At 76.4% G+C, this 55737-nt stretch carries 50 protein-coding genes (1 of these 50 cut by a window edge); 19 read left to right on the forward strand and 31 right to left on the reverse strand.

Annotation, left to right across the window (positions count from 1 at the left end):
• The 3 genes from OSB71_RS12185 to OSB71_RS12195 all read right to left on the reverse strand — a co-directional run.
• Positions 1 to 1196: the 5' end (the start) of an ATP-dependent DNA helicase gene (locus OSB71_RS12185; protein ID WP_265947437.1), read on the reverse strand. Its footprint begins 2311 nt before the window's first position; only the first 1196 of its 3507 coding nucleotides appear in the window; the start codon lies at positions 1194 to 1196; its stop codon lies beyond the left edge, outside the window.
• Positions 1197 to 1322: 126 nt separating this feature from the next.
• Positions 1323 to 4643, reverse strand: a complete 3321-nt coding sequence (locus OSB71_RS12190; protein ID WP_265947438.1) for an ATP-dependent helicase — start codon at positions 4641 to 4643, stop codon at positions 1323 to 1325.
• Between the two features lie 215 nt (positions 4644 to 4858).
• Positions 4859 to 5317 (reverse strand): MGMT family protein, encoded by a 459-nt coding sequence (locus tag OSB71_RS12195; protein ID WP_265947440.1) that lies wholly within the window; start codon positions 5315 to 5317, stop codon positions 4859 to 4861.
• A 177-nt stretch (positions 5318 to 5494) separates the two neighbouring features.
• Here OSB71_RS12195 and OSB71_RS12200 point away from each other — a divergent pair, with 177 nt between their 5' ends.
• Positions 5495 to 8524, forward strand: coding sequence for a lysylphosphatidylglycerol synthase transmembrane domain-containing protein (locus OSB71_RS12200; RefSeq protein ID WP_416237247.1), 3030 nt, complete (start codon positions 5495 to 5497; stop codon positions 8522 to 8524).
• A gap of 97 nt (positions 8525 to 8621) precedes the next feature.
• Positions 8622 to 10265, forward strand: coding sequence for an alpha/beta hydrolase (locus OSB71_RS12205; protein ID WP_265947442.1), 1644 nt, complete (start codon positions 8622 to 8624; stop codon positions 10263 to 10265).
• A gap of 94 nt (positions 10266 to 10359) precedes the next feature.
• Here OSB71_RS12205 and moeZ read toward each other — a convergent pair whose 3' ends face one another.
• The 4 genes from moeZ to OSB71_RS12225 form a co-directional block, all read right to left on the reverse strand.
• Positions 10360 to 11538, reverse strand: coding sequence for an adenylyltransferase/sulfurtransferase MoeZ (gene moeZ / locus OSB71_RS12210; RefSeq protein WP_265947548.1), 1179 nt, complete (start codon positions 11536 to 11538; stop codon positions 10360 to 10362).
• 791 nt (positions 11539 to 12329) lie between these two features.
• A complete protein-coding gene (locus OSB71_RS12215) occupies positions 12330 to 13247 on the reverse strand; it encodes an NAD-dependent epimerase/dehydratase family protein (RefSeq protein WP_265947444.1) in 918 nt (305 codons plus the stop codon).
• A 960-nt stretch (positions 13248 to 14207) separates the two neighbouring features.
• Entirely contained in the window at positions 14208 to 15470 is a 1263-nt protein-coding gene (locus tag OSB71_RS12220; RefSeq protein WP_265947446.1) for a DUF3152 domain-containing protein, read from the reverse strand.
• Between the two features lie 294 nt (positions 15471 to 15764).
• Positions 15765 to 16817, reverse strand: a complete 1053-nt coding sequence (locus OSB71_RS12225; RefSeq protein WP_265947448.1) for an alpha/beta fold hydrolase — start codon at positions 16815 to 16817, stop codon at positions 15765 to 15767.
• Between the two features lie 177 nt (positions 16818 to 16994).
• On the opposite strand from OSB71_RS12225, the gene OSB71_RS12230 reads away from it, so the two are divergent.
• The 4 genes from OSB71_RS12230 to OSB71_RS12245 all read left to right on the forward strand — a co-directional run bounded on the left by OSB71_RS12230 (position 16995) and on the right by OSB71_RS12245 (position 18837).
• Complete coding sequence (locus OSB71_RS12230; protein ID WP_265947450.1) at positions 16995 to 17192, forward strand: hypothetical protein; 198 nt, start codon at positions 16995 to 16997, stop codon at positions 17190 to 17192.
• A 196-nt stretch (positions 17193 to 17388) separates the two neighbouring features.
• On the forward strand, positions 17389 to 18015 hold the full coding sequence (locus tag OSB71_RS12235) for a TetR/AcrR family transcriptional regulator (protein ID WP_265947452.1): 627 nt from the start codon (positions 17389 to 17391) through the stop codon (positions 18013 to 18015).
• Positions 18016 to 18147: 132 nt separating this feature from the next.
• Complete coding sequence (locus OSB71_RS12240; RefSeq protein ID WP_265947454.1) at positions 18148 to 18375, forward strand: DUF3107 domain-containing protein; 228 nt, start codon at positions 18148 to 18150, stop codon at positions 18373 to 18375.
• Between the two features lie 201 nt (positions 18376 to 18576).
• Entirely contained in the window at positions 18577 to 18837 is a 261-nt protein-coding gene (locus tag OSB71_RS12245; RefSeq protein ID WP_265947456.1) for a hypothetical protein, read from the forward strand.
• 37 nt (positions 18838 to 18874) lie between these two features.
• On the opposite strand, the gene OSB71_RS12250 is transcribed toward OSB71_RS12245, so the two are convergent.
• A complete protein-coding gene (locus OSB71_RS12250) occupies positions 18875 to 19666 on the reverse strand; it encodes a ferritin-like fold-containing protein (RefSeq protein WP_265947458.1) in 792 nt (263 codons plus the stop codon).
• 302 nt (positions 19667 to 19968) lie between these two features.
• On the opposite strand from OSB71_RS12250, the gene OSB71_RS12255 reads away from it, so the two are divergent.
• Positions 19969 to 21576 (forward strand): DEAD/DEAH box helicase, encoded by a 1608-nt coding sequence (locus OSB71_RS12255; protein WP_265947460.1) that lies wholly within the window; start codon positions 19969 to 19971, stop codon positions 21574 to 21576.
• Between the two features lie 297 nt (positions 21577 to 21873).
• Positions 21874 to 22740 (forward strand): alpha/beta fold hydrolase, encoded by an 867-nt coding sequence (locus tag OSB71_RS12260; RefSeq protein ID WP_265947462.1) that lies wholly within the window; start codon positions 21874 to 21876, stop codon positions 22738 to 22740.
• Here the strand turns inward: OSB71_RS12260 and OSB71_RS12265 are convergent.
• The 4 genes from OSB71_RS12265 to OSB71_RS12280 all read right to left on the reverse strand — a co-directional run bounded on the left by OSB71_RS12265 (position 22718) and on the right by OSB71_RS12280 (position 25779).
• Positions 22718 to 23320 (reverse strand): MarC family protein, encoded by a 603-nt coding sequence (locus tag OSB71_RS12265; RefSeq protein WP_265947464.1) that lies wholly within the window; start codon positions 23318 to 23320, stop codon positions 22718 to 22720. The two genes, OSB71_RS12260 and OSB71_RS12265, sit on opposite strands and share 23 nt — an antisense overlap.
• A gap of 41 nt (positions 23321 to 23361) precedes the next feature.
• Positions 23362 to 24207, reverse strand: a complete 846-nt coding sequence (locus OSB71_RS12270) for a PHP domain-containing protein (protein ID WP_265947466.1) — start codon at positions 24205 to 24207, stop codon at positions 23362 to 23364.
• Positions 24208 to 24470: 263 nt separating this feature from the next.
• Positions 24471 to 25109, reverse strand: a complete 639-nt coding sequence (locus OSB71_RS12275; protein ID WP_265947550.1) for a DUF6758 family protein — start codon at positions 25107 to 25109, stop codon at positions 24471 to 24473.
• A 43-nt stretch (positions 25110 to 25152) separates the two neighbouring features.
• On the reverse strand, positions 25153 to 25779 hold the full coding sequence (locus tag OSB71_RS12280; protein WP_265947468.1) for a suppressor of fused domain protein: 627 nt from the start codon (positions 25777 to 25779) through the stop codon (positions 25153 to 25155).
• 405 nt (positions 25780 to 26184) lie between these two features.
• Between OSB71_RS12280 and OSB71_RS12285 the strand changes: the two genes are divergently transcribed.
• On the forward strand, positions 26185 to 27345 hold the full coding sequence (locus OSB71_RS12285; RefSeq protein ID WP_265947470.1) for a magnesium and cobalt transport protein CorA: 1161 nt from the start codon (positions 26185 to 26187) through the stop codon (positions 27343 to 27345).
• A 108-nt stretch (positions 27346 to 27453) separates the two neighbouring features.
• On the opposite strand, the gene OSB71_RS12290 is transcribed toward OSB71_RS12285, so the two are convergent.
• Complete coding sequence (locus tag OSB71_RS12290; protein ID WP_265947472.1) at positions 27454 to 28413, reverse strand: DMT family transporter; 960 nt, start codon at positions 28411 to 28413, stop codon at positions 27454 to 27456.
• A 110-nt stretch (positions 28414 to 28523) separates the two neighbouring features.
• Here OSB71_RS12290 and OSB71_RS12295 point away from each other — a divergent pair, with 110 nt between their 5' ends.
• The gene (locus OSB71_RS12295; RefSeq protein WP_265947474.1) at positions 28524 to 29069 is read left to right on the forward strand and encodes a hypothetical protein; all 546 of its coding nucleotides are present in this window, start codon (positions 28524 to 28526) and stop codon (positions 29067 to 29069) included.
• 147 nt (positions 29070 to 29216) lie between these two features.
• Here the strand turns inward: OSB71_RS12295 and OSB71_RS12300 are convergent, their stop codons facing one another.
• The gene (locus tag OSB71_RS12300) at positions 29217 to 29912 is read right to left on the reverse strand and encodes a hypothetical protein (RefSeq protein ID WP_265947476.1); all 696 of its coding nucleotides are present in this window, start codon (positions 29910 to 29912) and stop codon (positions 29217 to 29219) included.
• Positions 29913 to 30086: 174 nt separating this feature from the next.
• On the opposite strand from OSB71_RS12300, the gene OSB71_RS12305 reads away from it, so the two are divergent.
• Positions 30087 to 31244, forward strand: a complete 1158-nt coding sequence (locus OSB71_RS12305) for an Mrp/NBP35 family ATP-binding protein (protein WP_265947478.1) — start codon at positions 30087 to 30089, stop codon at positions 31242 to 31244.
• 153 nt (positions 31245 to 31397) lie between these two features.
• On the opposite strand, the gene OSB71_RS12310 is transcribed toward OSB71_RS12305, so the two are convergent.
• The 5 genes from OSB71_RS12310 to sigE form a co-directional block, all read right to left on the reverse strand.
• Complete coding sequence (locus OSB71_RS12310) at positions 31398 to 32075, reverse strand: hypothetical protein (protein ID WP_416237248.1); 678 nt, start codon at positions 32073 to 32075, stop codon at positions 31398 to 31400.
• Between the two features lie 288 nt (positions 32076 to 32363).
• Positions 32364 to 32846, reverse strand: coding sequence for a sec-independent translocase (locus tag OSB71_RS12315; RefSeq protein ID WP_265947480.1), 483 nt, complete (start codon positions 32844 to 32846; stop codon positions 32364 to 32366).
• Positions 32847 to 33088: 242 nt separating this feature from the next.
• Positions 33089 to 34630, reverse strand: coding sequence for a S1C family serine protease (locus OSB71_RS12320; RefSeq protein ID WP_265947482.1), 1542 nt, complete (start codon positions 34628 to 34630; stop codon positions 33089 to 33091).
• Positions 34631 to 34766: 136 nt separating this feature from the next.
• Complete coding sequence (locus tag OSB71_RS12325; RefSeq protein ID WP_265947484.1) at positions 34767 to 35657, reverse strand: zf-HC2 domain-containing protein; 891 nt, start codon at positions 35655 to 35657, stop codon at positions 34767 to 34769.
• Positions 35654 to 36436 carry an RNA polymerase sigma factor SigE gene (sigE, locus tag OSB71_RS12330; RefSeq protein WP_265947486.1) on the reverse strand — a complete coding sequence of 261 codons (783 nt, stop codon included), beginning with the start codon at positions 36434 to 36436 and terminating at the stop codon, positions 35654 to 35656. Before sigE ends, OSB71_RS12325 begins: the two co-directional genes overlap by 4 nt.
• A gap of 179 nt (positions 36437 to 36615) precedes the next feature.
• Here sigE and OSB71_RS12335 point away from each other — a divergent pair, with 179 nt between their 5' ends.
• On the forward strand, positions 36616 to 37272 hold the full coding sequence (locus OSB71_RS12335) for an O-methyltransferase (protein WP_265947553.1): 657 nt from the start codon (positions 36616 to 36618) through the stop codon (positions 37270 to 37272).
• Between the two features lie 134 nt (positions 37273 to 37406).
• Here OSB71_RS12335 and OSB71_RS12340 read toward each other — a convergent pair whose 3' ends face one another.
• The gene (locus OSB71_RS12340) at positions 37407 to 37574 is read right to left on the reverse strand and encodes a DUF3117 domain-containing protein (protein WP_201866543.1); all 168 of its coding nucleotides are present in this window, start codon (positions 37572 to 37574) and stop codon (positions 37407 to 37409) included.
• A 277-nt stretch (positions 37575 to 37851) separates the two neighbouring features.
• Here OSB71_RS12340 and OSB71_RS12345 point away from each other — a divergent pair, with 277 nt between their 5' ends.
• Positions 37852 to 38640 carry an enoyl-CoA hydratase-related protein gene (locus OSB71_RS12345; protein ID WP_265947488.1) on the forward strand — a complete coding sequence of 263 codons (789 nt, stop codon included), beginning with the start codon at positions 37852 to 37854 and terminating at the stop codon, positions 38638 to 38640.
• 109 nt (positions 38641 to 38749) lie between these two features.
• Here OSB71_RS12345 and OSB71_RS12350 read toward each other — a convergent pair whose 3' ends face one another.
• On the reverse strand, positions 38750 to 39322 hold the full coding sequence (locus OSB71_RS12350) for a DNA-3-methyladenine glycosylase I (protein ID WP_265947490.1): 573 nt from the start codon (positions 39320 to 39322) through the stop codon (positions 38750 to 38752).
• Positions 39319 to 39699, reverse strand: a complete 381-nt coding sequence (locus OSB71_RS12355) for a DivIVA domain-containing protein (protein WP_265947492.1) — start codon at positions 39697 to 39699, stop codon at positions 39319 to 39321. The genes OSB71_RS12350 and OSB71_RS12355 overlap by 4 nt, the downstream gene beginning before the upstream one ends.
• 105 nt (positions 39700 to 39804) lie before the next feature.
• Here OSB71_RS12355 and folP point away from each other — a divergent pair, with 105 nt between their 5' ends.
• Positions 39805 to 40665, forward strand: a complete 861-nt coding sequence (gene folP / locus OSB71_RS12360) for a dihydropteroate synthase (protein ID WP_265947494.1) — start codon at positions 39805 to 39807, stop codon at positions 40663 to 40665.
• A 125-nt stretch (positions 40666 to 40790) separates the two neighbouring features.
• Here the strand turns inward: folP and OSB71_RS12365 are convergent, their stop codons facing one another.
• Together OSB71_RS12365 and dapE are read right to left on the reverse strand one after the other, a co-directional pair.
• Positions 40791 to 41600 (reverse strand): LOG family protein, encoded by an 810-nt coding sequence (locus OSB71_RS12365; RefSeq protein WP_265947496.1) that lies wholly within the window; start codon positions 41598 to 41600, stop codon positions 40791 to 40793.
• Between the two features lie 284 nt (positions 41601 to 41884).
• On the reverse strand, positions 41885 to 42967 hold the full coding sequence (gene dapE, locus OSB71_RS12370) for a succinyl-diaminopimelate desuccinylase (RefSeq protein ID WP_265947499.1): 1083 nt from the start codon (positions 42965 to 42967) through the stop codon (positions 41885 to 41887).
• 36 nt (positions 42968 to 43003) lie between these two features.
• Here dapE and OSB71_RS12375 point away from each other — a divergent pair, with 36 nt between their 5' ends.
• Both OSB71_RS12375 and OSB71_RS12380 read left to right on the forward strand, forming a co-directional pair.
• Entirely contained in the window at positions 43004 to 43948 is a 945-nt protein-coding gene (locus tag OSB71_RS12375; protein WP_265947501.1) for a VldE C-terminal domain-containing protein, read from the forward strand.
• 598 nt (positions 43949 to 44546) lie between these two features.
• On the forward strand, positions 44547 to 45005 hold the full coding sequence (locus tag OSB71_RS12380) for an ATP-binding protein (protein ID WP_265947503.1): 459 nt from the start codon (positions 44547 to 44549) through the stop codon (positions 45003 to 45005).
• A 116-nt stretch (positions 45006 to 45121) separates the two neighbouring features.
• Here the strand turns inward: OSB71_RS12380 and dapC are convergent, their stop codons facing one another.
• Positions 45122 to 46219 carry a succinyldiaminopimelate transaminase gene (dapC, locus tag OSB71_RS12385; protein WP_265947505.1) on the reverse strand — a complete coding sequence of 366 codons (1098 nt, stop codon included), beginning with the start codon at positions 46217 to 46219 and terminating at the stop codon, positions 45122 to 45124.
• 369 nt (positions 46220 to 46588) lie between these two features.
• Positions 46589 to 46915 carry a ferredoxin gene (gene fdxA, locus OSB71_RS12390; protein ID WP_265947507.1) on the reverse strand — a complete coding sequence of 109 codons (327 nt, stop codon included), beginning with the start codon at positions 46913 to 46915 and terminating at the stop codon, positions 46589 to 46591.
• A 113-nt stretch (positions 46916 to 47028) separates the two neighbouring features.
• On the opposite strand from fdxA, the gene OSB71_RS12395 reads away from it, so the two are divergent.
• Together OSB71_RS12395 and OSB71_RS12400 are read left to right on the forward strand one after the other, a co-directional pair.
• On the forward strand, positions 47029 to 48075 hold the full coding sequence (locus OSB71_RS12395; RefSeq protein ID WP_265947509.1) for a GNAT family N-acetyltransferase: 1047 nt from the start codon (positions 47029 to 47031) through the stop codon (positions 48073 to 48075).
• 19 nt (positions 48076 to 48094) lie between these two features.
• On the forward strand, positions 48095 to 48970 hold the full coding sequence (locus OSB71_RS12400) for a transglutaminase family protein (RefSeq protein ID WP_265947511.1): 876 nt from the start codon (positions 48095 to 48097) through the stop codon (positions 48968 to 48970).
• Positions 48971 to 49099: 129 nt separating this feature from the next.
• Here OSB71_RS12400 and OSB71_RS12405 read toward each other — a convergent pair whose 3' ends face one another.
• The 4 genes from OSB71_RS12405 to OSB71_RS12420 all read right to left on the reverse strand — a co-directional run bounded on the left by OSB71_RS12405 (position 49100) and on the right by OSB71_RS12420 (position 52530).
• A complete protein-coding gene (locus tag OSB71_RS12405) occupies positions 49100 to 50929 on the reverse strand; it encodes a peptidoglycan binding domain-containing protein (protein ID WP_265947513.1) in 1830 nt (609 codons plus the stop codon).
• An 80-nt stretch (positions 50930 to 51009) separates the two neighbouring features.
• Positions 51010 to 51432 (reverse strand): DUF6113 family protein, encoded by a 423-nt coding sequence (locus tag OSB71_RS12410; protein ID WP_265947515.1) that lies wholly within the window; start codon positions 51430 to 51432, stop codon positions 51010 to 51012.
• Positions 51429 to 52310: an N-acetyl-1-D-myo-inositol-2-amino-2-deoxy-alpha-D-glucopyranoside deacetylase gene (gene mshB, locus OSB71_RS12415; protein WP_265947516.1), complete on the reverse strand. Its 882-nt coding sequence runs from the start codon at positions 52308 to 52310 to the stop codon at positions 51429 to 51431. Before mshB ends, OSB71_RS12410 begins: the two co-directional genes overlap by 4 nt.
• A gap of 25 nt (positions 52311 to 52335) precedes the next feature.
• A complete protein-coding gene (locus tag OSB71_RS12420) occupies positions 52336 to 52530 on the reverse strand; it encodes a hypothetical protein (protein ID WP_265947519.1) in 195 nt (64 codons plus the stop codon).
• A gap of 494 nt (positions 52531 to 53024) precedes the next feature.
• Between OSB71_RS12420 and OSB71_RS12425 the strand changes: the two genes are divergently transcribed.
• Positions 53025 to 55166, forward strand: a complete 2142-nt coding sequence (locus OSB71_RS12425; protein WP_265947521.1) for a S9 family peptidase — start codon at positions 53025 to 53027, stop codon at positions 55164 to 55166.
• 61 nt (positions 55167 to 55227) lie between these two features.
• Here OSB71_RS12425 and OSB71_RS12430 read toward each other — a convergent pair.
• The coding region (locus OSB71_RS12430) for an oligopeptide/dipeptide ABC transporter ATP-binding protein (protein ID WP_265947523.1) at positions 55228 to 55737 on the reverse strand (510 nt) is incomplete at its 5' end.

A 55737-nucleotide genomic window follows, 5' to 3' on the forward strand; every position in this document is an offset into this window, starting at 1 on the left:
AGCCGGTCGGCCAGCCAGTCCAGCTCCGCGGCGTGCGTGTCCAGCAGGGCGCAGCGCACCCGCCCGGCCTGCTCGTCGCCGGGCGCCGCGCGCAGCGCCTCGACGCCGTCGTGCCGGGCGCGCAGCGGGGCGGCGAGGGTGTTGGCCAGGGTCAGCAGCCGCCCGCCGCTGCGCCGGTTCTCGCTGAGCGCGTACCGCCGCGCGGGGCTGCCGTCGGGGTGCGGGAAGTGCTCGGGGAAGTCGTCCAGGTTGGCGACGGAGGCGCCGCGCCAGCCGTAGATGGCCTGGCACGGGTCGCCGACGGCGGTGACGGGGTGCCCGGTGCCGCCGCCGAAGAGGCCGGCCAGCAGCACGCGCTGCGCGACGGAGGTGTCCTGGTACTCGTCCAGCAGGACCACGGCGTACTGCTCGCGCAGCAGCCGGCCCACCTCGGGGACGTCCCGGGCCAGGCGGGCGGCGAGTGCGATCTGGTCACCGAAGTCGACGAGGTCGCGCTCGCGCTTGCGGGCCCGGTAGGACTCCACCAGGCCCAGCAGCTCCAGCCGGCCGCGCGCGGCCTCGGGGACGGCGCGCAGCGCGGCGTTGGTCAGTTTCACCTGCTCCAGCCGGGCCAGCAGCCCGGTGTCGTGGGCGCGCAGGCGCTCGGGCTCCACCAGGTGCTCGCTCAGTTCGGCGTCGAGCGCGAGCACGTCTTCCACCAGGGCGCTCAGGCTCTTGGTGAGGGCGTGGAACGGGCCGGGCGCGCCGCGCAGGACGGTGGCGGCGAGCTGGAAGCGGGTGGCGTCCGCGAGCAGGCGCGCGGACGGCTCGATGCCCAGCCGCAGGCCGTGCTCGGTCAGCAGCCGCCCGGCGAAGGCGTGGTAGGTGGAGATCTCCGGCTCGCCCGGGTCGTCGTCGCCGGTGGCGGAGTCGGTGTCCAGCACCCCGGCGCGCACCAGCGCGCGCCGCACGCGGTCCGCCAGCTCGCCGGCCGCCTTGTTGGTAAACGTCAGCCCCAGGACGCGGTCGGGCGCGACCTGGCCGGTGCCGACCAGCCAGACGACGCGCGCCGCCATCACCGTCGTCTTCCCCGAGCCCGCCCCGGCCACGACGACCTGCGGGGACGGGGGCGCGGTGGCGCAGGCGAGCTGCTCGCCGGTGAAGGGGATGCCGAGCAGCTCGCGGAGCTGCCCGGGGTCGCTGAGCCGTGCCGTCACGGTGGAGAACGCTAACGCCCGCCGCCGACACCGGCCGGTCCCGGTCTCCCGGCGGCACCGGCCGGACGGGACCGGCGAGGGGGCCGCCACCCGGCCCCGACCTGGGCGCACCGCCCTCAGGCGGCCTCACTCCACCACGTGGCGGCCCTCGGGGTGCGCGGTGCAGGAGTGGCGGAAGGCACAGCCGGTGCACTGCCGGCCCGGGGAGGGGGTGAAGCGCTCGTCCAGCACCCGGCCGGCGGCGGTGGCCAGCAGCTCGCCGATCCAGGCGTCCTCCGCGCGCTCGGGCAGCGGCTCCTGCCGCTGGACGGCGGGCAGCGCGTCGCCCCCCTGCGCCCGGGGCGCGCCCAGCCGCAGGTGGACGAGTTCCGCGCCGCCCGGCTCCGCCGCGTCCCCCGCCTGCTCGCGGACGGCGAGCTGGTAGACGGCGAGCTGCGGGTGCCGCTCGACCTCGCGCGCGGTGGGCTTGGCGCGTCCGGTCTTGAAGTCGACGACGTAGAGGCGGCCCTCGGCGTCCCGCTCCAGCCGGTCCACGCTGCCGCGCACCCGGACGCGGACCTCCCCGGCGGTGAGGGTGACGTCGAAGCCGTGCTCGCTGGCGAGGGCCGCGCGCCCGCCCCGGTCGAGCACGTGCCAGCGCAGGAAGCGCTCCAGGGCCGCCCGGGCGTTCTCCTTCTCCTGGCGCGACTTCCACGGCGCCTCGAAGGCCAGCGCGTCCCACACCGAGTCCAGCCGTTCCAGCAGCACCGACAGGTCGGCCGGTGTGGTGCCGGAGGCGACCTCGTCGGCCAGCACGTGCAGCACGTTGCCGAAGCCCTGGGCGGCCGTGGCCGGGGCGTCCGCCTTCACCTCGCGGCCGAGGAACCACTGCAGCGAGCAGCCGTCGGCCAACTGGCCCAGCGCGCTGCCGGACAGGGCGACGGGCAGCTCCGGGTCGCGCAGCGGGACGGCCGAGCGGGTCGGCTCGGCCAGGCCCCACCAGCGCTGCGGGTGCGCGGCGGGCACCAGGGCGTGGCCGTCGTCGTCGCGCAGCGCAGCCAGGCGGGCCAGGCGGCGGGCGGCGGCGTCCCGCAGGGCGGGGCTCGCGGCCGGGTCCACGGTGGTGGCCCGCAGCTCGGCGACGAGGCCGGCCACCGACAGCGGACGCGGCGGACGCCCGCCCGCGTCGCGCGGGGTGACGCCCAGCTCGCCGAGGAACCGGGAGGGCTGGTCGCCCTCGTCCCCGGCGGCCTGGACGGCGGTGACCACCAGGCGCTCCCGGGCGCGGGTGGCGGCGACGTAGAACAGGCGCCGCTCCTCGGCCAGCAGCGCGCCGGCCGGGAGCGGCTCGGCCAGGCCGTCCCGGCCGATGCGGTCGGCCTCCAGCAGCGAGCCCCGGCGGCGCAGGTCAGGCCAGCGGCCCTCCTGCAACCCGGCGACGACGACGAGCCGCCACTCCAGGCCCTTGCTGCGGTGGGCGGTCATCAGGCGGACGGCGTCGGGCCGGGCGGCGCGCCCGGCCAGGGTGTCGGCCGCGATGTCGTGGGCCTCCAGCTCGGCGAGGAAGTTGAGCGCGCCCCGGCCGCCGATGCGCTCCTCGGCGCGGGCGGCGGCGTCGAACAGGGCGCACACCGCGTCCAGGTCCCGGTCGGCGTTGCGGCCCGCCGCTCCCCCGCGCAGCGCGGCCCGCTCCAGGCGCTGCGGCCACGGCGTGCCGTCCCACAGCTCCCACAGCGCCGCCTCGGCGGTGCCGCCCCCGGCCAGCAGCTCGCGCGCCTTGCGCAGCAGCAGGCCGAGCCGCTGCGCCCCGGCGGCGTAGGCGGGGTCGTGGGCGACCAGGCGCTGTGGCTCGGACAGCGCCTCGGCCAGCAGTTCGTCCGACGGCCGGGGCACGGCGTGCCCCGCGGCGCGCTCCTCCTCGCGCAGCGCGCGGCCGAGGCGGCGCAGGTCGGCGGCGTCCATCCCGCCGAGCGGGGAGCCCAGCAGGGTGAGCGCGGTCTCCACGTCGAGCCGCCACGGCTCCTCGGCGGGCTCGGCTCCGGCGCCGTCCACCGCCGGGGCACCGCCCGCCTCCCCCGCCGCGGCCCCCGCCTGCCCGGCCCCGGCGGGCGTGTGCGGGGCGGCGGCCTCCGCCGGGGCGGCGACCGCGCGCAGGGCCGTCAGCAGCGGGGCGACGGCGGGCTCGTGGCGCAGCGGCAGGTCGTCGCCGGAGACGTCGACGGGGACGCCGGCGGAGGTGAGCGCGCGCCGCAGTCCCGGCAGGGAGGCGCCGGCCCGCACCAGCACGGCCATCCGCGACCACGGGACGCCGTCCTCCAGGTGCGCGCGGCGCAGCAGGTCGGCGATGTTCGCGGTCTCGGCGCCGGGCGTCGCGTACGTGTACGCCTCCACCCGGCCGCCGGACCGGGCCGCGACGGGTTCGCGGTGCGCCCGCGCGGCCTGCGCGGGCAGCCGGGGCAGCGGCATCCGGCGGGCGAGGTGGCGGGTGGCGGCCAGCAGGTCGGCGCCCGAGCGGCGGTTGGTGCGCAGCACGGCGGTGCGGGCGCCGGGGAAGGCGGCGGGGAAGTCGAGGATGCCGCCCACGTCGGCGCCGCGGAAGGCGTAGATCGACTGGTCGGGGTCGCCGAAGGCGACGAGCGTGCGCGGGCTGCCGGGCGGCACCAGGGCGCGCAGCAGCCGCACCTGTGCGGGGTCGGTGTCCTGGTACTCGTCGACGAACACGGCGTCGTAGGCGTCGGCGAGGTGCCCGGCGGCGCCGTGCGGGCCGGTGTCCTCGGCGAGCAGGACGGCGCGGTGGACCAGCTCGGCGTAGTCCAGCACGCCCTGGAGGTCGAGCAGGTCCAGGTACTCGGCGAGGAAGCGGGCGGCGGCCGACCAGTCGGGGCGCCCGGCGCGCTCGGCGAAGTCCGCCAGTGCCCGGGGCCCGAGGCCCAGCTCGCGGCTGCGGGCGAGCACGGCGCGCACCTCGTCGGCGAAGCCGCGCGTGGTCAGGCAGGCCCGCAGCTCCTGCGGCCAGCGCACCGCCCGGTCGCCGCCTTGGACGCAGCCGGCGAGCATCTCGCGGATGCGCAGGTCCTGCTCCGGCCCGGACAGCAGGCGCAACGGCTCGGCGAACAGCTCCGCGTCCTGGTGGGCCCGGACGAGGGCGTAGCAGTAGGAGTGGAACGTGGTGGCCTGCGGGGCGGCGCCGGGCAGCCGGGCGGCCATGCGGTCGCGCAGCTCGACGGCGGCCCGGCGGCTGAACGTCAGCACCAGGACGCGCTCGGGGTCGGCGCCCCGCCGCACCCGCTCGGCGACCGCCTCCACCAGTGTGGTCGTCTTCCCGGTGCCCGGCCCGGCGAGCACCAGCAGCGGGCCGGGGCCGTGGTCAACCACAGCCCGCTGGCCTGCGTCCAAGGCAGGGAGACCCGCCCGTTCCGGCGGGGTGCGCACCAGACGGTAGGTGTCGGACTTGTGGGAGGAATGCACGTGGATCGCTGGTCCTGGAGTCTGTGCTGGGTGGTGCAGACGGTACGGCACGGGGCCCGTGAGCCGCAGTCCGTCCCAGGGGTCTGCGGCACGGACGGCGCGACCGTCCACGGTACGGACGGCACGGCGCGGTCCCGGGCGCGCCATGACGGAAGCTGGTAAGTGTGAACGGCCCAGACCTCACCCGCCGACGCGGCCCGCGCGACGCGGCGCGCTCAGGCGCCGCGCCCCGGCCCCGGGCGCGCCTCCGGCGCGTCGCCCGGCCCGTGCCAGCGCGCCCGGGGCAGGTCCAGGCGCGGCGGCACACCGCGGGTGCGCGACGTGCGCAGCGGGGTGCCCTCGGCGCGGTAGTGGCCCAGCGCGCGCCGCTCGTGCCCGGGCAGCAGCACGCCGTCGGCCCGCACCACGCGCCACCACGGCACCGCGGAGCCGTACAGCGCCATGACGCGGCCGACCTGGCGCGGGCCGCCAAGACCGCGCCCGCCCGGGGCCCCGGGTATCGGCGGGGCACCCTCCTCCTCGGCCCGCTCCTCGCGCAGCAGCCGGGCGACGTCGCCGTAGGTCATGACCCGGCCCGGCGGGATCAGCTCGGTGAGCTCCAGCACCCGCTCGGCGAACTCCGGCAGCCTGTCCCGGTCGCCCGCCGCGGCCGCCTCCTGCGCTGCGTCACCCATGGCCGCCATGGTGCCCTACGCCGCGGACACCCGGGCGCCGCACCCCGGGGCGCGGGTGGCGCGCACGGGGCGCGCGAACGTCGCGAACGTCGCGAACGTCACAGCTCAGCCCCCGCCCGGCCCCTGATGCGCCGCTCGGCGGCGTCCGCATGCCACCATCGTCCCGGGCGGTGACGCGTGATACGGGACCGAGAAGAGCAAGCCGAGCAGCAGCCGAGCGGGACGACTCCACGACAGGAGGGCCGCCCGGTCGGTGCCGCGCACCCGGACACCGCACCGGCCGAGGAGCCCGGCGGCCCCGCCGCCGCCGAGGGCCCCGCCGCGGAGGGCCCCGCCGCCGGGGGCACCGACCCCGGCGCGCGCCCCGACCCCGCCGCGCGCGCCGACGGCACCGCTGCGCGCGCCGGGGCGCACGGCGGTCGCCCCGGCGCGCGCTCGCGCCGCCAGCGGCTGCGCCGGGCCGTGCGGGGCGGCCCGGCCGCGCTCGTCGGCCTCCGGCCCGCCGGGGGCACGGGGGCCGCCGGGAGCGCGGAGGAGGCCACCGAGCAGCTCGACGGTGACGAGCCGCTCCTGTCGGCGCGCGTCCACCGGCCCTCCGACCTGCTGCGCATGCTCCTGGGCGCGGTCGGCATCGCCGTCGTCCTGGCCATCGCCTACTTCGCGCACGCCACCACCGCCGGGCTCGAACAGGACATCGACAAGGGCGCCGACCAGGCTCCCCCGCTGGTCATCAGCGTCGCCGGAGTCGTCTCCAGCATCGCGGTGCTCATCGTCCCGGTGGCCTTCGCCATCGAGCGGCTGATCAAGCGCGACGGCCTGCGCATCGCCGACGGCGTGCTGGCGGCCGTCCTGGCGCACGGGGTCTCGCTCACCGCCGCGCTGTGGATCGCCGAGGCCGCCCCCGCGCCGATCCAGGACGCGTTCACCAAGGTGGCGCCCGGCGGCGGGCTGACCGACCCGGTGCACAACTACCTCGGTCCCGTCATCGCCTACATGACGGCGGTCGGCATGGCCCGCAGGCCGCGCTGGCGCGTACTGCTGTGGGTGGTGCTGCTGACCGACGCGCTCGCGGTGCTGATCAGCGGCTACACCACCTCGCTGGCCATCGTCCTGACCACGCTCATCGGCTGGAGCGTGGCCTACGGCACGGTGTACGCGGTCGGCTCCCCCAACGTCCGGCCGACCGGGCAGAACCTCCTGGCGGGGCTGCGCCGGGTCGGGTTCGCACCGGTGTCCGCCGTCCGCGCCGAGGACGGGGCCGCCGAGAGCGACCGGGGGCGGTGCTACCTGGTGACGCTGGAGGACGGGCCGCCGCTGGACGTGACCATCGTCGACCGCGAGCAGCAGGCGCACGGCTACTTCTACCGCGCCTGGCGGCGGCTGGCCCTGCGCGGCATCACGCAGCGGCGCAACCTCCAGTCGCTGCGGCAGGCGCTGGAGCAGGAGGCGCTGCTCGCCTACGCCGCCATCTCCGCGGGGGCCAACGCCCCCAAGCTCATCGCCACCTCCGAACTGGGCCCGGACGCGGTCATACTCGTCTACGAGCACATCGGTGGCCGCCCGCTGGACGCGCTGCCGGACGCGGAGGTCACCGACGCGCTGATGCGGGCGTCCTGGCAGCAGGTGCGCGCGCTGCAGTCGCGGCGCATCGCCCACCGCAGGCTCAGCGGCGCGGCCCTCCTGGTGGACGACTCGGACACCGTCTTCCTCACCGACCTGCGCGGTGGCGAGATCGCCTCGGGCGACATCAGCCTGCGCATGGACGTCGCCCAGTTGCTGACGACGTTCGGGCTCCGCGTCGGCGCCGAGCGCGCGGTGCGGGCCGCCGTCGACGTGCTGGGCCCGGACGCCGTGGCCGACAGCCTGCCGCTCCTCCAGCCGCTCGCGCTCAGCCGCAGCACCCGGCACACCCTGAGACGGCTGGCCAAGGAGCGGGCCGAGCGGGAGCGCGAACTGGTGCTGGAGGCCGCCCGGGCACACCGCGAGGCGCGCGACCAGGCCGACCCGGCGGCCACTCCGGCCACTCCGGCCGCTCCGACCGCTCCGACCGCTCCGACCGCTCCGACCGCTCCGGCCACGTCAGCCGCCCCGGCGGCGTCCGGCCGCCCCGGCGTCTCCGGCGGCGCGGAGGGCAAGGCCGAGCGGCGGCGGCTCGACCGCGCCGAGCACGAGGCCGTCGAACAGGCGCTGGAGGAGAACCGCGAGGAGGACCTGCTCGCGCAGATCCGCCAGGAGGTGCTGCGCATCCGCCCGCAGGCGCCGGTGACGCCCGTGCGGCTGGAACGCGTCCGGCCGCGCACGCTGGTCAGCTTCATCGCGGGCGCCTTCGCCGCGTACTTCCTGATCTCGCAGATCACCCACGTCAACCTCGTCGAGGTCTTCACCGACGCGCAGTGGGGCTGGGTGGCGCTCGCGGTGGGCGCCTCGGTGCTGAGCTACGTCGCCGCGGCCCTGGCGCTGCTGGGGTTCGTGCCCGAGCGGGTGCCGTTCTGGCGCACCGTGCAGGCGCAGGTGGCGGGCTCGTTCGTGAAGCTGGTGGCGCCCGCGGCGGTCGGCGGCGTCGCGCTGAACACGCGCTTCCTCCAGCGCGCCGGGGTGCGGCCGGGGCACGCGGTGGCCAGTGTGGGCGCCTCGCAGCTCTTCATGCTGGGCGTGCACGTCCTGCTGCTGCTGTCCTTCGGCTACGTCACCGGCAAGGAGCAGGCGCCGTCCATCCCGCCGTCCCGCACGGTGATCGCCGGGCTGCTGGCGGCCGCGGTGCTGGTGCTCATCGTCTCCGCCATCCCACCGCTGCGCCGCTTCGTCTCCACCCGGGTGCGGGCACTGTTCGCCGGCGTGGTGCCGCGCATGCTGGACGTGGTGCAGCGGCCGACCAAGCTGGCCAGCGGCATCGGCGGCATGCTCCTCATCACGCTGGCGTTCGTCGTGTGCCTGGACGCCTCGATCCGCGCGTTCGGCGGCGAGATCAGCTTCGCCATGGTGGCCGTCGTCTTCATGGCGGGCAACGCGCTGGGCTCGGCGGCGCCGACGCCGGGCGGCATCGGAGCCGTGGAGAGCGCGCTGATCATCGGCCTCACCACGATCGGCGGCCTCGGCGGCGACGTCGCCGCCTCGGCGGTGCTCCTCTTCCGCGCGCTGACCTTCTGGCTGCCGGTGCTGCCCGGCTGGCTGGCGTTCTCCCGGCTCACGCAGCGCAAGGCGCTCTGAGCAGGCCCCTGCGGCGCTCACCCGGACGGACCGGCGCAGCGGGCGGCGGCCGGGCGGGCTGCCGACGATGGCAGTCGTCCCACCGCAGGGAGGCACCGTGTCCGCAGCCGTCCGCCGGGGAACGGCCCTGGCCACCGTCCTGCTCACCGTGGGCACCGTGTGCGCCGGCGGGTGCGCCGGGAGCCAGGCGTCCGGCGGCCCGGGCGCGGGCGGGCCGCCGGCCCGGCAGGCCGCGGGGCAGGCACCGAGCCCGCCGCCGACGCCCCGGCTGCCGCGGTCGCTGACGGAGCAGGAGCTGACCTGGCGGGACTGCCCGCCGGCCCCCGAGTACGGGGCGGGCGGCCCGCCCAGCACGCCGCAGCCGATGCCCGACGGCACCCGGTGGCAGTGCGCCACGCTGCGCGCACCGCTGGACTACGCCGACCCGGACGGCGAGACGCTCGACATCGCCCTGGTGCGCGCCCGCTCGCAGGCCCGGGGCGCGCGGCGCATCGGCTCACTGGTGTTCAACTTCGGCGGTCCGGGCGGCTCCGGCGTCTCCACCCTGCCCGTCTCCGGCGCCCAGTACGCGGAGCTCCAGGAGCGCTACGACCTGGTGAGCTTCGACCCGCGCGGCGTCGCCCGGAGCGCGGGGGTGCGGTGCCTGTCCGACGCGGAGCTGGACGCCCATCTCCAGGAGGCGACGATCCCGACCACCGACGCCGGTGCGGTGGAGTACCTCGGTGAGCAGGCCGCCTACGCCCGCGCCTGCGCGGCCCGCTCCGGCGACGTCCTGCCGCACATCCGGACCGTGGACACCGCGCACGACCTGGACCTGCTGCGCCGGGTGCTCGGCGACGACGCGCTGTACTACTTCGGCATCTCCTACGGCACCGAGCTGGGCGGGGTCTACGCGCACCACTACCCGGGTCGCGTCGGCCGCGCGGTGTTCGACGCCGTCGTCGATCCGACGCTGGACCCGGCGGAGTCCACGCTGAACCAGATTAAGGGCTTCCAGCTCGCGCTCACGAACTACCTCAAGGCGTGCGACGAGGACGGCCAGTGCCCCATCGGCCGGACCCCGGCCCAGGGCGAGCAGGAGATCGTCGCGCTGCTCGACCGGCTCACCGAGCGGCCGCTGCCCACCCGTGACCCCGACGGTCGCGAGCTGAACGCCGCCCTGGCCTCCTCGGGCATCGCGCTCGCCCTGTACTCGGAGGACTTCTGGCAGATTCTCACCGAGGGCCTGCAGGACGCCCTCGACGAGCGGGACGGCACGGTGCTGCTCCAGTTGAGCGACCTGCTCAACGGGCGGCGCGAGGACGGCACCTACGACAACAGCCAGGCCGCGCTGACGGCGATCAGGTGCGCGGACGACAAGCCGCGCTACACCGTCGCGGACGTGCGCGAGCGGCTGCCCCGGTTCCGGGAGGCGTCGCCGGTGTTCGGCGAGATGACCGTGTGGGGGCTGCTGTCCTGCCACGAGTGGCCGGTGCCGGGCGCGGCCGACCACCCGGACGTCAGCGCCCCGGGCGCGAACCCGATCCTGCTCGTGGGCACCACCGGCGACCCGGCCACCCCGTACGAGGGCACCGCGCGCATGGCGGACGCGCTGGGCGGGGACGTCGGCGTCGAGCTCACCTACCGAGGCGAGGGCCACGGCGCCTACAACGGCGGCGACCCCTGCGTGCGGGAGCGGGTGAACGCCTACCTGCTGGCGGGCGACGTGCCCCCGGACGGCACCCGGTGCCCGGCCGGGTGAGCCACCGCCGTGGGCGCCGGGTGGGCCACAACCGGCGCGGAGTGGGCCACCGCCGTGGCGGCGGGCGGACGCCCGCCGCCACGGTCGGCACCGGTCAGTAGACCGGCTTGTCCGGTTCGACCTGGTTGACCCAGCCGATGACGCCGCTGCCGACGTGCACCGCGTCCGCGAAGCCCGCGTTCTTCAGCACCGCGAGGACTTCCGCGGAGCGGACACCCGTCTTGCAGTGCAAGACGATCTTCTTGTCCTGCGGGAGATCCTGGAGGGCGGTGCCCATCAGGAAGTCGTTCTTCGGGACGAGCCGGGCCCCCGGGATGGAGACGATCTCGTACTCGTTGGGCTCGCGGACGTCGATGACGTCGATGTTCTCGCCCGCGTCCATCCACTCCTTGAGCTGCCGGGGCGTGATCGTGGCGCCCGCGGCGGCCTGCTGGGCCTCCTCGGAGACGACGCCGCAGAAGGCCTCGTAGTCGATGAGCTCGGTGACCGTCGGGTTCTTGCCGCACACCGCGCAGTCCGGGTCCTTGCGGACCTTGACCTGGCGGTAGGTCATCTCCAGGGCGTCGTAGATCATCAGGCGCCCGACCAGCGGGTCACCGATGCCCGCGAGCAGCTTGATGGCCTCGTTGACCTGGATCGAGCCGACCGACGCGCACAGCACGCCGAGGACGCCGCCCTCGGCGCAGGAGGGCACCATGCCCGGCGGCGGGGGCTCGGGGTACAGGCAGCGGTAGCACGGACCGTGCTCGCTCCAGAACACCGACGCCTGACCGTCGAAGCGGTAGATCGAGCCCCACACGTACGGCTTGTTCAGCAGCACGCAGGCGTCGTTGACCAGGTAGCGGGTGGCGAAGTTGTCCGTGCCGTCGACGATGAGGTCGTACTGCGCGAACATGTCCATCACGTTGGACGAGTCGAGCCGTTCCTTGTGCAGGTTGACCTGCGTGTACGGGTTGATGCCCAGGACCGTGTCCCGCGCGGACTCGGCCTTGGACCGGCCGATGTCGGCCTGGCTGTGGATGATCTGGCGCTGGAGGTTGGACTCGTCGACCTCGTCGAACTCGACGATGCCGAGGGTGCCGACGCCCGCGGCGGCGAGGTACATCAGGGCGGGCGAACCGAGACCGCCGGCGCCCACGCACAGCACCTTGGCGTTCTTCAGCCTCTTCTGTCCCTCCATCCCGACATCCGGGATGATCAGGTGGCGGGAGTACCTGCGGACCTCGTCGACGGTGAGCTCGGCGGCTGGCTCGACCAGCGGTGGCAGCGACACGGAGACCTCAGCAAGGGTTCGTACGAACGGTTGTCCTCCGCGTAACACTGCCATGCGCAGTCTCATTCCGAGACCGGCATATCGCTGTGCGAGACGATACCGTCCCAGCAGTCGGGCAGCGTCTCGAAATCGACGGTCCCGGCCCGTACGTGACCCCCGCCACGCGGCCCGGTGCGGCGCCGTCGGCCACGGGGGGAGCGGCGCGGTGCGGCCGGTGGACCAGCGGCGACGCGTGCCGTGCGGCACCGGGAGTCCGCCGGGCCGAGGGCGGAGGAGCCCGCCGCGCCGTCCCACACTGTGGCGCGAAACCCACAGAAGGCGCCGCGCGGACAGCGAGCAGCGCTCAGGGACGCCGTGCGCCGGGTGCGGGCGGACGCGGGTACCGGCGCGGCGACCCCCGCACACCTGGCACCGAGTGCCGCGCACCCACGCCGAGCAGCGCGGGCCCGCGTCCCCGCCGGTGCGCCCGGAGCGGCGACGCGGGCCCCGCCCGGTGGCGCGGGGCCCGCGCGGGAGCCGCACCGTCCCGGAGCGGCCCAACAGGCCGACCGCATGCTGGACCGGATGACCAGACCGTGGGACGCCCACGGCGCCCAGGCACGCGGAGCGCGGGCGACGACGGGCGCCGGACCTGCCAGCAGGCCACGGCGCACGACACGGCCGGGCGCCCGGGCCTGCCGGCGCCCGCTACTCGCCGGGCGCCCGCGGCCGGTGCTCGGAAGCGGGCCCGGCGGCCCCGGGCCCGGCGGCCCCGGCCCGCCCGCGGCCCGGGGCCGTGCCCGGCGCCGGGCTCAGATGCGGCACGCCGCCTCCATCCAGATGTCGGCGAGCGACTCCTCCAGCCCGATGCGCGGCCGCCAGCCCAGCCGGTCCCGCGCGGTGCGCACGTCCGCCTGCTGCCACGTGCCGCAGCCGTCGGGGTAGGGCGGCTGCGGCGGGGCGGCGCCCAGGTGGGGCTCGTCGGCCTCCAGGACGGCGCCGGTGTATCCGGCGACCCGGGTCAGCGTGCCGACGGCGTCCCGCAGCCGCACGGCCCGGCCCGTGCCGATGTTGACGACGCCCTGCGCGGCCGACAGCGAGGCGGCGTGCACCGCCCGCGCCACGTCGCGGACGTCCACGAAGTCGCGTTGCACGCCCAGCCCGGCGAGCTTCAGCTCGTGGTCCCCGTGCTGCATCGCGCGGCGCAGCGCCTCCGCCAGCCGGCCCAGCGGCGAGCCGGCCGGGGTGCCGGGCCCGGCGGGCGAGAAGACCCGCAGCACGATCGCGTCGAGCCCGGAGCCGAGCACCAGCTCCGTCGCCGCGAGCTTGCTGACGCCGTACGGGCTGCCCGGGCGGGGCACGGCGTCCTCGCCGGTGGACGAGCCCGGCTGCGACGGGCCGTACTCGGCGGCACAGCCCACGTGCACCAGGCGCGCGGTGCAACCGCTGCGCCGCAGCGCCTCGCAGACGGTGGCCGTGCTCACGGTGTTGTGCCGGATCAGGTCCCGCGCGCCGCCCCGGATGGCGCCCGAGCAGTTGACGACGACGCCGGGGTGCACCGCGTCCAGGAAGCGGGTGAGCGCGCCGGGGCTGCCGTTGGACAGGTCGAAGCGGACGTCGGAGTCGTCCTGGCGGCCGAGCGCGGTGAGCTGGACGGCCGGGTCGGCGAGCAGGCGGTCGGCCACGTAGCGGCCGATGAAGCCGCTGGCCCCGAGCAGCAGCACCCTCATCGCGCTTCCTCCTCCGGTCGACGGGAGGGGCCAGTGGCGTGCTGAGCGGTCATCGGCGGTGCTCCTTGTGAGTGGTGAGGGCGGCCGGTCGCGGGACCGGTGGCGGCGGTGGACGGCGGGCGCGGAGGCGCCGGTGCGGGCGGACGCTGCGGGCGCGGCGGGCGCGAGGAGGACGGGGGCGGCCGGCGGGGGCGGGAGGTGGCGGGCGGGGAGGACTCCGGTGGCCCGCCCGGCGCTCCCGGCCCGCACGGCCGCCCGGTGGCCGCCCCCGCGGGCACCGGCGCCCGGCCGCTCACCGGGCTCCCTCCCGCGCGCCGGAGCCGGCCCCCGCGGGCCCGGACCGCGTCCGGCCGGGGCCGCCCGCGCCCCCGGGTGCGCCGACCCGCCGCCCACCGGGTGCGGACGCGCGGCTCGGCGGCGAGGCCCGCGAGCCCGCACCCGCCATTGGCGAAACGGTCCGCCTGGGCGGTGCCGCGCTCGGCGCGGCCCTCCGCCGCAGCTTCCCCAGCGGCGCGACGGGCGGCGGCCGGCTCCGCGCCGTGCTCGGCGGACCGGGCTCGCTCGCGCAGCCCGTGCGCCCGGCGCACACCGTCGGGGCGCGCCTGCGGCGGCTCCCCGGGGAGCGCTGGGCACCCCCGGCGGACCCGGGGCGCGTACTGCCCGCACGGGTGGTCGGCCGGGCCGCGAACCGGCCGGTCGCACCGGCGGACCGACCCGCCTCGGGCGTACGGGCGGCCGCCGCCGGTGAGAAGCGCGACGCGCATGAACGTCACCCCCGTTCCAGTGCTGGGCCCGGCCGTCCGGGTGGCCGGTGAGAACGAGGACGACGCTATGCGCGGGACGTGGGGCCAGGATGGACGGTTGTCCGCCGGACCACCGGAAGGGGTGAACAAGCGTGACTTTTACGCCCGCCACCCGTTTTCGCGCCGTCAGTCCGCCGCGGGCGGCGGACGAGGCGGGTCAGCCCTTGGGGTGCGGCCAGGCGTTCGGGCGGCAGGTGCGGTCGCCGGAGGTGAGCGTCTTGGTCTGCTGCATCATCACCGAGGCCAGCGCGCCGTCCTCCGGACAGCCCACGTGTCCGAAGCCCAGCCGGTGGCCCACCTCGTGGTTGATGAGCATCTCGCGGTACTCGCGGATGAGGTCCGGGCCGTAGGTCGGCGCGCCCTGGCCCCACCGGTAGGCGTTGATCATGATGCGCTCGGTGGCGGCGGAGTCGCAGGAGACGTTGTCCACGGTGGTGTCGAGCCCTGACTTCGCGCACCACTCGGCCGTCGTCGCCGGGCTGGCCAGCGTCATGACGAAGTCGACGGGCCCGGAGTCCACCCGCACGAAGCTGCGTCGGCCGTCGTGGGCCCAGCTCCGCTCGTCGTTGATCGTGGTGTGCACCGCCCGCGCGAACAGCTCCGCGTCGAGCCCGAGGCCCTTCTCGACGTCGACGCGGTAGGTGAGCGTCTCGCCCCGGCCGGGGCCCTCCGCGCGCCCGGGGACGGCCGCGAACGTGCCGGGCCCGGCGAGGTCGGCGGCGACGGGCAACAGCGTGCCGAGCTTCTCCTCGTACGCCTGCGGGGTCTGCGGGGCGGCCGAACCCGCCGGGTCGGGATCCGAGCCGACGCCGGGGGACCGCTCCCCCGGCGGGCGCTCCGCGGTGCCCGGCGTCTCGGCGCCGCCCTCGGATGCCTGCCCGGCCACCAGGACGGTCAGGGCGCCGGTGACCAGGGCGGCGAACACACCGGTGGCCAGCCGCAGCCGGCCGGGGCGGCGGGGCGGGCCGAAGCCGGTCGGGGCGGGAGCCGGCCGGTCGCCGTCGCCGGAGCGCGGCGCCGGGGGACGCGGGGAGCCCGCGGCGGGCGGGGGCGCGGCGGCGGGCGGGGACGCGTCGAAGGCCCGCACGTACTCGGGACGCGGGCCGCCCCGCGGGGGGCGCGGCGGCCCCACCACCGGCCCCTCGGCGGCCGGACCGGCCCCCGGCCGCCCGGCCTCCGCGGGCGCGGCCTCCGCGGGCGCGGCCTCCGCGCGCACGGGCTCCGCACGTACGGGCTCGGGGCGCGCGGCCTCGGAGCGCGCGGCCTCCACGTGCCCGGGCCCCGGCCGCGTGGCCTCCGCGTACCCGGCGCCGGGGCGCGCGGTACGCCCGCGCTGCCCGGCCATCGCGACGCGGGGCCCGGCCTCCGGCGCGACGCGCGGCGCGGGCGGCTCGGCGGACGGCGCGGGCGCGGAGGGCACACCGGCGGACGGCGCGGCAGCCGGCGGCTCAGGCTGGGACGCCGCGGCAGCGGGCGGCGCGGGCGTCCCACCGGCGACCGCTCCGCCGCCGGCCGCCTCACCGGCGACCGCTGCCGCGTCGGCCGCTGCCGAGTCGGCCGCTTCCCCGGCGGCCGCGTCCGCACCCGCCGTCTCCGCGGGCCTCCGGCCGGCGACCGCTGCCGAGTCGGGGGCGGGCGGGCGCGCCTGCGGCCGAGCCGCCGTCGCCGGTGCGCGGCCCCCGCCGCGCGGGCGGCTGTGACGTCCCACGGGGTCTCAGCTCCTGTCCGGCTCGGTGGTGGTGGCCGTTGTGGTGGCCGTTGTGGTGGCCGTTGTGGTGTCCGTTGTGGTGGCCGTGCCCGTGTCGGCCAGCAGGCGCCGGACGGCGGCGGCGACCTCCGCGGGGTACTCCATCATGGGTACATGCCCGGCGTCCGGCATGGTCACCAGCCGGGAGGAGCGGAAGGCGCGGCTCGCCTTGCGGGCCATGCGGCAGGAGACGAGTTTGTCCCGCCCGCCGTAGATCAGGAGCGTCGGCGCGAGCACCCGCTCGGCCTGCCGCCACAGCGAGTGCTGACCGCCCAGGGCGTAGGCCTGGACGATACCGCGCGCCGAGCGCGCCAGGCTGTCCCAGAAGTGCGGCAGCCCCAGGCGCCGCTCGTACTCGGCGACGGCGTCGGTGAGCTCCCGCTCGGTGACGCGGGTGGGGTCGGCGTAGCACAGGGCGAGCACGGCCCGGGTGCGGCGCTCGGCCGTCCAGTCCCGGGTGAGCCTGCGGTAGCCGCGGACGGCGCCGGGCAGCGCGAGCAGTCCGGTGGGCAGCGCCGAGCGCTGGGGCCGCAGCTCCGGCAGGGCGGGCGCGACGAGGGTGAGGGTGCGCACCAGGTCGGGCCGGGCGGCGGCGACGCGGGTGGTGACGGCGCCGCCGAGTGAGTTGCCCAGCAGGTGCACGGGCCCGCGTGCGGTGGCGTCGAGGTAGCGGATGACGGCGCGGGCGTGGCCGATGACGGAGTAGTCGCCGTTCTCGGGGGGCGGCGAGTGGCCGAAGCCCGGGAGGTCGAGCGCCTCGCCGTCCACGTCCCCGGCGAGCTCGTCCATCAGGGCCAGCCAGTTCAGGGAGGAGCCGCCGAGCCCGTGGACGTAGAGGGCGGGCGGCGCTTCGGGGGGTCGTTCGGGCGGCGGCGCGGGCGCGCGCACCGCCAGGGTCAGCCCGGGCAGGGACACCGTGCGCCGGGGGTGGGTGGCGTCAGCACCGGTCCCCGGGTCCGAACCCGAGGACTCGCGGTCTTGCGTTGCGGTCCGTACGTGCGGCGGGTCGGTGGAAGCCATGCAGGGCATGTTACGACTCGATCACACGGAACTATCGTATGACCGGCGTCACACGCCGTCTCGCGCGTCGCACCGCCGAACCCTAGGCTCGTGTGAGGAGCCGACCCCGGGGTAAGAGGTGGCCCGGTACCCGTAGTACCCGTACATTCCACCGATCCGGAGACCAGCGAGGACGCCGTGGACGACCAGCACTACCCCACGCCCGCCGACGAACCGGGCGAGGAGACGCCCGAAGCCGACGCCGCCGAGCAGCGCACCGAGGTGGTCGAGTCCGAGGACAGCCCGCTGAGCGGACGGGACCTGGACGCGGTCGACCCGGCCGACGCCGCCGAGCAGGCGCGCGTGGTCGATCTGGACGAGGACGACTACCGCTGACGCCGCCCCGCCCCGCCGCCCGGCTCCGGACGGCGGGGCACGTATCCGCGCACAACCGGGCGTACCAGGACAGCCCCGGGGGGCCCGGTGTCCGATAGATGAAAATCTCCTCCGCCGACGCGCGCACCCGGGTTACCGAAAAGTACGATGACGGACGCGGCGCGACTGCGCGCGCGGAACGATCCAGGGAGGCGGCGTGACAGCCATCGAGCAGACCGAGGCACGCCCGCGGGGCACGCGCCTGCCGCGACGGGCCCGGCGCAACCAGTTGCTGGGGGCCGCGCAGGAGGTGTTCGTCGCCCAGGGGTACCACGCCGCGGCGATGGACGACATCGCCGACCGCGCGGGAGTCAGCAAGCCGGTGCTGTACCAGCACTTCCCCGGCAAGCTGGACCTCTACATGGCGCTGCTGGACCAGCACTGCGACGCGCTGCTCCAGGCGGTGCGCGCCGCCCTGGAGTCCACGACCGACAACAAGCAGCGCGTGGCGGCCACCATGGACGCCTACTTCGCTTTCGTGGAGAACGAGGGCGGGGCGTTCCGGCTCGTCTTCGAGTCCGACCTGACCAACGAGCCGGCGGTGCGCGAGCGCGTGGACAAGGTCAGCCTGGAGTGCGCGGACGCGGTCAGCGCCGTCATCGCCGAGGACACCGATCTGCCGCAGGGGCAGGCGATGCTGCTGGCCGTGGGGCTGTGCGGCATGGCCCAGATCACCGCGCGGTACTGGCTCGGCGCGGGCCAGCAGATCCCCCGGGACGCCGCCGCGACGCTCATCTCCTCCCTGGCCTGGCGCGGCATCGCCGGGTTCCCGATGCACGACTGAGCGCTGTTCGCTCCGGGCGTTGCGCGCGCGTCCGTACGGGCCGCGCACGCGGGCTAGGGTGAGGGCACAGTGCGCGGCCCGTACGGACGCGCGCAGCGAGTGACCGTTTTGACGTGTCGGAAGGGACAACGCGTGGAGGTCAGGATCGGCGTGCTGCACACGCCTCGCGAGATCACGCTGGAGAGCCGCCAGCAGGCGGAGGAGATCGAGCAGACGGTCGCCGAGGCCCTGGCCGGCAAGGCGGGCCTGCTGAGCCTGGAGGACGAGCACGGGCGCAAGGTCCTGGTGCCGTCCGACCGCCTGGCCTACGTCGACATCGGTGACCCGACGGCGCGCCGGGTGGGCTTCGGCGCGGTCTGAGCGCCCCGCCGGGCGCGGCCCGACCGGGCGCGCACGCCGGACGGCGGCCTGGGGCTCGACGCCTCCGGCCGCCGTCCGGCGTGCGGCCCGCGCGCAGCCGCCCTCGCGGTGGGCACCCGTCAGGCCCATCTGGCGTTTCGCGGACGACCTTTCCGGGGTAAGACCGGGAAGGTCCGTTTTGTTCGCGGCTCGGAGGTGCTCATGCTCGGGGAAGCGCTCGGTTCCGCACTGCTCGGCCTGGTCATCGCCGCCGCCGCGCTGCGCTGGCTGCCCGGCCGCTTCGCGAGCGCGCCGCTGGTCCTGGCGACGGGCACCGTGGCCGCCGCGGTCGGCGGGCTCGTCACCCGCGCGGTGCTCGGTCCCGGCCACCTGGCCGTCGCCCTCGTGCTGGCCGTCGCCGTCGCCGCCGCGCTGCTCTCGCTGCTGCTGGACGCCCGCCGCCTGCCCCAGCCCGGCCGGTGAGCCTCGCCCCCGCGCGGGGGAGCCCGTGCGCGGGCGGCTACGCGGCCAGGCCGAGCGCCGCCATCCGCTTGGTGTGCGCCTCGGTGATCCGCGAGAACATGCGGCCGACTTCCGCCAGGTCGAACCCGGCGGCCACCCCGCCGACGAGCATGGTCGACAGCGCGTCCCGCTCGGCGACCACGCGCTGCGCCTGGGACAGCGCCTCCCCCATCAGCCGCCGGGCCCACAGCGCCAGGCGGCCGCCGACCCGGGGGTCGGCCTCGATCGCCGCGCGCACCCGCTCCACCGCGAAGCTGGAGTACCCCGTGTCGTCCAGCACGCCGAGGACGAGCCCGCGGGTGTCGGAGTCCAGGCGGGCCGCGACCTCGCGGTAGAAGTCGGAGGCGATGGAGTCGCCCACGTAGGCCTTGATCAGCCCCTCCAGCCAGTCGGACGGCGCGGTCTGCCGGTGGAACTCGTCCAGCGAGGGCACAAAGGGCTCCATGGCCCGCGTGGGGTCCACCTCGATCCGGGCCAGCCGCTCGCGCAACGCGTCGAAGTGGTGGAACTCGGCCGAGGCCATGGCCGCGAGCTTGCCCTTGTCGGCGAGCGTGGGCGCCAGCTTCGCGTCCTCCGCCAGCCGCTCGAAGGCGGCCAGCTCGCCGTAGGCCAGGGCGCCCAGCAGGTCGACGACGGCCTCCCGGTAGTGGGGGTCGGCCGACGCCTCCGCCCAGGTCTGCGCGGCGATACCGGTGTCCGTGGGGGCCGTGGGGGCCGTGGCGGCCGTGGGGGCCGCCTGGTCGGAGTCGGCGGGCTGCGAGGGCGTGGCAGAGGTCTCAGGCGTCTCCATGCGGGGCACAATAGCCCGCCCCACCTGGTGCGGAAGCCCCCAGGGCCCGCCCCGTCCCGGCCCCGGCGGCCGCGCGCGTCGTACGCGACCCGGTACAGCTTCGCGGTTTCGCGGTACAGTGGTATAGAGCCCGCCGGAGATTTCGACGGGTCTCGGTATTGAAGTCCCATCGCCGGGGGCCGCCCCCGGAACGCGGATGCCCGGTCGGTAGCACGATCGGCTCCGACCAGACCGCCCTCCGCACGTGAGGGACCGCTCGCGCGAGATGAGCGCTTGAGCGAGAGCAAGTGGTCCTGCGCCGCGTGATCGCACGCGCGGGCGCGGTACGACCCGCCTCGCCGCCTCGTCCCGCGTCTCATGGAAGAGGCAAGCTCCTGTCCACCACGACATTCCGCGAACTCGGAATCCTCACCGAGAGCGCCGAGGCCCTTGAGGCCATCGGCATCACCACCGCGTTCCCCATCCAGGAGATGACGCTGCCCGTGGCCCTCGCGGGCATGGACGTCATCGGCCAGGCCAAGACGGGCACCGGCAAGACCCTCGGCTTCGGACTGCCGCTCCTGGAGGCCGTCACCGTCCCGGCCGACGTCGACGCCGGCCGGGCCACGCCCGCGCAGCTCACCGACGCCCCGCAGGCCCTGGTGGTCGTCCCCACCCGCGAGCTGTGCCAGCAGGTGACCAACGACCTGCTCACCGCGGGCAAGGTCCGCAACGTGCGGGTGCTGTCCATCTACGGCGGCCGCGCCTACGAGCCGCAGGTCGAGGCGCTGCGCAAGGGCGTGGACATCGTCGTCGGCACGCCCGGCCGCCTCCTGGACCTGGCCGGGCAGCGCAAACTCGACCTCGGGCACGTCAGGGCGCTCGTCCTGGACGAAGCCGACGAGATGCTCGACCTGGGCTTCCTGCCGGACGTCGAGAAGATCATCCAGCTCCTGCCGGCCAAGCGGCAGACGATGCTGTTCTCCGCGACGATGCCGGGCCAGGTCATCTCGCTCGCCCGCCGCTACATGACGCAGCCGACCCACATCAGCGCCACCTCTCCGGACGACGAGGGCGCGACGGTGGCCAACACCACCCAGCACGTCTTCCGGGCCCACTCGATGGACAAGCCGGAGCTGGTCTCGCGCATCCTCCAGGCCGAGAGCCGCGGGCTGGCGATGATCTTCTGCCGCACCAAGCGCACCGCGGCCGACATCGCCGAGCAGCTCACCCGGCGCGGCTTCGCCGCGGGCGCCGTCCACGGCGACCTGGGCCAAGGCGCGCGCGAGCAGGCGCTGCGCGCGTTCCGCAACGGCAAGGTGGACGTGCTCGTGTGCACCGACGTCGCCGCGCGCGGCATCGACGTCGAGGGCGTCACCCACGTGGTGAACTACCAGACCCCCGAGGACGAGAAGACCTACCTGCACCGGATCGGCCGCACCGGCCGGGCGGGCGCGTCGGGCACCGCCGTCACCCTGGTCGACTGGGACGACATCCCGCGCTGGCAGCTCATCAACAAGGCGCTCGACCTGCCCTTCCCCGACCCGGAGGAGACGTACTCCACCTCCCCGCACCTGTACGAGCTGCTCGGCATCCCCGAGGGCACCAAGGGTGTCCTGCCGCGGGCGGAGCGCACGCGGGCGGGGCTGGCGGCCGAGGAGGTCGAGGACCTCGGCGAGCCCGGCGCGCGCCGCGGCCGCACCGCCGGCGCGCAGCGCTCGGGCGCCCCGCGCGAGGAGCGGCCCCGGCGCGCCCGTGAGCGCCGCCGCACCCGCGGTGGCGTGACGGTCGACGGAGCGGCGGCGGACGCCGCCGCGCAGCCGGCCGCGTCCGGCGCCGCCCCGGCGGAGGCGGGCGAGGCCGCCCGCAAGCCCCGGCGGCGCCGCCGCCGCACGCGCAGCGGCTCCGCGCCGCAGTCGAAGTCGGAGTGACCCGGCCGCCGCGCCGCTCCCACCGCCCCTGACGCCGGGCGGGCCGCACCCCGGCCCGCCCGGCGTCCGCCGTCCCGGGCCGGGGCGCGGGACCGGGGCCGGGACCGGGGCCGGGGTCGCACGGCAGACGCCGCCGGACGCCGCGGCCGGTACCGGCACACGGGGCCGGAGACGGCGTCGGGAGACGGGGCCGGTGTCAAGACGGCCGGAATCGTGGCCGGAGCCGGGGCCCACGGCGGGCCCGCGCCGCCGGGGGCGGGGGCCGGGGCGGCGGGGCGGAGCCGCTAGCGTCGGCGCATGAGCAAGCCGCCCTTCCTCACCCTCCCGCCCGGCGCCCGGGCGTACCGGCTGCCCACCGCGCGCGGGGAGTTCGCCGTGCACGACACCGGCACCGCCCGGCGCGGCACCGCCCTGCTGCTGCCGGGCTTCACCGGCAGCAAGGAGGACTTCATCGGCCTGCTGCGCCCGCTGTCCGACGCCGGGTACCGCGTCGTCGCGGTGGACGGGCGCGGGCAGTACGAGTCGCCCGGTCCGCGCACGGAGGAGGCCTACGCGCTGCCGGAGCTGGCGCGCGACGTGCTGGCCCAGGTGGCGGCGCTGGACGTGCCGGGCGTGCACCTGGTCGGGCACTCCTTCGGCGGCCTGGTCGCCCGTGCGGCCGTGCTGCGCGACCCGGCTCCGTTCCGCTCGCTCACGCTGCTCAGCAGCGGCCCGGCCGCCGTCTCGCAGGTCCAGCAGGAGCGGCTGAAGCTGCTGGTGGGCGCGCTGGCCGTGCTGGACATGACGGAGGTGTGGGAGCACATGCGGGCGCTGGACCCGCCGGAGGCGGCCGACGCGGTCACCGGCCCGGAGGTGGCGGCGTTCCTGCGCACCCGGTGGCTGGCGACCCGCCCCGCGCAGCTCAGCGCCACCGGCCGGACGCTGCTCACCGAGCCGGACCGCGTCGCCGAGCTGGCCGCCGCCGGGCTGCCGGTGCACGTGCTCTCCGGCGCGACGGACTACGCCTGGCCGGTCCCCCTGCTGGACGCGATGGCGGCGCGGCTCGGCGCGCGCCGCACGGTGATCGAGGGCGCCGACCACTCGCCCAACGCCGAGCGGCCCGCGGCGACCGCCACCGCGCTCGCCGCGTTCTTCGACGCCGTCAGCCCTGGACGAACTGGGTGACGCCGTTCGCGATCTGCTGCACGGCGATGGCCGACAGCAGCATGCCGGACAGCCGCGTCACCAGGACGACGCCGCCCTCCTTGATGACGCGCACGATGAACAGCGAATAGCGCATCGTCAGCCACAGCACGACGTGCATCGCCGCGATCGCCAGCCACACGCTGACCTGGCCGCTCAGGCCGTCCGCGCGGTCCACGGCGAGGATCACCGACACGATCGCGCCCGGCCCCGCGAGCAGCGGCATGCCCAGCGGCACCAGGGCGACGTTGACCTCCTTGGTCTGCTTGGGCTCGTCGGTCTTGCCGGTGAGCAGGTCCAGCGCGACCAGGAGCAGCAGCAGGCCGCCCGCGACCATCAGCGCGGGCGTGGAGACGTGCAGGTACCCCAGGATCTGCTGGCCGAAGAGGCCGAAGACGGTGATGACGCCGAAGGCCACGAGCGCGGCCTGCCAGGCCATCCGGCGCTGCACCTTCACCGGGCGCCCGGAGGTGAGCGCCAGGAAGATCGGCGTGATGCCGGGCGGGTCCATGATGACGAAGAGGGTGAGGAACAGCGATCCGAAGACGGCGGCGTCGAACACGGTGGTGCCTTGGGTGCGTGAGCGGAGTGGGGGTGGCGGGGTCAGCCCGTGACGGGCCGGGCGCCGGAGCCCCGCGCGGCGATCTCGGCGTAGACGTCCGGCGCGGTGGTGTGCTCGCCCAGGCGGCAGGTCTTGCGGCTGCCGTGGTAGTCGCTGGAGCCGGTGGCCAGCAGACCCAGGTCGGCGGCGAGGCCGTGCAGGTGGGCCCGGGTGGCCGGGTCGTGGTCCATGTGGTCGGCCTCGATGCCGTCCAGACCGGCGGCGGCCAGCTCCGCGATGGCGCTCTCGGGCACGCACCGGCCGCGCTTCGCGGCCAGCGGGTGGGCGAAGACGGCGACTCCGCCCGCGCCCTTGACCAGCCGGACGGCCTCGAACGGGTCCAGCTCGTGCTTCTCCACGTACGCGCGCCCGTCGTTCGCGAGCCACTGGGCGGTGAAGGCGGCGGAGACGTCGGGGACGACGCCGAGGTCCACCAGCGCGGCGGCGATGTGCGGACGGCCCACGGCGCCGTCGCCGGCGATGGCGGCGACCCGCTCCCAGGTGATCGGCACGCCCAGCTCCCGGAGCTTGGCGACCATGCCCTGGGCACGCGGCACCCGGTCGTCGCGCACCAGCTCCCGCTCGCGGGCCAGCTCGGGCTCGCGCGGGTCGAAGAGGTAGGCGAGCAGGTGCAGGCTCACCCCGTCCAGCCGGCAGGACAGCTCGGCCCCGGTGACGAGCGTCAGCCCGGCGGGCAGCGCGGCGATCGCCTCGTCGTACCCGGCCACGGTGTCGTGGTCGGTCAGCGCCACGACGTCCAGCCCCGCCGCGGCGGCGTTGCGCACCAGCTCGGCCGGGGTGTCGGTGCCGTCCGACGCGGTGGAGTGGGCGTGCAGATCGATGCGCACCGGCACACTCCAGCGGTCGACGTAGGCGGGGACGGCCCCAGTCTAACGGCCGCCAGGCCGGCGACCGCCGCGCGGCGGTGTGGCCCCGCCCACCCCGCACCGGGCACGACCGGACGCCCGGCGCGCACGGGCGCGGGTCCGCGGCGAGCCGCACGAGACGCGGAGGCACCACGCACGGACCGGGACGAACCGGACGCGGGCCCGGGACGGACGGCGCGCGGCGCCGGGACGAGCCGCACGCGGGGCCGGGTGGGGCGGGGCGGTCAGGACAGCAGGCGCGGGGAGAGGGCGCCGCACGGGACGAGGTCGACCTCCGCGCCCGCGTCCCGCAGGTCGGTCAGCACCAGCTCGTCGTAGAGGAGCAGTCCCGAGCTGTCCGGCCAGGCGACGGCCCACAGCCACAGCCCCCGGGCCTCCCCTGCGAAGACGGCGCGGTCCTCGGGCGTCCCGCCGACGTGCCACAGCGGGGTGGGCCGCCCGGCGGCCAGCACCTTCGCCTCCGGCGGCCCGGTGACGTCCAGGTGGCGGCCGGGGTCGGGCCCCTCGATGCCCGCGTACCGGGCGCCGAGCCCGACGCCGAGCTCCTCGGCGATCAGCAGCAGCTCCCCCGCGCCGCCCAGCGGGCCGGGGCCGGAGCAGGCGAGCGCGGTGGCGCGGCCCCCGTCGCGGTCGTCCCCGGCGCAGACGACCCCGGAGAACAGCCAGCCGACGGGCAGCGGCCACGGCATCCACAGCGGTACCCGGGTCCGGCGCACCACCACGCTGAGGGCGTCCACGCTGGGCGGGAGGACCGGCTGGAGCGGGTGCACACTGCCGTGCGCGTCACACCGCCAGGTGTCGGAGAACAGGCCGGGTGCCCTGACCCGGCCACCGCACTTCGGGCAACTGGGTTCGCCCCTCATGGACATCCACGGTGCTCCTCGGTGCCCGCTTCGTCAAGGACGATCACCCGGTCAGGGGTACCGGGCCGCGCCGGGGGTCGCGCAGGTCCGTGCCGTGGGTGAGCCAGCGCTCGCGCAGCGCCTGCGCGCCGTGTACCCGCTTCCACGCCGCCTCGGTCGGCGTCATCGGCAGCAGCGGCAGGAAGCGCACCGGCTCGCGCGGGGCGTCCAGGTCCGCGTCGTCCACCAGGCCGCCGGGCTCGGCGACCAGGACGGAGCTGAAGGGGGCGGCCGGCCACAGCGGCCGGCCGACGTCCAGGGACGCGCCGGGGGCGACGACCACGCCCTCGACCTGCGGCGAGGCGGCGAGCACCGCGAGCGGCCGCAGCACCTCGTCGGTGTCGGCCACCCCGGCCCGCACGCTGAGGACCAGTTCGGCGCGCGGACCGCGCTCGGGGTCGGCGACCGCCGCCGTCGGGTCGTTCATCGGCGCCAGGGACATGCCCAGCGTGGCGTAGCGCACCACGGGACCGCCGGGCCGCGCGTCGTCGGGGCCCGGCGAGGTGCCCGGGTCGAGGAAGCGCAGCACCTCGATCCGGTCGGTGCCCAGGAAGGTCACCGCCGCCCTGGCGTCGGGCTCGCCGAACGCCTCGCGCAGCCGCGCCTCCACTCGTTCGCGCACATCAGTCATGCTCGGGAGTTTAGGGCTCGTACGGATTGGGCAAAGAGACGCCGGTTTTCACCGCTCGGTGGGTGATGGTTCACCTGCCGAGTGCTAGCCTTGACCGACTGTCAAGGGCACGAACCGATTCTTCCCCCGCGGGGGCCGGCCGGAGGAGGTGGGCGGACATGGATCCCAGTCGACCGTGCAGTAGCAGCCCGTCCTCCCTCCGGCAGCGGCCCTGCTGACGGCGCCCCGCGCCCGCGAAGGCCCCACTCCGGCGCAGGTCCCGCCCCGCGTGGACGCGTTCACGCGTGCCCCTTCGGGTCCCCCCCGCGCCGGTTCGTCCCCCGGCCTGCCCCGTGTGCCCGGCGCCGTGCGCCTTCCCCGTGCCGCTGGCGGCTCATTCCGCGTGACCCCCGCGAGGAGCCCAGCATGTCGATGATGCGTGACCTGCGTGCCGCCGTCCGCCCGGCCCGCCGCCCCTTCCGGCGCGGTCTGGCCTCCGGGCGCTACGAGCCGGCCCTGCAGACCGCCGCCTCCAGCGCCGTGGTCGACTGCGCCGTCTACACCGGCGGGCGCCGGGGCGCGGCCCCGTCCGACCCGCGCGAAGCCCTCGCCGCGGTGCGGTCGCCGGAGGGCGAAGGGGGAGTCGGCGAAGGCGGAGGCGGGGACGGCTTCGTGTGGATCGGGCTGCACGAGCCGACGCAGGAGGAGTTCGCCGGGGTCGCGGAGGCGTTCGGGCTGCACCCGCTGGCGGTCGAGGACGCCGTCCACGCCCACCAGCGGCCGAAGCTGGAGCGCTACGACGACTCGCTGTTCACCGTGATCAAGACGATCCACTACCGGGCCCGCGCCGAGCGCACCGCGGGCAGCCAGGTGGTGGAGACCGGCGAGGTGATGTGCTTCACCGGCGCCGACTACATCATCACCGTCCGGCACGGCGCGCAGGGGTCGCTGCGCGGCCTGCGCCACCGGTTGGAGGAGGACCCCGAGCTGCTGGCCAAGGGCCCCTCCGCCGTGCTGCACGCGATCGCGGACCAGGCCGTGGACGGGTACCTCGCGGTCGCCGACGCCGTCCAGGACGACATCGACGACGTGGAGATCGACGTCTTCTCGCAGCAGGGCACCGGCCGCTCCAGGGCGCGCGGGGGCGGCGAGGCCGGGCGGATCTACCAGCTCAAGCGCGAGGTGCTGGGGTTCAAGCGGGCCGTCTCGCCGCTGCTGCGGCCGATGCAGCAGCTCAGCGAGCGGCCGATGCGGGTGATCGACCCCGACATCCAGAAGTACTTCCGCGACGTCGCCGACCACCTGGCCCGCGTCAACGAGCAGGTGCTCTCCTTCGACGACCTGCTCAACTCCATCCTCCAGGCCAATCTGGCGCAGGCCACCGTCGCGCAGAACGAGGACATGCGCAAGATCACCGCCTGGGCGGCGATCTTCGCGGTGCCCACGATGATCGCCGGCGTGTACGGCATGAACTTCTCCCACATGCCCGAGACGGACTGGGAGTACGGCTACCCCGTGGTCATGGCCGTGATCTTCGGCATCTGCGCCTGCATCCACCGCGGCTTCCGGCGCAACGGCTGGCTGTGAGCGCCCGGCGTCCCGGCGGCCGGCCCCGGCCGGGGCCCGGGCGGCGGACGCGGACCGGGCGGGGGAACCCGCGCAGGCGGGGCGCCTGACCCGGGCGGCGGGCCCGGGCTAGGCGGCGGACCGGGGCCCGGTGCCGCCGGGGGCGCGCAGCACCAGCAGCAGCCCGGCCAGGATCGCCGCGAGCGCGGGGTAGGCCACGGCCGACGGGGTCTGGCCCAGCCACAGCGCCGCCAGGAGCGTCGCGCCGGGGGTCTCCAGCAGGATCGCGGTGGACGTCACCGAGGGGCCGAGCCCGCGCACGACCCGGTTGAGCAGGCTGTGGCCGAGCAACTGCGCGACGACCGTGAGCACCAGCAGCTTCAGCCACGTCTCCGCCGAGTAGCCCGCGCCGAGGTCGGCGCCCGTGGCCAGGCACAGGGCGAGCAGGACGACGGAGGCGGTGGTGAAGCAGACCACCGTGTAGGCGGTCGTGGAGACCGTGCGGCGCACCCGGGAGCCCAGCAGCACGTAGCCCGCCGCCGCCATGCCGCCCCCCAGGGCCAGCGCGTCCCCGGCCAGCGCGCGCGGCGAGAGGGCGAGGTCGACGCCGGTGAGCAGCAGCACCCCGCAGAACGCCACCGCCGTCCCCGCCCACACCAGGCCCGGCTGCCGGTGCCCGCCCAGCCGCAGCAGCAGCGTCGTCCAGATAGGCGTGGTGGTGACCAGGGCGGTGGACGAGGCGACCGAGGTCAGGTGCAGGCTCGGCAGCCACAGCGCGAAGTGCACCGCGAGCAGCACGCCCGCGGCGGCCGCCAGCGCCAGCCGGCGGCGCCCCATGGCGCGCAGCGCCGCCCGGTGCCGCCGCAGCAGTGCCACGGGGACGAGCGCGCCCACGGCCATGGCGTTGCGCCAGAAGGCGATGGCCAGGGCGGGGGCCGCGGTGGCGGCGATCAGCGGCGCGGAGACGGAGATGCCGAAGACCGCCACCCCCAGCAGCGCCAGCTCCCGTCCGTGCTCCCGCCCGGCCCCGACCGAGCGGGCGGTCGCCGGGGTGGCCGACGTGGCCGGTACGCGCTCGGCACCGCGCATGCGTGCCTCCCCTTCCACCGGTGCGGGCCGCTCGGTGCGGCACCCCCGCCAGGGTAAGGCGCGTGACCCGTGCGTGCTGCTGACGATTCCGGCCACGGTAGTCTCGGCGCATGACCGACGCCGCCCCCGTCGCCTCCGGCGCCCTGTTCGAGCGGGCCCTCGTCGAGGAGGCCGCGAAGAAGTCCGCCCTGGTGTGGGTGCGCGGCCCGCAGGGCCCGGCCCGCGCGCTGTGGCACGTCTGGCACGACGGCGCGGTCTGCCTGGTGGGCGACGGCCCCGGGGAGCAGCCCCTGGACGGGCTGGGCCTGGCCGACGGGGCGAGCGCGACGGTCAGCGTCCGCAGCAAGGACAAGGGCGGTCGCCTGGTCGTCTTCCCGGCCCGGGTGACCGCCTTGGAACCGGGCACCGAGGCGTGGACGGCCACGGCCGAGGAGCTCAGGGGCAAGCGCCTGAACGCCCCCGACTTCGGCACGGTGCTGGAGCGGTGGGCCGCGCGGTGCCGTGTGCTGCGCCTGGTCCCCGAGGGCGCGGCGCTCCAGCGCCCCGGGGCGATGCCGGACGCCGCCACGGCCGCCGCCCCCCTGCCGACCCCGGCCACCACCCGCCGCCCGGCTCCGGCCGCGCTGCCCCGCCTGCTGCTCCGCCGCCGACGCTGAGCACCGCAACCCCGCGGGCCCGCGCCGTCCGGCCCTCGCGCCGTCCGGCCGACGCGCCGTCCGGCCGACGCGCCGTTCGCCTCGCACCGCCCGCCCCGCGCCGTTCGCCCGGGAGCGGCCGCCCCGGAAGCGCCGGCCCCGCGCCGTTCACTCCTCGGCGAAGATCTCCTGCCCGTAGTCGACGACCTGCTCCTCCTCGGGCGCCCGCAGCGCGAACCGCGTGTTCCAGTTCGACAGCGTCACCGTGCCCGCGTCCCCGGCCCGCTCCAGGCGCAGCGGGTAGGGCGTGCCGGCGAGGGAGACGTCCATGACCCCGCCGCGTCCGCCGTCGGCCGTGACGCGGACCGTGCGGACGCCGTCCACCTCGCCGCGCTCGCCCGTCGCGCGCTCGCCGTTCATCGCCAGCACCAGGTCCAGCAGCACGTCCATCTGGGTGAACGCGCTGAACTGCCGGTAGGAGGGGTCCTCGGGCGGGACCTTCACGTACTTGCCGTCCAGCTTGCCCGCCGCCTCCCGGTCGGCCTCGGTGGGCTCCTCGCCGGTGTGCTCCTGGTGGGCCCAGAACGCGGCGTCGGCCTTCAGGTACAGCTCCTCGGCCACCCGCAGGAGCTCGAAGCGGGTGCCGCCCCGCGCGGCGACCTCCCCCACGCCGCCCTCGGGGGTGAGGCGCATGTCGAGCCGGTAGGTGCGGTCGTCGCTCACGAGGGTGCCGGAGAGCCGCACCGTCCGCGCGTCCTCGGCGGCGGCGCGGGCGCGCTCCTCGATCTGCTCGGCCGCCAGCTTGCCGACCCCGTTCGTACCGGCGTCCGGGTCGCTCGTCCCGCAGGCCGTGAGCAACGCCACAAGCGCCGCGCAGACCGTCCCCGTCACCGCCCTCCTGACACCTCGGGCTCCACCGGGTGAGGCTGTCACGTCGGCTCGTCCTCCGCTGTGTGGGGGCTGGGGCAACCGCACCCTACCCCCACCGCGTCCCCGCCCTGGCGGCGAAGGTACGGGCGGGCGCCGTACCATCGTCGTATGGCTACCGACACGTACGGACCGGCTCCCACCGACGAGGCGGTGCGCGCCGCGCTCGCGACGGTGAACGACCCGGAGATCCACCGCCCGATCACCGACCTGGGCATGGTCAAGTCGGTCGACATCGCGGCCGACGGTTCGGTCGCCGTCGGGGTGTACTTGACGGTCTCCGGGTGTCCGATGCGCGAGACGATCGTCTCGCGGGTGAGCGAGGCGGTGCGCGGCGTGACCGGCGTGACCGGCGTCGACGTCGAGCTGGACGTCATGAGCGACGAGCAGCGGCGCGAGCTGGCCAGCTCGCTGCGCGGCGGGCAGGCCGAGCGGGAGGTGCCCTTCGCCCAGCCGAACTCGCTGACCCGCGTGTACTGCGTGGCCTCCGGCAAGGGCGGCGTCGGCAAGTCCTCGGTGACGGTGAACGTGGCCGCCGCGATGGCCGCCGACGGACTGAAGGTCGGCGTGGTCGACGCCGACATCTACGGCCACTCCGTGCCGCGCATGCTGGGCGCCGAGGGCCGTCCGACGCAGGTCGAGGACATGATCATGCCGCCGTCCGCGAACGGCGTGAAGGTGATCTCGATCGGGATGTTCACGCCGGGCAACGCGCCCGTGGTGTGGCGCGGCCCCATGCTGCACCGCGCGCTCCAGCAGTTCCTGGCCGACGTCTACTGGGGCGACCTGGACGTGCTGCTCCTCGACCTGCCACCGGGCACGGGCGACATCGCGATCTCCGTCGCCCAGCTCATCCCGAACGCGGAGATCCTGGTCGTCACCACCCCGCAGCAGGCGGCCGCCGAGGTCGCCGAGCGGGCCGGGTCGATCGCGGTGCAGACGCACCAGAAGATCGTGGGCGTCGTGGAGAACATGTCCGGGCTGCCGTGCCCGCACTGCGACGAGATGGTCGACGTCTTCGGCACCGGCGGCGGACAGCGCGTCGCGGACGGCCTGTCCCGCACGACCGGGACGAACGTGCCGGTGCTCGGCGCCATCCCCATCGACGTGCGGCTGCGCGAGGGCGGCGACGAGGGCAAGCCGGTCGTGCTGACCGACCCCGACTCGCCGGCCGGTGCGGCGATCCGCGCGGTGGCGGGCAAGCTCGGCGGCCGGCAGCGCGGGCTGTCCGGCATGTCCCTGGGCATCACGCCGCGCAACAAGTTCTGATCTCCTCCGCCCCGCCGGCCCGCGCTCCGGTGACACGGGCGCCGGTTCGGCGGGCCCGGCCCGGGCGGGCGCGGTGAGGCGCTGCGGGCCCGGGCGCCGCACGGCTCGGACGAGACGCCGCGGGGCTCGGGCGCCGCGCCGGCGCCGGGCGGCTCAGGCGTCGGCGGCCGGGCGCGGCCGGTCGTAGGCGGCCAGATCCGCGATGACGCTGAAGCCGAGCCCGTAGGCGCTCAGCCCGCGCCCGTACGCGCCGATGTGCACGCCGTCGTCCCCGGCGCCCGCGAGCACCCAGCCGTACGCGGAGTCGCGGTAGTGGAACGGCGTGGGCACGCCGTCGACGGGGAGCGTGAGGCTGGACCAGCCGTCCGCGCCGAGGTGGTCGGCCAGGTCCCACGCGAGGGCCGTCTGCTGGTCCAGCCAGTCCTGGCGCAGCGCCCGGTCCATGTGGGTGGGCCAGGTGCACGACAGCAGGCCGGACCCGGCGAGCCAGGCGGCCGAGGAGACGGACGTGGCCTCCAGCGTGCCCGTGCCGTCCGCGCTCTTGCGCTGCGGGCGGCTCGCGACGGTCACGACGACGGCGAAGCGCTGCTCGTGCGGGTCGGCCTCCAGGCGCAGCGACGGCTGCTCGCCGTGGCCGGTGGAACCGTGCTCCACGGTGCCGTCGGCCGCCGTGCCGACCTGCATCAGCCAGCGCGGGCCGGTGTAGGCGTCGTCCAGGCCGTACCAGGGGAAGGTGGCCATGAGATACCCGTCCACGGTGCGGTGCGCGACGGACGGGGTGGGCGCCGGGGCGAACGCCGGTGACGGTGCCGCCCGTCTGGTGCTCTCCATGAACCTGAAGCCTCCTCGCCGGTGACACCCGGGTTGCTGCCCCGGACACAGGGAGAATAACTACTGATCCGCCCCGAATGAGATCAGGGGATCAGTTGATCAGGTGATGATTCACCCCTAGTGGGGTGATGTCACCGCCGAGCGCGGCGGTGGTGCGCGGTGGTGCGCCCCTCCGGATTCCGGGGGCGGGGAACGGCGGCCCGGCGCGGAGGCGCGCCCGAGACGTCGGCCCCGCGCGGAGCGCGGGGCAACGGTGGCGCGGTGCGGGGTGTGCCGAGGGGTGACGGTTCAGGTGGCGTCGGCGTCGAAGGGTGGCCGTTCGCCCGTCGCGGTGGTGTCCTTCTTCCGCAGCCGGTCCGGCACCGCGGCGCCCGCGCCGGCCGCGGCACCGGACGCCGCCACCGGCCCGGGGGCGTCGTGCCCGTTCACCGCGTCGGTGACCTCCGTCAGCTCCTTGCGCATGTCGAACTGGCGCAGGTCCTCGCGCACGTCGAGGTCGTTGCGCAGCTCCTTCAGGCCCAGCGCGTCGCCGTCGCCCATCAGGTGCTTCTGCGCGAACCGCTTCGGGTGGAGGTCCTGGAACTCGAAGTCCTGGTACTGCGGGCCCAGCTCCTTGCGGATGTCGTCCCGCGCGTTGTCGGAGAACTGCCGGACCTTGCGGATGAACCCCGCGACGTCCTGGATCATGCGCGGCAGCTTCTCCGGGCCGAAGAGCAGCACCGCGAGGATGAACAGCACCGCGAACTCAAGCGCCCCTATGTCCATGAACACGTGCCGCGCTCCTCCGCTCAACCGACACCGTCGACGTCTCGCCGGCGGGGCAACCACCGGCCCCCCGCAACGGTACCCGGCGCACCGCGCGTTCCGGGAGTCGGCACGGCCCGCGTTCTGGCGCCGCCCCCGGCCCGACCGGGGGCGGCGCCGAGCCACCGGACCGGGGACCGGGCCGGACAGCCGGGCCGAGGTCGGGCCGGACGGCCAAGCCAAGGCCCGGCCGGGCCGCCGCCCACCGGTCAGTCGCCGGAGCCCAGGGTGACCGCGATCGTGCGGGTCCGTCCGTCGCGTTCGACCGTGAGGTCGAGCACGTCGCCCGGGCGGTGGCTGCGGATCTTCACGATCAGTTCCTCACCGGTGCGGATGACCTCGCCGTCCACCTCGGTGATGACGTCGCCGTCGCGCAGCCCGGCCGCGTCGGCCGGGCCGCCGGGGACGACGGCCGGGCGGTCGCCGTCGGGCGAGCCGATGCGGGCTCCCTCGCCGCCGTAGGTCATGTCGACGCGCACGCCGATCACCGGGTGCGTGGCCCGGCCGGTGTTGATCAGCTCCTCGGCGACCCGCTTGGCCTGGTTGACCGGTATGGCGAACCCCAGCCCGATCGAGCCGCCCTGGCTGTCGGGCGAGCCCCCGACCGAGCGGATCGCGGAGTTGACGCCGATGACCCGGCCCTCGCCGTCCACGAGCGGCCCGCCGGAGTTGCCCGGGTTGATCGCGGCGTCGGTCTGGAGCGCGTTGACGTAGCTGACGTCGCTGGCCCCCTCCTCACCGCCGGCGACGATGGGCCGCTCCTTGGCGCTGATGATCCCGGAGGTGACGGTGCCCGCCAGGTCGAAGGGGGCTCCGATGGCCACCACCGGGTCGCCGACCTTGACCGTGTCGGAGTCGCCGAGCGGGAGCGGACGCAGGTTGACCACGTTGTCGACCTTCACCACGGCCAGGTCGTACCCGGTGTCACCGCCGACGAGGCGGGCCGTGGCCGTCTCGCCGCTGGTGAAGGTGACCTGTATCCGGCCGTCCTCGCGCGCCGGGGCCACCACGTGGTCGTTGGTGAGGATGTGGCCCTTGTCGTCCAGCACGAACCCGGTGCCCGTGCCGGCCTCGGTGGCACCACGCACGTGGAGCGTGACGACGCCGGGCAGGGTGGCGTCGGCGATCCCGGCCACGCTGCCGGACGGACGCGCCACGTCCCGGGGCTCCGCCTGCGGCAGCGTGACGGTGCCGAACAGGCCCTGGCGTTCGAGGTAGGCGCCGAGCAGCCCACCGCCGAGCCCGGCCACCAGCGCCAGGACGAGCGCCGCCGCGAGCAGGCGCCCGGCGCGCGGCCGCCCGCTCCGCCCGGCCGCCTCGGCCGGGGGCGCGCCCTGCGGCTGGGCCCACGGGTCGTAGCCCTGCCAGGCCGCCGTCGGGGCCGCGCCCGGGGCCGCGGCCCGCGCCGCTACCGCCGGGGGCGCGGCCTGGCCGCGCTCGACCGCGCCGCCCGCGGCGGGCGCGCCCGGGGTGGCGGCGGGCGGCGCCGGGGGCACGGGGGTGCCGGAGGCGGGCGTCGCGCCGGGGTGCTGGACCGGCGGGGCCGGGGACCAGGGCCCGGGGTCGCCGTAGGGCGGGGTGGCGTACGGGTCCTCGCCGTGCAGCGGTGCGGGTGGCCCGGGCGGCGCCGCGGGGGGCCCGGCGGGCTGCGTGGCCTCGGGGCGGGCCGGGTCCGCCGACCGGGGGCCTGGCGGCGGACCCGGGCGGCTCCACCACGCCGCGTTCGTTCCGCTCGCCTTGGCCTCGTCCATCTCGTCCCCACACTCGCGCTCGTGCGGCAGCCCCGCTGCCGACCCGCTGTCTGCGCCTGCATTCAACCAGGCCCCGCCTGGACAGCCGGGCCCTGCATTGAACCAGGTGCGGGGGCCGCGGCGCAGCGGGCCCGCGTCACGGACGCCGCGAGACCGCCATCGGGGTCGCGCCGGGCGCGGGCGAGGGCCCCGGCGTGGCGGACACGCGCAGCGCGGCCGGCGGCACCGGCGGGAAGGGCACGCCGGGAGCGTGGGCGTACGCGGGGTAGCGGTGCGGCGGCGCGCCCGCGCCCGGGGCGGCCTGGACGGCGACGGCGCCCGGCGCCGTCGTGGGGCCGTCGGACACGGCGCGCCCGCCGGTGCCCTTGCGGGCGGGGGCGAAGCCCTGCGCCACCGACTCGTTGCGGCGGTCGGCCGGGCGCTCCACGCCCGCCGTGGTGCGCGGCGGCGCGGTGCCCGGCCCGGTGGACGCCGTCGGCTGCTGGCCCGGCGCGGCCCCGCCCAGGGCGCTCCCGAGGGCGACGGCGGCCAGCGAGAACGCGCCCGCCGCGGCGAACGCGAACCGGCGGCGCCCCCGCACGGCGGCGGCCCGCTCCAGCCCCCGCTCCAGCCCCCGGTCCGCCGCGGACGGCCGGTGGACCGGGAAGCCGTCCGCCGGCCGCAGCCGGTCCGCGGGCGGGGCGGCGCCGGCGAGGTAGGAGAAGTCCAGCGGGGAGCGGGCCCCGCCGCCGGGCCCGCCGCCGTCGTCCTCGCGGGCGGAGCCCGCTGGGGAGGTGTCCGCGTGGGCGGTCACCGGCAGTCCCTGCAGGCGGGCCAGCAGCCCGGCGGAGGGCGGGGGCGGCGCGGTGTCGGCGAAGACGCTCTTGACCCGCCGCTGCGCGTCCGCCTCGGCCTTGCAGCCGTGGCAGGTGGCCAGGTGGGCGAGGACGCGCTCGCGGGCGTCGTGGCCCAGCTCGCCGTCGACGAGCGCGGCGAGCCGGTCCCCCAGGTGCTGTTCGGCCCGGGTGGGCTCCGGGGCGCCGCTCATGCCACGCCTCCTTCGTTCGCCACCCCCACCGCGACGGGCACGGCGCGGCGGGCGCCGCGGCGCGTGGGCGAACGGTGCTGCAGGGCCTTGCGCAGATGCGAGCGGCCCCGGTGGATGCGGCTGCGGACGGTGCCGAGCTTCACGCCGAGCGTGGCCGCGATCTCCTCGTAGGACAGCCCCTCGATGTCGCACAGGACGACCGCGGCGCGGAACTCCGGCGCGAGGGTGTCCAGGGCCTGCTGCACGTCCGCGTCGAAGTGGGTGTCGTTGAAGTGCTGCTGCGGGGAGGGTTCGCGGCTGGGCAGCCGCTCGGCGGCGTCGTCCCCCAGCGCGTCGAACCGGATGCGCTGCTTGCGGCGCACCATGTCCAGGAAGAGGTTGGTGGTGATCCGGTGCAGCCAGCCCTCGAACGTGCCCGGGGTGTAGGTGGACAGCGAGCGGAAGACGCGGACGAAGACCTCCTGGGTGAGATCCTCCGCGTCGTGCTGGTTGCCCGTCAGCCGGTAGGCGAGGCGGTACACCCGTGCGCTGTGCGTGCTGACGATCTCCTCCCACGACGGAGGAGCCCACGCCTGGCTGTCCGCATCGGTGGCGAAGGTGGCCCGGGTGGCGGGCGCGGCGTCGGATGCGGAGCGGGCGGCCTGGCGGTCGTCAGCGGTGTCGGTCACGGATGATGGCTCGGCGTGCGCCCTGCGGAAGTGCCCGAGCACTCCCCGGACGCCGTGTGGAGCCGCACCTCCCCTGGTGGCTCTGGTGGTGTCCAGTGGAGCCCCTACCATAGTCACCCCGCCCGTTAGTTCCGGATAAACATCTTTGACCGGCTTTCCGACGCGCCGCCCCGCCGCCGGCGGACCGGCCGGCGAGGTGCCGCTCCTTCTCCAACGCCCGGTCCCATCAGCGGGTTCCCGGGGCAGCGGATACAGTCACGGTTGGTGGTTCGCGGGGACAGGAGAGGGAGATTACCGGCAACCGGCTGACGAGCTGGGCGTTCGCCGATGCGTATGGCGGGGAGACCGCCGACAGCGCGGTGCACGTCGCCCTGGCCTGGGCCCGTGACCGGGCGCGGGACTCGGGTCTGCGGCCGGTGTCCGACGGTACGGGCGCGGCCCTGCGGCTGCTGGCCGCGGCGACGGGCGCGAAGGCGGTCGCCGAGATCGGCACCGGCACCGGCGTCTCCGGCCTCCACCTGCTGCACGGCATGCGGCCCGACGGGGTGCTGACGACGGTGGACGTCGAGCCGGAGTGCCAGCAGTTCGCGCGGGAGGCGTTCCGGGCGGCCGGCTTCGCCGCCAACCGCGCCCGCTTCATCCCCGGCAAGGCGCTGGACGTGCTGCCCAGACTGGCCGACGGCGGCTACGACCTCGTCTTCTGCGACAGCGACCGGCTGGAGTACGGGCTCTACCTGGAGGAGTGCCTGCGCCTGCTCCGGCCGGGCGGGCTGATCTGCTTCGAGGGCGTCTTCGCGGACGGCCGCACGGTCGACTCCGGGGCGCAGCCCGAGGAGGTCCTCGCGCTGCGGGAGCTGCTGCGCACCGTGCGGGACAGCGAGGCGCTGCTGCCGTCCCTGCTGCCGGTGGGCGACGGCCTGCTGTGCGCGGTGCCCCGCGGAGCCTGACGCCCGCCGCGTCACCGCCCGGGCCGCCACCGGGGCCGGGGCGCGAGGAGGCGCTTGCCGCCGGGGCGGAACAGCGCCGCCCCCGGCGCGGTGAGGCGCGGGGGGCGGCGGAGTTCGGCCGGTGACCGGAAGGTTCAGCTCGTGACCTTCTTCAGCTCCTCGTCGAGAGCCACCGCCTCGTCAGGGGTCAGCTCCACGACGAGTCGCCCTCCGCCCTCGAGCGGAACGCGCATGATGATGCCCCGCCCCTCCTTGGTCACCTCGAGCGGGCCATCACCCGTCCGCGGCTTCATGGCCGCCATGCTCGTTCCCCTTCCTGGACCAGCTCCACGCCAGCCGACCGCCCCTGGACAGGCAGGACGCCACCGGCATCGAACACAATGCTTCCTGGCCATTATCCCGCATGGCACGACCCGATGACCAACATCGGCGGGGAACTCCTGGACAACCCGTTCCGCAAAACCACGCAATCCGGCGGTCTCCCTGCGATACTTCGCCCGCGCCGCCGCCGGACCGTTTGACGCAGGTCACACCGGCGTCCGTATATCGGTGCGTGATGATCTCCGTCATGCTGTGCGCATGGCCGACACCGTGCGCTACGACGTGACCGAGGGTCTCGCGACGATCGTGCTCCACCGCCCCGACGCGATGAACGCCCTCGACACCGAACTCAAGGAAACCCTCAGGGACACCCTGCGGCACGCGGCGGACGACGACGCCGTGCGGGCCGTGCTGCTCACCGGCAGCGGACGGGCGTTCTGCGTGGGGCAGGACCTCAAGGAGCACGTCGGCGCGCTGCGGGAGGCCGGAGGCGGCGCGCTGGACACCGTGGAGCGGCACTACAACCCGATCGCGCTGGCGCTGGCCGAAATGCCCAAGCCGGTGGTCGCGGCGGTCAACGGGGTCGCCGCCGGCGCGGGGGCGGGCTTCGCCTTCGCCGCGGACTACCGCCTGGCGGCCGACACCGCCGCGTTCAACACCTCCTTCGCGGGCGTCGCCCTGTCCACGGACTCCGGGATGGCGTGGACGCTGCCGCGGCTGGTGGGCCCGGCCCGGGCCACGGAGCTGCTGTTCTTCCCCCGGACCGTGCGGGCCGCCGAGGCGCTGGAGCTGGGGCTGGTCCACCGGGTCGTGCCGGCGGACGAGCTGGCGGCCGAGGCCGAGGCCGTGGCCCGCCGGCTCGCCACCGGGCCGACCGGGGCGTACGCGGCGATGAAGCAGGCGATGGCCTACGGCGCCGCCCACACGCTGGAGGAGACCCTGGCCAAAGAGGCGGAGCTGCAACTGCGGGCCGGCGGCTCGGCGGACCACGAGATCGCCGTGGAGGCGTTCGTGCGCAAGGAGCAGCCGCGCTTCACGGGGCGGTGACCGCGCGACGCCGCCCCGGCCGCCCGGACGCCCGGACGCGGCCCGGGCGCTCGGCCACGCCCCCAGCGGTCGGACGCGGCCCGGACGCCCGGACGCGGCCCGGGCGGCGTCAGCGGTAGGCGCAGTCGGCCAGGTGGTCGTTGACCAGGCCGCACGCCTGCATCAGCGCGTAGGCCGTGGTGGGGCCGACGAAACGCAGGCCGCGCCGCTTCAGCTCCCGCGCCAGCGCCGTGGACTCCGCGGTGCTGGCCGGGACGTCCGCGAGCCCCGCCGGAGCCGGGCGGCCGGGCGCGGGGGCGTGGGACCAGATGAGCGCGTCCAGCTCGCCCGCGTCCCACCCGGCCAGTACCCGGGCGTTGGCGAGCACGGCGTCGATCTTGGCGCGGTTGCGGATGATGCCCGCGTCCGCGAGCAGCCGGGCGCGGTCGGCCTCGGTGAAGCGGGCCACCTCCGCGATGCGGAACCCGGCGAACGCGGTGCGGAAACCCTCCCGGCGCCGCAGGATCGTCAACCAGGACAGGCCGGACTGGAACGCCTCCAGGCACAGCCGCTCGAACAGGGCGTCGTCCCCGCGCACCGGGCGGCCCCACTCGGCGTCGTGGTAGGCGGTGTAGTCCGGCGGCCCGGCGCCCCAGGGGCAGCGCGGCGCGCCGTCCGGACCGGCCAGCGCGTCGCTCGTCACGCCGGCCCCCCGTCGCGGCCCCGCTCGTCCTCGCCGAACAGCTCGGTGCCGCCCAGCGCCGCGGCCTGGGCCCCGGCCAGCGCGGACTCCAGCTCGGCGATGCGGGCGTCGCGCTCGGCCAGCTCCGCGCCGAGCCGGTCCAGCACCTCGTCCACCTCGTCCATGCGGTAGCCGCGCAGGGCGAGCGGCAGCCGCAGCCCGGCCACGTCCGGCCGGGCCAGCGGGCGGTCGGCGGGCAGTGCCACCACCCGGCCGTCCGGCACCGGGTCGCTCAGCCCGCCGCGGGCGGGGCCGCCGCGCCCGTCACCGCTGCCGACGACGGCGAGCGTCACCGCCGCGACCACCGCCAGCAGTGCCAGCAGCAAGAACCAGTACACGCGCGCTCCCGGACCGTCGTCGTCAGTGGGTCAGGTTCTGATCGTGCCACGCCGCGCCGACAGCTAGGGTCGGCGCAGGACGGTCACAGGGGAAGGAAGCGTCAGATGCTGCGGCTGGGACGGCGGGAGTTCGCGGAACACGAGCCGGTGCTCATGGCGATCGTGAACCGGACCCCGGACTCCTTCTACGACCAGGGCGCCACGTTCCGCGACGAGCCCGCCCTCGCCCGCGTCGAGCAGGCGGTGGCCGAGGGGGCGGCCATCGTCGACATAGGCGGCGTGAAGGCCGGGCCCGGGGAGGAGGTCACGGCCGAGGAGGAGATCCGGCGCACCGTCTCCTTCGTCGCGGAGGTGCGCCGCCGCCACCCGGACGTGGTGATCAGCGTCGACACCTGGCGGCACGAGGTGGGCCGGGCCGTGTGCGAGGCCGGAGCCGACCTGCTCAACGACGCCTGGGGCGGGGCCGACCCGAAACTGGCGGAGGTCGCCGCGCGGTACGGAGCCGGGCTGGTGTGCACGCACACCGGCGGCGCCGAACCGCGCACCCGGCCCCACCGCGCCGCCTACGACGACGTCATGGCCGACATCCTGCGCACCACGCTCGGCCTGGCCGAGCGGGCCGTCTCGCTCGGGGTGCGCCGCGACGGCGTCCTCATCGACCCCGGGCACGACTTCGGCAAGTCCACGCGGCACTCGCTGGAGGCCACCCGCAGACTGCCGGAGATGGCGGCGACCGGCTGGCCGGTGCTCGTCTCCCTGTCGAACAAGGACTTCGTCGGCGAGACGCTGGACCGTCCCGTGAAGGACCGGCTCGTCGGCACGCTGGCCACCACCGCCGTCTCGGCCTGGCTGGGCGCCCGGGTCTACCGGGTGCACGAGGTGGCCGAGACCCGGCAGGTGCTGGAGATGGTGGCCTCGATCGCCGGGCACCGCCCCCCGGCCGTCGCCCGGCGCGGCCTGGCCTGACCCCCGCGCGGCCCGGCCGGCGCCGGCGCCCTCCGGGCACCGGCCCGGCCCCGGCCCGCCGGCCGCCCGCCCCTCCCGGACGCCCCGGCGGCGGCACGCTCGTGGACGGCCCGGGGCCCGGAGGGTCACTTGGTGAGGAGCTGGATGACCTCGTCCACGTCGTCGGTGAGGTTGATCAGGTCCAGGTCGCCGGGAGAGACCTTGCCCTCGCCCGCCACGGTGTCGCGCAGCCAGCCGAGCAGGCCCTCCCAGTACGCCGAGCCGTACAGCACGATCGGGAAGCGGGTCACCTTGCGCGTCTGCACCAGGGTGATGGCCTCGAACAGCTCGTCCAGCGTGCCCATGCCGCCGGGCAGCACGACGAAGCCCTGCGAGTACTTCACGAAGCAGGTCTTGCGGACGAAGAAGTAGCGGAAGTTCACGCCGAGGTCGACGTACTGGTTCAGACCCTGCTCGAAGGGCAGCTCGATGCCCAGGCCGATGGAGGTGCCACCCGCTTCGGAGGCGCCGCGGTTGGCCGCCTCCATCGCGCCCGGGCCGCCACCGGTGATCACCGCGAACCCGGCTTCCACCAGGGCCCGCCCGATGGCCCGGCTCGCCGCGTACTCGGGGGAGCCCTCGTGGGTGCGGGCGGAGCCGAAGACGCTGATGCCGGGGCCGATCTCGGAGAGCGCGCCGAAACCCTCGACGAACTCGGACTGGATGCGCAGGACGCGCCAGGGGTCCTTGTGGACGAAGTCGCCGGGGCCGCGCGACTCCAGCAGGCGCTGGTCGGTGGTGCCGGCCAGCGTCTGGCCGCGGCGGCGCACCACCGGGCCGAGGTGCTGCTCCCGCGCCTCGCGGCCACCGGCGCCTCCGGCGTCCGCGCCCGGCTCGTCCTCCGGGCCGGGCGTCTCTCCGGGCTGCGGCCCCCGTTCCTGCGCTGAGCTGCTCATGTGGTGCTCCCTCCGGCTTCGATCTGTGCGCCAGCGTACGGCTCGGCGCCGCGCCGCGGTCGAACGCGGAGTGCGGTGCGCGTTAACGCCGGTCAACGGCGACGACGACCCGGCCCCGCGCCACCGCCGAAGCCGGGCCGTGAACCGGAGCCGGAACCGGCCGGGAACCGGAGCCGGTGCCGTGGACAGGACAGGGCCGGAGCAGGAACCGGGGCGGGGCGGGGCCGGGGCCGAAGTCGGGAGTGCCCGCCCCCGGCCCGGGCACCCGGATCGGACGGCGCGGGCTACGGCGTCGTCAGCCACGCCCGCAGGCGGGCCTCGCAGTGGTGGATCAGCGCCTCCTCGGCCCGCTCGTCCACCTTGTGGGCGAAGTTCGGGTCGCCGGGGCCGTAGTTGACGGCCGGCACGCCGAGCGCGCTGAAGCGGGAGACGTCGGTCCAGCCGAACTTGGGCAGCGGGGTGCCGCCCACGGCCTCCGTGAAGGCCGCGGCGGCCGGGTGGGAGAGGCCGGGCAGGGCCGCCGGCGAGTGGTCCACCACCGCGAAGTCGGCGACGCCGCAGCCGTCGAAGACCTCGCGCACGTGGGCGACCGCCGCGTCTTCGCCCAGGTCGGGCGCATAGCGGTAGTTGACGGTGACGGTGCAGGCGTCGGGGATGACGTTGCCCGCGACACCCCCGGTGACGGCGACCGCGTTCAGCCCCTCGCGGTACTCCAGCCCGTCGATGACCACGCGGCGCGGCTCGTAGTCGGCCAACCGGGCCAGGATCGGCGCGGCGCGGTGGATCGCGTTGTCGCCCAGCCAGCTCCGCGCGGAGTGGGAGCGGCGGCCCCCGGTGCGCAGCTCGACGCGCAGCGTGCCCTGGCAGCCGCCCTCGACCCGCCCGCTGGAGGGTTCGAGGAGCACCGCGAAGTCCCCGGCCAGCCAGTCGGGGTGGGCGCGGGCGAGGTGGCCGAGGCCGTTGCGGTCGGCGTCGACCTCCTCGTTGTCGTAGAAGACGAACGTCAGGTCGCGGCGGGGCTCGGGCACGGTGGCGGCGATGCGCAGTTGCACCGCCACGCCGGACTTCATGTCCGAGGCGCCGCAGCCCCACAGGAGGCCGTCGGCGTCCCGGCGGGCGGGCACGTTGTCCGCGATCGGCACGGTGTCGATGTGCCCGGCCAGCACCACGCGCTCGGCGCGGCCCAGTTCGGTGCGGGCGACGACGTTGTTGCCGTAGCGCAGCACACGCAGGTGCGGCAGGTCGCCGAGCGCCTCCTCGATGGCGTCGGCGAGCGGCTTCTCCTCGCCGCTGACCGAGGGCAGGTCGATGAGCTGTGCGGTCAGCGCGGCGGCGTCCTGGTGCAGATCCAGCGAGTTGACGGGCATGGGCCGACCCTACCGGGCGCCGGATAGGCTGGTCGCATGGGCGAGCGGGGAAGGGCGCGAGGGGGGCGGTGGCTGCGGGCCGTCGCCGCGGGCGCGGTGCTGCTGGCGCTGGTCGGCTACTTGGTCGTGCAGTACGTCTCGACGGACGGCGGCGGGCCCCGCTGCCTGGTGCGCGCGGGCGAGGGGGAGGAACCCTACGAGCTGGAGCCGGAGATGGTGCGCAACGCCGCGACCATCGAGGCCGTGGCCGCGGCGCGCGGGCTGCCCGAGCGCGCGGTGACGATAGCCCTGGCCACGGCGATGCAGGAGTCGAGCCTGCGCAACATCGACTACGGCGACCGCGACTCGCTCGGCCTGTTCCAGCAGCGGCCCTCGCAGGGCTGGGGGACCTCCGACCAGATCATGGACCCGGTGTACGCGGCGGAGAAGTTCTACGAGCACCTCGTCGAGATCCCCGACTACGCCGGACTGCCGCTGACCGTCGCCGCGCAGAAGGTGCAGCGCAGCGGCTTCCCCGACGCCTACGCCAAGCACGAGCCGCGGGCGGCCCAACTCACCGCGGCGCTCACCGGGCGGGCGGCCACCTCCTTGAACTGCACCGGCCTCGGGCTCACCGCGCCCGGGGACGCCGAGCGGGTACGGGAGAAGCTGCACCGGGAGTTCGGCGCCGACCTGCTGGCGGGCGCCGAGGTCAGCGGCGGGCGGAGCGCCCCGGGCGACGGGGAGTTGGTGATCCCGGTGCCGGACGCGGGGGCGCCGGACGACTCCGGTGACGACGCGCGTCCGGCGGGCACCACGCGGCGCGGCTGGGAGCTGGCGCACTGGTCCCTGGCGAACGCCGCCGAACTGGGCATCGCGCGGATCGGGTACGGCGACCGGGTCTGGGAGGCCGCGCGCTCCTCGGACGGCTGGCGAACGGTGTCCGGCGCGACGGCCGAAGACGTCCGGCTGACGCTGGTACGGGCGCCGCAGACCCCGTAGCCCCGCTCCGCTCCCGACCCGCACCCCGGACACCCCGCACGCCCGTCCCGCGCGCCGCACGGCTCCGCGCCGGGACGCCCCCGTGCCGGGCACCCGCACGCCCTTGCGCCCGACCGCGTGCCGCCGCACGCTCCCGGCTCCCCGCGCCGTCGGACTCCCCGCCGCACGGCTCCGCGCCGGGCGTCCGTCACCGCCCGTCACCGCCCGGCCCTACGCCGGAACGCCGCGCGTCCGGAACCGGCTCCACCGCACGGTGCGATCGGAGCGGCCGTCCCGCGCCGCCCGGCGCCGCCTTCGGACAGAGGTGCGGCCACCCCTCGAAAGGGGCACGTCGCGGTGCGGCGGGCTGACGCCGGGCGGACGGTGGGCCCACCGGGCGCATCCGACCCGACGACCCTTGCGAGCACTGGCCTGCGCGCCCCCAAGGGCCGGACGCCACCGACCAATTGACCGGTTTGCCCCACCCATATGATGCGACGCATTGCCAATCCTTTACCGAACTGGGCCGCAACCTTCCGGGCGGTGCAGGCGATAGGCACGGCGTCCACCGGGCAGCACCCCGGGGTCCCGAACACCACCTCTCCGTCAAAGGAGCATCATGTCCTTCACGCGCCGGATCGCCAAGAGCGCACTGCTGACGGCCGCGGGCGCGGCCTCCGTCGTCGGTGCGGCCGCCGGCTCGGCCCACGCCGTCCAACTGCCCACCACCGACCTGGGTGGCGTCAGCAACCTGGACAACCTGGACACGGAGAACGTTGGCGAGGGCGTCGACAGCGCCGCCCGCAACGTCACCGAGCTGGCCGGCCACGCCGGCGGCGAGGCCGTCGAGCAGACCGTCCCGGCCGCCGGGCGCACGGTGGGGTCGCTCGGCAAGTCCACGCTGCCGATGGCCCAGCGGGCGACCGGCGCCGTCGCGGGCGAGTCCGGCGCCCTGCTGGGCAAGGCCGTCACCTCCGTGACCGACAACGGCCTGCCGACCGACCAGGTGACCAGCCTCGCCCCGGTCGGCGCCAGCTCGCTGGGTGGCGGCTCCATCGCCGGTCTGCCGCTGGGCTGACGCTTCCGGGGACGGGCGCTCGCGTCCTGATCGCCCCCGCACCCCCACGGCGAGGGCCCGGGAACACAAGGTTCCCGGGCCCTCGCCGTGTCCGGCGCCCGCCGTTTCCGGGCGCGTCAGTCCTTCAGGCGCTGCGCCGCCATCGCGACCGCGGCGTCCGTGGCGGTCAGGGCGACGCGGACGTGGCGCGCGCCGGCCGGGCCGTAGAAGTCCCCGGGAGCGACCAGGACACCCCGCTCGGCCAGGGCCGCGACGGTCTCCCAGCACGGCTCGTCGCGGGTGGCCCACAGGTACAGCGACGCCTCGCTGTGCTCGATGCGGAAGCCGTGGCCCTCCAGCGCCGCGCGCAGCACCGCGCGGCGGGCCGCGTAGCGCTCGCGCTGCGCGGCCACGTGGGCGTCGTCCGCGAGCGCGGCGACGGTGGCGGCCTGCACGGGCGCCGGCACCATCATCCCGCCGTGCTTGCGCACCTCCAGCAAGCCACCGAGCACGGCCGGGTCCCCGGCGAGGAACGCCGCGCGGTAGCCGGCGAGGTTGGAGCGCTTGGACAGCGAGTGGACGGCGACGATTCCGGTGTGGTCGTCCCCGCAGACGCCGGGGTGGAGCACGGAGACGGGGTCGGCCTCCCAGCCCAGCTCCAGGTAGCACTCGTCGCTCAGCAGCAGCACCCCGTGCTCACGGGCCCAGGCGACGGTCCGGCGCAGCTCGTCGGCGTCCAGGACGCGGCCGGTCGGGTTGGACGGCGAGTTCAGCCACAGCAGGCGCAGGCCCGCGGGGTCGACCTCGCGGGGGTCGTCGTAGGCCACGGGCTCGGCACCGGCCAGGCGCGCGCCGACCTCGTAGGTCGGGTAGGCCAGGCGCGGGAACGCGACCCGGTCGCCGGGGCCGAGTCCGAGCTGCACCGGCAGCCAGGCCACCAGCTCCTTGGAGCCGACGACCGGCAGCACTCCGGTGTGCCCGAGGCCGCGGGCGCCCAGGCGCCGGCCGCACCAGCCCACGATGGCGTCCCGCAGCTCGGGCGTGCCCCACACCGTCGGGTAGCCGGGCCGGTCGGCGGCGGCGGCCAGGGCGCGCCGCACCACCTCGGGAACCGGGTCGACCGGGGTGCCGACCGAGAGGTCCACGATGCCGCCGGGGTGGGCGGCCGCGGTCGTCTTGTAGGGCTCCAGCCGGTCCCACGGGAACCGGGGCAGCCGGGCGGACAGGGAGGACACGGGGCGGCTCGCTTTCGTGGGCCCGCGCCGGGCGGTGCGGTGACCGCGCGGCGGGCGGTGCGGTGGCGGTGCGGCGGGGGACGGGAGGCCGCCGGGTGCGGCGGCGGAACGCCTCGGTCCCGCACGGCGGGGCGCCGTGCGGGACCGAGGCTCGCGTGCCGGGCTGTACCGGCGGTACTGGCTGTACCGGCAGTGCCGGCAGTACCGGCAGTACCGGCAGTACCGGCTGTACCGGCAGTGCCGGCCGTGCCGGGTGACGCGCGCGGGCGGCGGTGGACCGCCGCCCGCGCGCACGGCGCCGTACCGCGCGGTGCGCGGGCCGCCGACCCGTCGGTCAGGCGGCGCGGCCGCGCGGTGCGCGCCGCGGGGTCACTCGTCGTGCTCCTGCGGCGGGAGCGCGGCGACGAACGGGTGGTCCCGGTCGATCAGACCGAGCTTGCTGGCGCCGCCGGGCGACCCGAGCTCGTCGAAGAACTCCACGTTCGCCTTGTAGAAGTCCTGCCACTCCTCCGGAGTGTCGTCCTCGTAGAAGATCGCCTCGACCGGGCAGACCGGCTCACAGGCCCCGCAGTCGACGCATTCGTCCGGGTGGATGTACAAGGAGCGCTTGCCCTCGTAGATGCAGTCGACGGGGCACTCCTCGATGCACGCCTTGTCCTTCAGGTCGACACAAGGCTGCGCGATGACGTAGGTCACGCTGTCGTTCCTCCTCGATAGGGCCATATCGCGCGGGAGCGCGGCGTCGTCGATGCCCGCACCTAGTATCGCGGTTCCCGGGCAGCAGCAGAACAAGAGGGTCTGGCGAAGCAGTGGAATTCACCATGAGCGGACAGCTTGAGGTGCGGGTGTCCCCCGCTGACGTGGGGAAACGCGTGTCGTTGCGCAGTTTGACCGATCCGGGCGCGGACGGCGCGCGCCTGACGGACACGGTCGGAGTGCTCACATCGTGGACGGACGGAGTGCTGTGCGTCACACGGCGGAACGGCGCGGCGGTGCGCGTGCCGCAGGAGCGGCTGGTCGCGGGGAAGGTGGTGCCACCCGCCCCGGCCCGCCGCCGCGACCTGCCGGCGGCCGGGTACGCCGAGCTGACGCGGGTGGCCGCCCGCGGCTGGCCCGCGGTGGAGAGCGAGCCGCTGGGCGGGTGGACGCTGCGCGCCTCGGGCGGGTTCACCCGGCGCGCCAACTCGGTGCTGGTCCTGGGCGACCCCGGGCTGCCGCTGGACGCCGCGCTGGAGCACGTCGCCGCCTGGTACGCCCGGCGCGGCCTGCCGGCCTACGTGCAGGTGGGCACGGGCGCCGAGGGCGCCGACGAGGTGCTGGCGGCGGCCCTGGCCGAGCGCGGCTGGACCCGTGAGGCGTCCGCGGACGTGCGCGTCGCCGGGCTCGCCCCCGCGCTGGACGCCGCCGAGGATCCGCCCGGGGCCGCCCCAGGGGGCGCCGGCCACCCGGTCGAGGTGCGGCTCGCGCGGGCCCCGGACGCGGCGTGGCTGGGCCGGTACCAGCGCCTGGGGCGGGCGGCCCCCGAGGCGGTCCGCGTGCTCGGCGGCGGTCCGTCCGTGTGGTTCGCCACCGTGCCGGGCGGGTCCGGGGACGCCGGGCCCGCCGCCGCGATCGGCCGCTGCGTCGTCGACGGCCGCTGGGCGGGGTTCACCGCCGTCGAGGTGGCGCCACAGCGGCGCCGCACCGGTCTGGCCCGCGCGGTGCTGGCCGCCCTGGCCCGGCGGGCGCTCGCCGAGGGCGCGTCGGCCGCCTACCTCCAGGTGGAGCGGGACAACGCCGCGGCGCTCGGCCTGTACGAGCGCCTGGGGTTCGCGCCGCACCACAGCTACCACCACCACCGCGCGCCGCGCGGCTGACCGACGGGACGCGGAACCCATGCAGACATCGAAACCGCAACCGACGCCGGGTGACGACGCGGAGCTGCGCGAGCGGTTCGCGCGGGCCGCCCGGGCCGAGCGGCCCGACCTGGCGCTGCTGTGCCTGCTGGTGAGCGCCGCGGGGGACGAGGAGGCGGCCGCGGACGGGATCGACGCGCTCGTCGACACGGCGCAGATCGAACTCGACCGCCTGACCGGCCTGCTGCCCTTCGCGCCCCGGCGCACGCCCCGCGAGTGGGCCGACGCGCTGGCCGCGCTGCTCGGGGAGCGGGCGGGCTTCCACGGCACGGCGGGCGACTACGAGCGGCTGGACTCCTCGCTGCTCAGCGCGGTGCTGCGGCGGCGCCGCGGACTGCCGATCCTGCTGTCGGTGGTGTGGCTGGAGGTGGCCCGCAGGGCGGGCGCGCCGGTGCACGGGGTCGCCCTGCCCGGGCACTTCGTCGTCGGCTTCGGTGAGCCGGGCGGCGCGGACCAGGTGCTGGTCGACCCGTTCGCGGGCGGCCGGGTGCTGTCGGCCGAGGACGCCTCCGCACTGGTGTCCGGGGCCACCGGCACGCCGCTGACCCCGGCCATGCTGCACGCGGCCGATCCCGTCGACGTCGTCCTGCGGGTGCTGGGCAACATCCGGGCCTGGGCCGCGGGGCGGCCCGAGCGCGGCGGGGTGCGGCTGTGGGCGGTGGAGCTGTCGTTGCTGCTGCCGCACCACCCGGCCCCGTTGCGCTACGAGCGGGCGCGGCTGCTGGTGGAGCGCGGCGCGTTCCTGGCCGGGGCGGACGCCCTGGAGGAGTACGCCGCGCTCGTCGCCGACGTCGAGCCGGAGGCGGCACGCGGCGTCCGCGACGAGGCCAGGGCGGCCCGGGCCCGGCTGAACTAGGGCCCGTCCGACCGGTCCCGCCGGGTCGGCGGCGCATGGTGAGGCGGGGCCTACGGGCGCGGCGCCCGGCGTTCCCGGGGGCGCGGCGGCGCCCCCGGGACCACGCGCGGGCGGCCACGGGAGGCGGGCCTACGCCCCGTCGAGCGGGATCACCCCGATGCGCCGGGCCGGGTCCGTCTCCGTCAGGGCGGGGCGGAGGGCGGAGACGACGTCCTGCGGGGTCACCGGCGTGCGGCTGCCGTCGCCGCGCGCGACGAGGACCCCGTCGAACGTGCTTCCGTACAGGTCCTCCAGGGCCTCCAGGTCGTAGTGGTCGACCAGCTTGCCGCTCTCGATGGAGCGCATGGACAGGAACTTCGGCAGGGAGCGCTCCGGGCTGAAGCTGATCTCCGTCGTGCCCGCGCGCACGGTGACCAGACCGGACATCGCCGGCTCCGCGAACTCGCGCAGCGCGCGCTCGAACTCCGCGTCGCTGACCTGCGGCCCCTGCTCGCTGACCGGCAGGGTGACCGTCGTCTGCGCACCGGTCGCGGCCCGCTCGCGGTACGCCTGCTCGACGGCCTCGGCGGCCCGCTCGGGGTCGACGCGTTCCCCGGCACCGCCGCGGTCGACGACCGGCTCGCCGCCCTCGAAGGTGATGGTGGCGCCCGTCTCCGCGTCGGCGTCGCCGGTGAGGTCGGCGAGGACGGCGCGCAGCTTCTCGTCGTCCACCGTGAAGACCGGCTCGGCGGGGTGCTCGCCGCCCACCAGCGAGCCGATGACGGCCACCGGGTTGTACTCGCGGCCCGTCACCGAGGCGACGGTCGTCTCGGTGTCGAGGGAGAGCCCGGCGACGCTGGGCTTGAGCTCGTGGGTCCGCCCCTGGGCCTCCAGGGTCAGCGGCGCGGTGGCGCGCTCGCCGAGCCGCTGCTCCAGGGTGGCGACGGCCTCGGCCTTGCTGCTGCCGCCGATGTCCACGCCGAGGACGGTGGTGCCGTTGGGCACGTCGGCGTGGTTGAGCAGGAGCCCGGCGCCGTAGGCGATGCCGAGGACGCCGGCGGCGGCGACGCCGAGGAGCACCAGCTTGGAGCGCTTCTTCCGGGCGGGCGGCCGGGCCGGGGCGGCGGGCTGCGGCGTGGCGGGCGCCGGGGGCTCGGGCGGGCCGAGGTCGGAGGCGTCCGCGTCCGCCGCGTCGCCCGGTCCTGCAGTGTCGGCCGGCACGGCGGGGATGCCGCCGGGCGCGGTGTCCCCCACGCCGTGGCCCGGCGGCGGGGTCAGCACCGGCGGCGGGCCCGACGGCGGCTGCGCGGCCGCCGGCCCGTCCGCCTGGCCGTCCACCCGGAACTCCGGGGGCAGCAGCGGCATGTCGCCGCTCACCGGGCCGGTGGTCGGCCCGGTGAGCGGCGGGGCGGCCGGCTCCCCGGGCCCGGAACCGTAGGCGTCGGGCCCGCCCGAACCGGCCAGGTGCGCGCCGGCCACGCCCTGACCGGGGCGACCGGGCGCGCCGGCCTCCGGGACGCCGCTGCCCGGCGCGCCCGGTCGCCCCGCTCCCGGCGGCACCGCGATGCCGTCGGGCGGCGTGCCGAACGGGCCGCCGGGCGCGGGCGGCGCGGTGTCCGGGGCGCCGGGGCGCGGCGCGGCCTGCGGCGGCGCGTGGCCCGCGGGCGGCGGGCGCTCGTCGTCCAGGGGCGGCGGGCCGCCCGGCGCCTTGCGCGGCGCGAACCAGGAGCTGGTCTCCCGGGGCGCGGCGGGGGCGGCTGCCTCCGGGGCGGCCGGCGGGCCGGGCGGCGCGGCGGGCGGGTCGGCTCTCCCGGCGTCCGCGGGGGCGTCCGCCTCGCTCACCGGTTTGCGCATGACGACCGGCGGAATGGGCCGGGATCCGGGAATGTTGATCCGGATACGCGTGGTCAGCGTCGTCTCGGTCTTCGGCTCGTCCGACTCGTTTCCCGAGGGATACGAGCTGTCAGTTTCACGGCTCAAAACAGGATCTCCCGGTTGGGTGCGCCGCACTCATCGCGCTGAGGATGGTGTTGCGAGTACGGCTCGCCGGCGGCACTACCTTACTGGGGACGCCCGGTGGGGTCTTCGGGACCGCGTGATCGCGGTGGCGGGGGCGGCTGGACGGTGGCGCACACCACGGCCAGCGCCAGCCCGCCGTAGAGGTAGACGTACGAGCTGACCGCGTCTCCGGCGACGAGGAGGTCGCCCTCGGGCAGCCGCCACAGCGCCAGGGGCAGGACGGTCAGCGTCCACGCCACGGCGGGGACGGCGGCCCCGGCCCGCCGCCCCGTCAGCAGCGAACCGCCCACGCACACCGCCGCGGTGCCCGCGAGGGCGAGCAGCACGCCCCCCGGCGCCCACAGGGTGTGCACCAGGACCCCGGCGAGCCCCGCGGCCACGGCCAGGACCGCGAGGCCGGCGTACAGCGCGAGGCGGACGGCGGAGTGGACAGCGGAGTGGACGGCGGAGTGGACGGCGCTCACCCGTCCACCCCGGCGAAGAGGTCGTCGCCCGGCCCGGGCACGGGCGGCGCGCCGGGGGGCAGGCGGTAGCACTCGACGGTGTGCAGCGGCTGGCCGAGCTCGTTGGAGAGCGCGAACCAGGCGCCGTCCACGGTGATCTGGGTGGCGTGCGCCCGCATGGCGGCCGCCTTCGCCGCGGCGGCCCGCGGCCCGCCGTCGACGCGGACGGCGACCTCGGCGTCGTCGACCACGCCGGGCACGTCGGCGGCGGTGGCGCCGCGCGGGAAGGGGTTGCCCGCGAAGGCCGCGGGCGAGACGGCGGAGCGCGGCACGCAGTTCCACAGCACCCGCCGCACCCGGTGGGGCGCGCCCGGGACGGCGCGGGCGCCGGCGTCGGCCGCCAGCTCGACACCGCGCATCGCCACCCGGTGCGCCTGGATGTGGTCCGGGTGGCCGTAGCCGCCGTCGGGGCCGTAGGTGAGCAGGACCTGCGGCCGGGTCTGCCGGATCACCTCCGCGAGCAGGCCCGCCGCCTCGTCGAGATCGGCCTGCCAGAAGCACTCGGGGCGCTCGTTCTGCTCGGCGCCCATCATGCCGGAGTCGCGGTAGCGCCCGGCTCCGCCCAGGAAGCGGTGGTCGGTGACGCCCAGCTCGCGCATGGCGGCGCGCAGCTCCCCGATGCGGTGGGCGCCCAGGGCGTCCTCGCGGTCCGGTGCCAGGTGGGCGAGTGCGGGCGGGATGACCTCGCCCTCCTCGCCCAGCGTGCACGTGACGAGCGTGACGTGGGCGCCGTCGGCGGCGTACGCGGCCATGGTGGCCCCGTTGTTGATCGACTCGTCGTCCGGGTGGGCGTGGACGAGCAGGAGCCGGCGCTCGGAGGGCGGTGCGGGCGCAGTCATGGCACCTGAGCCTACGCGCCGCCGCTCAGAAGCTGACGCTGCCCAGCATGTCGGCCACGCTCGTGGTGAAGTCGCTGATGGTGGGCGCGACGGAGGAACTGGCGAGGTAGAAGCCGAACAGTACGCAGATCAGGGCGTGCATGCCCTTCAGCCCTGACTTCTTGATCAGCAAGAAGACGATGATCGCCAGCAGCACCACCGCCGAAATCTCCAGTGCCACGGCGGCTCACCTCCAAGGACTGCGTCGGGCGCCCCGGGGGGCGGTCGGAAGTTCGGAAGGTCATGCGGTCATGCGGTCGTGCGGTCGCACCGGGCCTCGCCGACCCCCCGTCCGGAGGGCCAACTGCGGTCTATGACACGGGAATAGCACGTACGACATACCCGTGCGCCCACGCCGCGCAACTGATCATAACGACCGGTGCGGCGACACGGCGCGGTGCACGGGAGCAGACGGGGGCGCACGCCCCGGGGGCGTGGCGGAACCCCGCGCGCGGGGCACGGCGGCGACGACGGCGCACGCGCCGGTCAGCGCGGGCCGGGGCGGGTCGCGCGGGTGCGGGGATAACGGGACGAGCACTCCGTACACGTCCGCCTCCTCCCCGAGCCGCCGGGCCACCGCCGTTCGCCACCGGGCGCTCTACCCCACCGCACCCCTCGTGCAAACCAGCCACGGCCGGCCCTGACGTGGATCACACCGGCCCGTACGCTCGCCCCATGGCACCCGACGACACCCCGCGCGCGAGCTTCCCGCGCCAGCATGCCCGTACCCAGCGCTTCACCCTCGGCGCACCGCGCGCCTTCTCCGTGGCCCCCGACGGCTCCCGTGTGGCCTTCCTGCGCTCCTCGTCCGGCGACGACCGGGCCCAGGCCCTGTGGGTGCAGGAGGTGGGCGCCGGCCCGGACGGCGCGCCGCGCGCGTACCCGGCCGCCGATCCGCGCGCGCTGCTCGGCGGGGGCGCCGAGGAGCTGTCCGCCCAGGAGCGCGCGCGCCGGGAGCGGGCCCGGGAGGGGTCGGCCGGGATCGTCGGCTACGCCACCGACGCCACCGTGGAGTTGGCCGCCTTCGCGCTGTCCGGGCGGCTGTTCACCGCCGAGCTGCGCGCCGGCACCGCCCGTGAACTGCCCGCCGCCACCCCGGTGGTGGACCCGCGTCCGGCGCCGGACGGGCGCCGCGTGGCCTACGTGGCCGAGGGCGCGCTGCGGGTGGTGGAGGCCGACGGCGGCGGCGACCGGGTGCTGGCCGCGCCGGAGTCGCCCACCGTGACCTACGGCCTCGCGGAGTTCGTCGCGGCCGAGGAGATGGGCCGCGGCCGGGGCTTTTGGTGGTCGCCCGACAGCCGCCGGCTGCTGGCCGCCCGGGTCGACGACGCGCCGGTGCGGCGCTGGTGGATCGCCGACCCCGCCCACCCCGGGCGGAAGCCGGCCGAGGTGGCCTACCCGGCCGCCGGCACGCCGAACGCCGAGGTGACCCTGCGCGTGCTGGACGCCGAGGGCGCGGCCGAGCCCGTCGAGGTGGCCTGGGACCGGGCCGCGTTCCCCTACCTGGTCGCCGTGCACTGGTCGGCCGGCGGGCCGCCGCTGCTGCTGGTCCAAAGCCGCGACCAGCGCCGCTGGCGGTACCTGACGGCCGACCCGGACACCGGCCGCACTAAGACGGCGCACGAGGAGACGGACGCCGCGTGGCTGGAGATCGTCGCGGGCGTCCCGGCCTGGACGCCGGACGGCCGCCTCCTGCGCGTCAGCGACGCCGGCGGCGCCCGGGCCCTGGTCGCCGGGGACCGGCCGCTGACCGACGCGTCCCTGCACGTGCGCGCGGTCCTCGACGTCGGCCCGCGCGACGTGCTGTTCAGCGCGTCGGGCGGCGGCGCGGACGCCACGCCGGGTGACGTGGGTGTGTACCGCGTCGGCTACGCGGGCGCGGCGCCCGAGCGGCTGTGGGGCCCGGGGCCGCACGTGGCCTCCGCGGTGCGCGGCGGCGACACCGTGGTCCGCGTGGTCGCGGATCTGGAGGGCCCCGGCGCGCGCGTCGACGTCGGCGGCCACCGCATCGCCTCGCACGCCCAGACCCCGGTCCTGACGGCGCGGCCGCGCCTGCTGCACGCCGGGGAGCGCCGCGTCCCGGCCGCCGTGCTGCTGCCCCGCACGCACCGCGCGGGCGACGGGCCGCTGCCCGTCCTGCTCGACCCGTACGGCGGGCCGCACGGGCAGCGCGTGGTGGCGGCGCACAACGCCCACCTGACCTCGCAGTGGTTCGCCGACCAGGGGTTCGCGGTCGTCGTCGCCGACGGCCGGGGGACCCCGGGCCGCTCCCCCGCCTGGGAGAAGGCGATCGCGGGCGAGATCGCCGAGGTGGCCGTGGACGACCAGCTCCACGCCCTGCGCGCGCTGGCCGCCGACCACCCGCTGGACCTGGACCGGGTGGCGATCCGGGGCTGGTCCTTCGGCGGTTACCTGGCCGCGCTGGCCGCGCTGCGCCGGCCCGACGCCGTCCACGCGGCGATCGTCGGCGCCCCGGTGACCGACTGGCGGCTCTACGACACCCACTACACCGAGCGCTACCTGGGCCTGCCCGACGCCGGGCCGGAGATCTACACCGCCAACTCCGTGGTGTCCGATGCGGGCCTGGTCCGGGCGGCCGGGCCGCGGCGCCCGCTGATGCTCGTGCACGGGCTGGCCGACGACAACGTGGTCGTGGCCCACACGCTGCGGCTGTCCTCGGCCCTGCTCGCCGCCGGTCACCCGCACGAGGTGCTGCCGCTGTCCGGCGTCACCCACATGACGCCGCAGGAGGAGGTGGCCGAGAACCTGCTCCACCTCCAGGTCGACTTCCTGCGCCGCGCGCTCGGCCCACGCTGATCGCCCCGGCGCCCGGGCGCGGCCGTCGGCGCGCCCGCGCCGGCCCGGCCGCGCCCTTGGCTCAGTGCTGCGCGGGGGCGTCGGGGTGGGTGACCGCGGGGTCGTCCTCGGCGAAGAAGCAGGCGGAGTCGTGGTGGGCGGGGCCCTCGACGTAGCGGTACTCGGCGGGGACGGCGAGCGGCGGCACCTCCATCGCGCAGCGCTCCTCGGCCTTCCAGCACCGGGTGCGGAAGCGGCAGCCGGTGGGCGGGTTGGCCGGCGAGGGCACGTCACCGGTGAGGATGATCCGCTCCCGGCGCCCGGCCAGCTCCGGGTCGGGCACCGGGACGGCCGACAGCAGCGCCTGCGTGTAGGGGTGGGTGGGGTGCTCGTAGATCTGGTGGTCGGTGCCCAGCTCGACGATCTTGCCGAGGTACATCACGCCGACGCGGTCGGAGATGTGCCGCACGACGGACAGGTCGTGGGCGATGAAGATGTAGGCGAGCCCGAACTCGTCCTGCAGCCGCTCCATCAGGTTGATCACCTGGGCCTGGACGGAGACGTCCAGCGCCGAGACCGGCTCGTCGGCGAC

This window comes from Streptomyces marinisediminis (assembly GCF_026262575.1).
Lineage (GTDB): Bacteria > Actinomycetota > Actinomycetes > Streptomycetales > Streptomycetaceae > Streptomyces > Streptomyces marinisediminis.

Bases quoted from the DNA above. Each gene is read 5' to 3' on its own strand.
- dapE (WP_265947499.1), bottom strand. From the start codon at position 42,967: ATGCCCGTCAACTCGCTGGATCTGCACCAGGACGCCGCCGCGCTGACC.
- OSB71_RS12280 (WP_265947468.1), bottom strand. From the start codon at position 25,779: ATGACTGATGTGCGCGAACGAGTGGAGGCGCGGCTGCGCGAGGCGTTC.
- mshB (WP_265947516.1), bottom strand. From the start codon at position 52,310: ATGACTGCGCCCGCACCGCCCTCCGAGCGCCGGCTCCTGCTCGTCCAC.
- OSB71_RS12380 (WP_265947503.1), top strand. From the start codon at position 44,547: ATGTCCTTCACGCGCCGGATCGCCAAGAGCGCACTGCTGACGGCCGCG.
- OSB71_RS12425 (WP_265947521.1), top strand. From the start codon at position 53,025: ATGGCACCCGACGACACCCCGCGCGCGAGCTTCCCGCGCCAGCATGCC.
- OSB71_RS12225 (WP_265947448.1), bottom strand. From the start codon at position 16,817: ATGGCTTCCACCGACCCGCCGCACGTACGGACCGCAACGCAAGACCGC.
- OSB71_RS12320 (WP_265947482.1), bottom strand. From the start codon at position 34,630: ATGGACGAGGCCAAGGCGAGCGGAACGAACGCGGCGTGGTGGAGCCGC.
- sigE (WP_265947486.1), bottom strand. From the start codon at position 36,436: ATGGTAGGGGCTCCACTGGACACCACCAGAGCCACCAGGGGAGGTGCG.
- OSB71_RS12325 (WP_265947484.1), bottom strand. From the start codon at position 35,657: ATGAGCGGCGCCCCGGAGCCCACCCGGGCCGAACAGCACCTGGGGGAC.
- OSB71_RS12195 (WP_265947440.1), bottom strand. From the start codon at position 5,317: ATGGGTGACGCAGCGCAGGAGGCGGCCGCGGCGGGCGACCGGGACAGG.
- OSB71_RS12375 (WP_265947501.1), top strand. From the start codon at position 43,004: ATGGGCGAGCGGGGAAGGGCGCGAGGGGGGCGGTGGCTGCGGGCCGTC.
- OSB71_RS12310 (WP_416237248.1), bottom strand. From the start codon at position 32,075: ATGGAGAGCACCAGACGGGCGGCACCGTCACCGGCGTTCGCCCCGGCG.
- OSB71_RS12400 (WP_265947511.1), top strand. From the start codon at position 48,095: ATGCAGACATCGAAACCGCAACCGACGCCGGGTGACGACGCGGAGCTG.
- OSB71_RS12295 (WP_265947474.1), top strand. From the start codon at position 28,524: ATGACCGACGCCGCCCCCGTCGCCTCCGGCGCCCTGTTCGAGCGGGCC.
- OSB71_RS12245 (WP_265947456.1), top strand. From the start codon at position 18,577: ATGCTCGGGGAAGCGCTCGGTTCCGCACTGCTCGGCCTGGTCATCGCC.
- OSB71_RS12365 (WP_265947496.1), bottom strand. From the start codon at position 41,600: ATGAGCAGCTCAGCGCAGGAACGGGGGCCGCAGCCCGGAGAGACGCCC.
- OSB71_RS12345 (WP_265947488.1), top strand. From the start codon at position 37,852: ATGGCCGACACCGTGCGCTACGACGTGACCGAGGGTCTCGCGACGATC.
- OSB71_RS12290 (WP_265947472.1), bottom strand. From the start codon at position 28,413: ATGCGCGGTGCCGAGCGCGTACCGGCCACGTCGGCCACCCCGGCGACC.
- OSB71_RS12250 (WP_265947458.1), bottom strand. From the start codon at position 19,666: ATGGAGACGCCTGAGACCTCTGCCACGCCCTCGCAGCCCGCCGACTCC.
- OSB71_RS12305 (WP_265947478.1), top strand. From the start codon at position 30,087: ATGGCTACCGACACGTACGGACCGGCTCCCACCGACGAGGCGGTGCGC.
- OSB71_RS12215 (WP_265947444.1), bottom strand. From the start codon at position 13,247: ATGAGGGTGCTGCTGCTCGGGGCCAGCGGCTTCATCGGCCGCTACGTG.
- OSB71_RS12285 (WP_265947470.1), top strand. From the start codon at position 26,185: ATGTCGATGATGCGTGACCTGCGTGCCGCCGTCCGCCCGGCCCGCCGC.
- OSB71_RS12275 (WP_265947550.1), bottom strand. From the start codon at position 25,109: ATGAGGGGCGAACCCAGTTGCCCGAAGTGCGGTGGCCGGGTCAGGGCA.
- folP (WP_265947494.1), top strand. From the start codon at position 39,805: ATGCTGCGGCTGGGACGGCGGGAGTTCGCGGAACACGAGCCGGTGCTC.
- OSB71_RS12340 (WP_201866543.1), bottom strand. From the start codon at position 37,574: ATGGCGGCCATGAAGCCGCGGACGGGTGATGGCCCGCTCGAGGTGACC.
- OSB71_RS12260 (WP_265947462.1), top strand. From the start codon at position 21,874: ATGAGCAAGCCGCCCTTCCTCACCCTCCCGCCCGGCGCCCGGGCGTAC.